This window comes from Saccharicrinis aurantiacus (assembly GCF_001660705.2).
Taxonomy (GTDB): domain Bacteria; phylum Bacteroidota; class Bacteroidia; order Bacteroidales; family Marinilabiliaceae; genus Saccharicrinis; species Saccharicrinis aurantiacus.
The window spans coordinates 1-57,671 of the sequence record NZ_LYBV02000022.1; the positions used below are offsets into that span (position 1 = coordinate 1).

Below are 57,671 nucleotides of genomic sequence, written 5' to 3' on the forward strand. Positions count from 1 at the left end.
CCCCTACCTATCTCACCCTAAATATGGAAAAAGAAATAAAAAACAAAACCCTTCAAAACAAAGAGTTTTGAAGGGTTTTGAAGCTTTCTGAAATCGCTTTTGTGGAGATGCAGGGTTTCGAACCCTGGTCCAGTCAAGGAAGCAATATGCTTTCTACATGCTTAGCTCTGACTTAATTTTCGAATAATAGCCGGCCCAAAGCGACCAACTACTACCTTATCTTCTTTATTTAAGCAACAACCCAAAGCTTGTAGTTGCCGGTTCCCAATTTTCCAGCATCTCTGATTTAAGCCGCCTCAGGACGATAGCACTTAAGAGATGTCTTGTTTCAGTATCTTATACCGAATAATGCTAATCTACTATACTTCGATTAAGCTGCAAGAGCGTAATTATTTTCGCCTTATAAAAAGTTGAAACCCGAGATTAAAGAGCCGGAATTCCTGTGCTCTGCATGCTTACATACAACTTTCACCTGCTGTCGAATCCATATCATCCCCAGATGTGTTGTACTTGGGTGCAAAACTAATAAAAAACTTCATACAATAAAGCTTTTATAGCTTTATTTAAAGGTAGAAGTTACGCTCATTTACTCCAAAATTATAGCAAAAAAAAGAGAGCATAAAGCTCTCTTTTAATGTAAATATTGTAACTAATTAATCAACAATTGTTTCTGCTTTCTTAAGAAGATTTTCAACAGTAATAATCTCTAAGAAAGAAGTACCACCACCAATTCCGAAGCTACCTCCAAGGTAAGCAACTAAATCCTGAGTACTTAATACATCTTTTTTAACAAGCTTGTTTAAAGTCTTGATTAAGATTTCTTTTTTAGATGTACCATCTTCCATCATACGTGGACTTACACCATAAGAAAGAGATAATTCTCTTGCTACTCTATCATTGTAACAAAGACCGTAAACAGGAGCTTCGCCTCTAAATGCAGCTAAATAACGAGCAGTTCTTCCAGTAAAACTATCAGTAATAACAGCTTTAATATCTAATTCTTTAGACGCTTTAATTGCAGTATCAGCAAGGTAAGAAGTAACGCTATTTTTTGGTTGAGCAACAGGAATATCATTACGATTATCTTTTGCAGCTTCAACTTCTCTAGCAATGCTCGACATAGTGTTTACAGCCTCAATACCATAATCACCATAAGCAGTTTCACCACTAAGCATAATTGCATCAGTACGGTAATAAATTGCGTTTGCAACATCAGTAACCTCAGCACGTGTTGGACGAGGATTTTTGATCATTGTGTGTAACATTTGAGTTGCTACAATCACTGGTTTCTTAGCATCAACACATTTTCTGATTAATTGACGTTGGATTCCAGGAATTTTTTCTTGTGCAATTTCAATACCCATATCACCACGAGCGACCATTACACCATAAACACAACCTAAGATTTCGTCAATATTCTCAACACCTTCTTGGTTCTCAATTTTAGCGATAATTTTAGCAGGACACTCAAGTCTATCTAATTCAGCCTGAACATCAGCAACATCAGTAGAGTTACGAACAAAAGAGTGAGCAATAAAGTCAATTCCTTGCTCAGCAGCATAACCTAAGAAAGTGATATCTTTTTCAGTTAAAGAAGGAAGGCTAATACGAACACCAGGAACGTTAACACTTTTCTTACCACCAATTTCACCATCATTTTCAACTCTAACAACTAAGTGATCGTCATGTTTCTCGATAACTTTAAGAGCTGTTTCACCATCATCTATTAAAACATCACCATCAAGAGGCATATCTTTAACAAAATTAGCATAAGAAACACATACACATTTCTCAGTAGATTTTGTTTCTGGCTCACCTTTCATTAATAAAGTATCACCTTTTGCTACTAAAATTTTGTTACCATCTTCAGTAGGTGTAGTTCTAATTTCTGGACCTTTAGTATCTACTAAAAGTGCAATTTTGTCAGATACAGAACGCACTGTAGACACAACTCTACATAATCCCTCATAATCCATGTGGGCAGTGTTCAACCTTACAACATTAACTCCTGCTTTGTAAAGTCCTTTAACGTAATCTGGGTCACACTTCATGTCTGACACTGTTGCTACAATCTTCGTAAGCTTTTTCATCAACTAAATATTTATTTCAATTTTCTAACTGGGCGAATTAATATTCTCTGTTTCCTTTAATAGCAAAGACTCAATAGCTAAAATATATGAGTCTAGTCCAAATCCTGCAATGGTTCCAACACAAACTGGCGATATAAAAGAATGATGCCTAAATTGTTCGCGTTTAAAAACGTTTGAAATATGAACTTCGATTACGGGAGTGGTAATTCCTGATATAGCGTCTGCTAAAGCAACAGAGGTATGCGTATATGCACCTGCATTTAAAACAATACCATCAAATGTAAATCCAACTTCATGAATTTTATCTAACAATTTCCCTTCAGAATTTGATTGATAATACTCTAAATTTATATTAGAATACTTCTTCTGTACGGCAGTAAAGAAAGATTCAAAACTTTGATTTCCATATACATTTACTTCTCTTTTTCCAAGCAAATTAAGATTTGGACCATTTATTATTAAAATCTTCATCTGATATATAATTGTAGTACTATTAACTACAGTTGCACGCTTTTATTATTATTTGTGCAAATGTATTGAAAACTTATGTCATTTTAAACACAATTGGGGTTCAATGATTAAAATCAGGCCTTTTTTTTTCATATGGAGATAGTACATTGCTAGCTATACCAAACAACACATAAGTTAAGTAGTTGTAATTAAGACCTAAAGAAAATGATTTACTATATTTTTATAATGATTATAAATTAAATCATTTAAGCTTGAATATAATTTTATGATAAGAGTACAACTCTTTATTGAGTGTTTGGGTACTTATAAAATAAAAATTAATATCTTTGCGATATAATTTACCTTCCTAAGCAAAAACGCATTATTTTAACATAAAAATTATTAGATTATTTGACTTTGTTAAGTTGTATTTTTATATTTACTTAATAACAGTTTACATATCATAAAATAACGATAATATGATTTGGGAATCAGAAATTGAAGATTTTAAGGGATACCTCAAAGTGGAAAAAGGATTATCAGATAATTCCATTCACGCTTATCACACGGACCTAAACAAATTAATTCAATATTTAAAAGAAAAGGATTATAGAGTAAACCCAGAGGAGGTTACTATAGTTCACCTAAGAGAAATGGTAGAGTGGGTAGCCCAAAAGGGAATTAGTGCTCGAACTCAAGCTAGAATAATTAGTGGTATTAAAGCCTTTTATAAGTATCTTTTAATAGAAGAGAAAATAGAGAAGGATCCTACAGCATTGCTAGTTCCACCAAAAATTGAACGCAAACTACCAGAATTGCTATCTGTTGAAGAAATCGATTCTATAATTAATTGTATTGACACAAAAAAACCTGAGGGGCAAAGAAATAGAGCTATATTAGAAACGCTTTATAGTTGTGGCCTGAGAGTTTCTGAACTTATAGAACTAAAAATATCTAATCTATATTTTGAAACTGGATTTATTAAAGTTGATGGTAAAGGGAAAAAAGAACGTTTAGTGCCAATTAGTTCAAAAGCCATCAAAGAGATCAATTTATACTTAAGCGAGTATAGACGTTTATTGAACATACATAAAGATAGTGAAGATGTATTATTCCTAAACAGAAGAGGTAAACGATTATCAAGGGTAATGATATTTACAATTATCAAAAACCTTGTTACAAAAGTTGGTATTAAGAAAAATGTAAGTCCGCATACGTTCAGACATTCATTTGCTACCCACCTTGTAGAAGGCGGAGCAAATCTTAGAGCTGTTCAAGAGATGCTTGGACACACCTCAATTGTAACTACTGAGTTTTATACTCATCTAGATAGTCAATATCTAAAAGAAACAATGTCACAATTTCATCCTAGATCATAAGATGTAAATAAAAAAGGAGCCGAATGGCTCCTTTTTTATTTAATTATCTCTACCTAAGCTCTAAATAATGTAAATACTACCTTTCCATTAATTCGATCTTCAATAAAATTAGGGTGACTATTAAAACTAGCATCCCCTGAGTGTTCGAAAATCAATAGTCCACCGTCACTCAAAAGCTTATTATCTAGAATCAATTGTGGAAGCTTAATTGCCTTCTCCATATCATAAGGAGGATCGGCAAATATTAAATCATACTTCTCACTTGTTTTTTCTACAAACTTAAAAGCATCACCTTTAAGGGCGCTTACCTTACCCTTCAAGTCTAATTCATCAATAGTTTGCATAATAAATTTATAATGCGGGTATCGCAGCTCAACACAAGTAACCTTATTTGCACCTCTTGAAGCAAATTCGTAGCTAATGCTGCCTGTTCCGCCAAATAAATCAAGCACATTTAAACCTTCAAAATCTATTGTATTGTTTAAAACATTAAACAGATTTTCTTTAGCAAAATCAGTAGTTGGTCGGGCTTTAAAACTCTTAGGAGGACTAAATCTTCGCCCTTTAAGTTTACCACTTATTATACGCATATTGGAATATTAAATAAATTTAAATGTGTTTGAATAGGAATATTCTTAAAGATTTGCGAAAACCTAAAGTGCTTTGTAGAGGTACTTAACTCTACTCGCTTAATATACTTCTTAAGCATCGCATAGGTATTGTCGTTTTTATCAATACTTCCTGATAAATAAACCGTGGTTTTGGAGGTATTAAGTTTTAATTGATCGAAAACAAATAAAGTAAAATATAAGAAATCGTTATTGTTTTTATATGTGAATGCATTATGAAGTATTAAGTTATTACCAGCTGTTACTGCAATATCGAAATACTTATTATTAACATTAATATGTACGTGGTTTTTCTTACTATCTATAGTAGTACTCAATAATGCATTTTCGATAAAAGGTACAATTTCACAAAAATAATGAATATCAGAATAGTATTTCTTTAACAGACTTACCAACTCTTGAGGTATACTATAAATACACCAAGCATCAGCCATTTTTATTTTACTAAAAAAAACTTCTCCTTCAGGATGATTATTGCTAGATATTGTAAAGTTAAGTTGTTCCCTTGCTTGTTCTTTATTAAAAATACCATCAGGAACTAAGGTGTAGTAATTAGAGTTATAGCTAAAAAATATCTTTTGATAGGGATATAGTAGAACTGGGTTTTCTCTTAACTCCTGCTCTAAAACATTAGTAGGTTCTTGTGTTGGATTAATCTTTTTATGCCAGAATTGGATATATTCATTACTAACTGGGTCTAGTACACAAAAAGAAAATCCATCCAGCGAAAGCTGAATGGATAAAAAATATGACGTTGTTACATTAACATCGAAATTACTATCAATAACTGAGATTGACTCCATATTCATTTGTTCGATATAGAATTACTCCCAGTTACCTGCATTGTTATTTGTTTCTTCAAGAGAACCAACTTTTAAACCTGCATATCTTTCTAATTTACGAGCTTTATCATTAAGATTAATAACCTCTTGCTCCTCTAATCCATTTAGATATACGTTATTTTCAACTTTTGCTTCAAATACCTGCACTTTCACACCAGAACCTGTAAGTACAATACCAGCACCTAACTCAAACTGCTCACCATCAGTAAATGGAATATAGCGTAGTGAATCAATTGGGTAACTATCAGCAAATAGTGAATCCGCAACACCAACAGCAATTGTATCTCTACTAATTAACCCTACTTTAAGAGCTTTTTCTTCTGTCCAACCTGCTTCAACTAAACTATCAGAAAGGCTACCTTCTTTCTTTACTAATTGTAAAGAGTCAGTTTTCACAAAGTTAATTAAGGTATCAAAACTACCTGTATACTTGTCGTAACGGGTTTTATAGGCTACCTGAGCAGTTCTAATGTCTTTTAAACGCTCAATTACTTCGGTACTTCTCATCTTGTGCGATTTTTGAAATCTAATTGGCTTCTGAACGCTTTCAACTACAGCGTATGCTAAGCCAGCTATTACAAGAAAAAGAATAATTTGAATTACTGTTTTCATTATTTTACGGATTTTTTTGTATTAGTTTGAAGTCACAAATTTAAAAAAAAATTTAAATTACAGTTTTGGTTTCTGATTTTTTACAACAAAATGATAAATAAACATTTAATTAACCTGCTAAATAATGCATTCGAACACACTCCTACCACATCGCAACAGGCATGCATACAGGGATTTGCCGAATTTTTAACAAGCGACTCAACAAAACCACTTTTTTTATTAAAAGGTTACGCCGGAACCGGAAAATCGTCTTTAACGGGGTCTTTTGTGGAAGTTTTGAAAGAATTAAAGTTCAGAATTTGTCTTATGGCACCAACCGGAAGAGCGGCAAAAGTATTTAGTTCGTTCGCTAACACACCATCTTTTACGATACATAAAAGTATTTATCGACAACAATCAGCCAATGATGGATTTGGATCTTTCAAAACAGGCAAAAATTTAAAAACCGATACTGTATTTTTTGTAGATGAAGCTTCAATGATTTCTGGAAACACCGGAGACTATTCTGGGTTTGGTTCTGGAAACTTATTAGAAGACTTAATCGAGTTCGTATTTGACGGAAAAAATTGCAAATTGGTTGTTATTGGAGATGATGCACAGTTACCACCTGTTGGAAGCTCAGAAAGCGTAGCGATGGTAAAATCTAATTTAGAAGTTTATGGCTCTACTGTGTTTGAGCACTTCTTATCAGATATTGTTAGACAAAAAAACAAAAGTGGCATTGTAAGTTGTGCATCAATGTTAAGGCAAGAAATTGAAAGCAATCAGTTTATTTCTGAGATTCCTCAGTTTGATATAGAAGAGTATTCAGATGTTAAACGAGTATTAGGCGAAGAGCTCTTAGATGAAATTCAACAGGCATACGATACCTATGGTATGGATAATACCTTAATTGTAAACCGATCGAATAAACGAGCTAATTTATACAACAATGGTATTAGAAATAGCATTCTTTATAGAGAAGAAGAATTAGCCGTTGGTGACTATGTGCTCGTGGTGAAAAATAACTATCATTGGTTAAAGAACAGCAAAGAAGTAGATTTTATTGCAAATGGAGATATTGCTGAGATTGTTAGAATACGCGGCTATGAGGAGCTATACGGAAAGCGTTTTGTAAACTGTACTGTCCGCCTAATCGATTATAAAGAGTTAGAAGTTGATATAAAGTTATTACTTGATGTATTGCAGGCCGATACTCCTGGCTTAACCAAAAATGATCAAGAAGGATTCTTTTATGAAGTAATGGAAGATTATGCCGATTTAAAACCCAAACAAAAACAATATGAAGGCGTAAAAAACAATGATTATTACAATGCGTTGCAAGTTAAGTATGCCTATGCAATGACCTGCCACAAGGCACAAGGTGGACAATGGAAGGCTGTTTTTGTTGACCCCGGCTTTTTACCTGAAGATGGTGTAGATAGAGATTACTACCGATGGCTTTATACAGCATTAACACGATGTACTGAGAAATTATACTTAGTCAACTTCAAAGATGAGTTCTTTTTATAGAAGTGGTCTTGGCATTTAATTCAATTAACCCAAGGAGATTATTCTTCCTTGGGTTATTATTTTTATTAGTTTAATGCTTTCCAGATGGTGTACCCTCCTGATAAGTTAGAAACGGTTTCAAACCCTTTACTTTTTAATATTAATGAGGCCAAATATCCTCTTAAACCTTTGGCACAATATACATAGGTAGGTAAAGACTTATCTATGGCTTCAAGCTCTTCTGTTCGCGTTCGCAACTCATCAACAGGAATATTTATTGCATTCCCAATTTTACCCTGAGCATTTATTTCGGCAGGTGTACGAACATCAATTAAATTGTAATTTGCTTCGTTCTCAGTAGCTAATAAGTTCTTTAGCTCCTCAACTCCAAGCTCGGCATAATTATTATTTATCGCATTTGAAGATACAAAACCCGAAACAACAACCGGATCTTTTGCAGGAGAGAAAGGTGGCGCATAGGCTAAATCTAACCTTGGCAAATCCGTCATTTTTAATTTAGCATATATTGCAGTACTCATAACATCAATTCGTTTATCCACGCCATGCTCACCAAATATCTCACAACCCAAAATAGTACCATCTTCAGGAGAATAATACGTTTCAATGATCATTTCCTTTTGATTGGGATAATAACCAGGTGTTGCCCCCGCTAATATTAAATTAGTTTTGTATTCAATATTATTTGCTTTCATAAAGGTTGGATTCATCCCTGTACGGGCCATAGTATTTTCAAATACTTTTATGATAGCCGTTTTATAGCCTCCTTCAAATACTTCAGATCCACCTGCTGCATTTATACCTGCTGTTCTTCCTGCTTTATTAGAATGCGTTCCTAATGGCAGATAATCATATTCACCGGTTTGTATATTCTTGATACTTGAACAATCACCCGCAGCATAAATATCTGGCAACGAAGTTTCCATTCTCTCATTAACCTTTACTGCTCCATTTCGTATTGCCTCTGCCCCTTTACTTGTCAGCAACTCTGTATTAGGTCTGATACCTACACTCATTACAACAAAATCAGTATCAACCCATTTATCATCAGAAATTTTAACTGAAGTAATTTGACCATTCTCAACCTTTACTTCATCTACAAAGGTATTGGTAATAACCTCTACCCCATTCTGTTCCAAAGTTGATTTTGCAAATTGGCTGAACTTCTGTTCCCACATCGGAAGCACCTTATTGCTGCCCTCAATTAAGGTTACCTTTTTACCTAATTCTACAAGATTCTCAACAACTTCAACCCCAATTAGACCAGCTCCCATTACTGTAATATGCTTGGCATTAGAAGCTACAGCTTCCTTCATTAACTTATCGTAATCAGATAAAGACCTACAAGGCGACCAATTGTTGGCCGTTACCAAGTTTTTTACAGGCGGAATAAAAGTATGTGCACCAGCAGCATATATTAGTTTATCGTATTTATATCTTCCTTTTGTTGTTGTAATTTCATGTGCATCTGGAAGTATTTCAAGCACCTCTTCTTCAAGATGCATATCAACGTTGAAGCGTTTCTTTAATAATTCTGCTTCAACTACAATTAATTTTTTTCGATTGTTAATTACACCCGACAGGGCATAAGGAATTCCGCAAGTAGCATAACTAATGTTACTCGATTTTTCGAACATTAATATCTCAGCACATTCATTTTCTCGACGAGCCTTAGCCGCCGCAGATGGACCTGCAGAAAGCCCTCCTATTACAATAATTCGTTTCATTTTAAATATATTTTGTCAGGATTAAGAAATGATACTAAACGAGTCGATCAATTTTATGCCAACTGCCACCATTTATAACTTCAGTAATACCATTAGATTTTAATATAGATGCTGCTTGCGCACTTCGAATACCTGATGCACAACACACCACATAAGCGGTATTCATCCTTTTTAATTTACCAATAGATGTTTTTAATTTGTCCAATGGTATATTTATAGATGCATCAATATTACCTTGTTTGAACTCTTGAGGTGTTCTTACATCAATAATTTTTGCTCCTGATAAAAGAGAATCGATAATGGCTTGATTCTTATTCCCGAATAATTTGCTTAAAAAACCCATAATAAATTCTATTAGTTGTTTAAAGCGTTTTGTACATTAACCCATGCTCCACCATCATAAAGATCTGTAAAACCCTGTTTTGATAAATACTCACACGCTGCATGACTTCTTCCACCTGATGCGCAGCAAATCACTAACGGAAGTTTAAAGTTTTTCACCTCGTCTAAACGATGTGGTAAAGTATCTAAAGGTATATTTATTGAGCCTGTTGCATTTCCCATGCTAAACTCTGCAGTTGTTCTAACGTCAATAATTGTTGCTTCTGAAATATTCATATCATTATATTTTTTAAAAAAGATTACGATGCAAAAATAGATTACGTGCAAATTCCTATTTGTGCTTTTTATCACACAAAGCAAAATTTGCAACTTGCAGCCTAATTTCGAATAAGCTTAAAACACTCCAGTTTTAACAAATGTTCGTGCTCTTATGAGATTATCAGTTTAAGTCGCAAAAAAGTTTATTAATCCTGAAAAAAAATCACCATAATAAATAATGATGTAAATAATAGATTCTCAACAATGAAGAGTCCTCCACCCCTTATTTTAGACGATTTCGCGCTAAAAAAGTGTAGCTATTATTACTTATTTCACTTGCAGATTTAAAAGTTATTTCTACTTTTGCAATCGCTTTTGGGGCAGATACCAAAGCGGCCAACTGGGACGGACTGTAACTCCGTTGTCTTTCGACTTCGCAGGTTCGAATCCTGCTCTGCCCACTTAAAAGTAACAATGTTGCCAATGTAGCTCAGCTGGCTAGAGCAGCTGATTTGTAATCAGCAGGTCGTGGGTTCGAGTCCCTCCATTGGCTCCAAAAAATATTGAATTGCGAAAGTAGCTCAGCTGATAGAGCATTAGCCTTCCAAGCTAAGGGTCGCGGGTTTGATCCCCGTCTTTCGCTCTAATTTTAAAGGATGTCTTTTTTAGGCATCCTTTTTTTTATTATAATTATTATCGCTACACCTCTTCTTTTTAGGATAATACACTCAACTTAACCCAAAAATATTTTACATTTATCATTAAATAAAAATTATAAAAATGATTCAGAACGTTGTATTAATTGGATCTGGTAACCTGGCGACACAACTAGGCATGGGATTAGCTATGAGTGGTTTTAATATCAGACAGGTTTATAGTAAATCTATTAAAAACGCCTCTATTTTAGCAGATAAGCTTAATGCGTATCATACGGATCAATTAAACGAAATTCAGAAAAAGTGTGATTTATATATAATAGCCGTAAGCGACTCTGCTTTAGAATCGGTTATTGCAGATTTGCCAAACTTACAAGGTATCGTAGTTCATACATCTGGCAGCATGGCATCTTCTATTTTAAATAGATTTGATAAGTTCGGCACCTTCTATCCATTTCAGACATTTAGTAAAGATAAGGCCGTTGACTTTAATCAAATTCCTTGCTTAATTGAAGGGATGGATCAGACTATTGAAATTGAACTGATGACTGCCGCCAAGAAAATATCAAAACAAGTAATCTCATGTGATTCGGAACAAAGAAAACAAATTCATTTAGCGGCAGTATTTGCTTGTAATTTTAGCAATCATCTTTATAAAATTGCCTTTGATTTATTAGAAAGCAATAACATTAATCCTGATGTAATTAAACCATTGATTAATGAAACAGCGCATAAAATTCAAAGCTTATCTCCAATTGAAGCTCAAACAGGACCCGCAATGAGGAAGGATGATAATATTATTAATATGCAAAAAGACATGTTAAACTATTCAGAGGAACTTAAATCGATTTATTCTTTATTTACAGATAGAATTTACAATCAAAAATAACCTTTGCTCGAATTTTATATTAATTACTTAAAATAAAGCACTTAATAAGTTTAAGTTATCATAGTAAAAATGTATATTAACGTTTATTAACTTTAATATACTACACTATGGCAACCGCAATTCTCTATCGTTCAAAACATGGTACTACATTAAAGGCTGCACAACTGATTCAAGCTAAACTTCATGATAAAATTATTGATTTATATAATTTGAGACATCATAGATCGTTGAGTATTGAAAGTTATGATACAATTATTATTGGGGGGTCAATACATTCTGGAAGATTACAAAGTGACTTAAAACGCTTAATGGCCAAAAAGCAAAATGAACTACTGACCAAAAAATTAGGCTTATTTTTATGTTGTATGGAAGAACAGCCTAAATCACAACACCAATTCAACCAAGCATTCCCTGAGATATTACGAAACCATGCAATTTGTAAATCAATAATGGGAGGTGAATTTTTATTGGAAGAAATGAATTTTGCCGAGAAGTTTTTAATAAAAAAAGCAGCAGGAGTCACCGACTCAATTTCGAAACTAAAACTTGAAGAAATTGAATATTTTGCTGCAAAGGTTAACGCTAGTTAACCCTTTTTGCAACAATAATATCTCTTTTTATTGATTTATCAACCATATGTTCAAACCCATTATATGGGGGCTCTTTCATCACTTCCAAACCAGCCTCGGCAAATACACTTTGTAATTGGGTTCTCGATACCACAAACGAATTCCATGCAATTACAATAACTCCTCCTACTTTAAGAGTTCGCTTCCATTCCTCAACACAAGAGCGCAATAGTTCTGATGGATTCCGTGTTATACCTCCCTTATTTTTCACAGTTTTATTTCCATGTGCAATACCATAAGGCAAGTCACCCACTATTAAATGAAACTTTTTTGGTTTAAAATATTTATCAGAATCAACGGTAGTTCCGTTTACAACTGCTAGGACTTTACGATTATCACATTCTTTAAACTCTTCTTTTGAACGCGCGTATTCAAATTCATTAACATAAACGGCTTCAGTTTTATCCTTACCATAAATCATACGCTTATTGGCAGTATTTTTATAGCGCTCCGTCTGAATATACTTTTTAAAGAACAAGATGGAATCACTCACCGATTTTGCATCCAACTCTACTCCATATGCATTAAAGCCGTAAATACAAGCTTCAAAAAGCGTAGTGCCCCTTCCTGAAACAGGATCTAAGAGGTTGATCGCATCATCATAATTAAAGTCACTACTTAACAGAGCCACATTAATCATCATTTTGGTAAATAATTCGTTGGTTTTCCCTGGATATTTAAGCATTGAGCTTATTTTATCATCCACATACTTATAATTGTATTGTTCAATGGGAACTAGTATGTTTTTGTTATTGTATGTATCCAATTGGTACATACTAAAAACGAAGGATAATCTGGAAAGGATTTGAAAATCATTGGATGATAATACACCTTCAGTAATAATAGAAAGGTATCGCACATTGGCAATCTCTATAACCTTAACATCAGTTACATTAACAGATAAGCGTTGAACTGCAATTTTAAGTTCCGCTAAAGCTAATTCTCCTGCTAAGTTATAGTAAACTCTATTATGCCCGGGGTGCTGTAATATTAAATATTCGCACATAATTAAAATTTGTTTCATCAATAGGCAGATAGATAAATGCCTACTGTAATTGTTACATTCTGTTTTGTATTAGCTTTATATTCTTGCTCAGCAATTGGAATAATTTAAAACTAACTATGTATTTATACTCTATTAAAAAGAAAAGGACTCTCTATATTAGAGAACCCTTTATCAATTATAATTTGTAATATTTTTATTCGATAATAGTCATCTCATTTAATAAATAACTTGCGCCTGCAAATTTATCTATTAAAAATAAAACATAACGAACATCTAAAGATATATTTCTGCATTGTTCGGGATTATACATTAAATCACTCATAACTCCTTCCCAAGCTCTATCGAAGTTAATACCTATTAATTCACCATTTGCATTTACCACAGGGCTTCCAGAATTACCTCCCGTGGTATGATTTGTTGCTACAAAACACACCGGAACGGTTCCATTTACTTCATACTTACCAAAATCTTTTGTGGTATGTAATTCTTTTAATTTAGCTGGCACACGATAATCGTAAATATCTGGATTATCCTTCTCTATAATACCTTCTAATGTAGTGTAATGCTTAAACTGCACAGCATCTTTTGGCTCATAAGCACTTACCTGACCATAAGAAACACGTAATGTAAAATTGGCATCTGGGTAGAAAACTTTATCATTCTCAAACTCCATTAAACCTGCCATGTAAGTTCTATCTAGTAACATTATTTTACTTCTTAGCTCTTTGTATTGATCTACAACATCTGATTTTGCTAACTCAACAAAACTATCTAAAAGAATATAAGCTGGGTCTTTATGTAGTTTCTTAATGCTCTTTTTTGAAAAATTATTTACAAAAGCTTCTGCTGTATTCTGATTCATAAATATTGATTTTTCAAATACCATATCAACATATTTTGAAATATCTCCCTTATATTTTCCATTGATCAACATATATACATCTGGCAAAAACTTTGCATCAATATTCTCTTGATACATTTGAAGCAACATGGCTGTTTCCTCTTTGTCAAGAGGCATATAGTAATCTTTAAAGAACTTCTGATATCGAGCAACTATTCCTTCTTTCTTACTTAATACCACTTCATTATCAACAGTATCTTTCTCAATTTCTGATATTAATCCATCGAAATAACCTGATAAACCAACTCCTTCCATACCATTTCTTCGTATCATCTCAGAAATATAACTGTAGGTTATATAGTATTTCGAGTATTCTTCGTAAATACCTTTATACTCGGTTAAAACCGTTTTATATTTATCATTATCTGACGCATCAGCCCATTTTTGAAATGCCACTTCTTGTTCTTCCTTTTTCTCAATAGCATTCAGCTTATCAAGCCCTTTAATTTCACCAATCCAACGTTTCCAACTATTAGAAGTAGATGCATTTTTAGCTGCATATTTAATTCGAACCGCAGGATCTGCTCCTTGGTAACGATTCATAATCTCTAGTTTTTTAGTTCTAACATCAATCAATGTTGGATTCACCTCTTCTGTAATCATTTTAATATGATAAGAAGGAACATACTCATAGGTACTACCAGGATATCCAAAAACCATAGTAAAATCGCCTTCACTCACTCCCTTCATTGAAATTGGAAAGTGATGTTTTGGTGTATAAGGTTTATTTTCTTCAGCGTATTCTGCAGGTTCATTATCTGCATTCGCATATATGCGAAATAAAGAAAAATCGCCTGTATGGCGTGGCCACATCCAATTATCAGTATCTCCACCAAACTTACCTATTGCACTAGGAGGAGCACCAACCAAACGAACATCGGTGAAAACTTCATTAACAAATAAAAAATATTGATTTCCATGGAAAAAAGGTTTTAACACCGCAGTAAAGTGTGTATCCTTTATAGCTTCATCTTTTATTGCTTTTGAGTTTTTTGAAATAACTGAATTACGCTCTTTCTCCGTCATTTCTTCAGTTACACCTTCTAAAACCTCTTCAGTAACATCTTTCATTGAACGTAAAAAAGTTGCCTTCAAACCTGGGTTAGTTAATTCTTCATCCCGATTCATCGCCCAAAAACCATTGGTTAAATAATCATTCTCTAAAGAACTATGAGACTGAATAGCACCATATCCACAGTGATGATTTGTTATTAATAAGCCTTCGTTAGATATTAATTCACCAGTACAACCACCTCCAAAGATAACGACAGCATCTTTCATACTGGCTTGGTTTACACTATAGATATCTTCAGCAGTGAGCTTAAAACCCAGCTCTTGCATTTCTTCGATATTGTATTTCTGTAATAATATTGGAATCCACATTCCTTCTGCTGCCTTTATACTTCCTGAGATTAGGAATGCAGCACATAAAATTGCTACTATTTGCTTCATTTAGTTTAGTATTGCATTACCAACTAGCTTTTTTAAAATGCGATATTGGGAAACATTTTTAACAAGGTAGATAGTAAAATATGATTTGTTGATTTTATATTTTATATTAAAATTGATTCAATTCTTCATAGAGCCTTTGAACTGGCAATCCTACTACATTAAAATAAGATCCTTCAATTTTCTCAATGCCTATCATACCGATCCACTCTTGAATACCGTAAGCCCCAGCTTTATCAAAAGGCTTATAATTATTGATGTAGTATTCAATTTCTGCTTCTGTTAAATACTTAAAATACACATCCGTTGAAACGGAAAAACTAACAACTTTTTGTTTCGAAGATATAGTGACTCCACTAATAACCTGATGTTTAATTCCGGAAAGTAGCTTAAGCATTTCTGTAGCTTCAGCTTTATCCTTTGGCTTACCTAATACCTTACCTTTTGCGCAAACAATTGTATCCGCAGTAATTACTATTTTACTTGAATCGTTCTGAATATCAACTAAAAAAGGTTTAGCCTTTAATTGCGATAAAAAAACAGCAATATCTTCATGTTTCAAATCTGAAGGATATTTTTCTTCTACATCTTCCTTTATCTCTACAGAAAAATCTATCCCAATTTCTGATAATAGTTGAGAACGACGTGGCGATTTAGAAGCCAATATTATATTGTAATTGTTTAAATTTTGCATTAAGTTCTGCTGAAAAATTAAAATAATTGACCTGCAACAAAAACATACAACACACCAAAAAACATAATCAATTTATACATGGTGCTCAATTGATGATAGCCTTTTGCTGTAGATATTTTGAATAAATAGATTAAGGATGAAATTAACGGTAGGGTTATAAATATCATGAAATAAGCAAATGTAAATGTATCACCTCCTAAACGATCGATGCTATAGTATAACAACCAAATAACAACCAATATAAAAATTGTAAGCAAACCTATTACTGCCTTTGTATATGGTACACCTATAATTATTGGAACTGTTTGACATCCTCCCTTTTCATCCCCTTCCATATCTTCTAAATCTTTAATGATTTCACGAGTTAAGTTTACAACGAAGGCAAAAAAGGCAAAACCGAGTGTCCAAAACCAAGCTGTAGAGCAGGCTTCACTTTCAATTATTGAAGCTCCATAAACTCTATACAAAGCAGAAAATTCAGCTGAAACAACCAAAATTGCAACTAATGCAATTAATGCCGAAACAATAATATTTCCTATTAGGCCCTGTTTTTTAAATGTTGTTGAGTAATACCATAAAAACGCAGGTATTAAAATATACATCAATGCATAACTTTCTTTACGAAGAACATACGAAAGAAACAATCCCATAAATACACCACAGAATGTAAATATGACATGAAGAAACATGGCCTCTCTTCGCTTTATTTTTTTATCAATCACCATCTTATCCGGACGGTTGATTCTATCAATCTTAATATCAAAATAGTCGTTAATTACATAACCAGAGGCTGCTAAAAACAAGGTACTTATTACCAATATGATAAATCTTTTATCGGTAAATCCAGCCTCATAACCAAAATGATTTAAAATGGGAATAATTAAACCATAACGAATTAAAACTTGCAAAAGAGCAATAATAATGAGATTCTTATAGCGTATTAATCGTAATATTGGAAGCATATTTTTATTTCTTGATTAGTATTAAAGCCTTCGATATCGTTAAGAGTTATGGATCTTAATTTAAAATTACCATGTTTTATCAAGTCCCCATTTACCATGAGCTCTTAATACTTGTTCGATCACATCACGCACACAACCCTCGCCACCATTTTTATGACTGATATATTTACAGCACATTTTAATCTCTTCAACGGCATCGGCCGGACAAACAGATACACCAACAGTTTGCATTACTTCTTCATCAGGTAAATCATCTCCCATATACATAATCTCCTCAGCTTTGAGGCCTTGTTTATTCATCCAATCGTTAAGCTGATGAATTTTATCCGAAGCTTTCATATATACGTCTTCAACGCCCAACTGTGTATATCTATTCTTTACAGCTTCGGTATCCCCTCCTGTAATAATAGCAATAGGATAACCTTGTTTAACCGCAGCTTGTATGGCGTAGCCATCTTTTATATTTGCTGTTCGCATCGGAATCCCGTTGGCATCCATAGGTATTATTTGTGCAGATAAAACACCATCAACATCAAATGCAAATGCTTTAACCTGCATTAGGTCCTCTTTAAAGTTACTCATGTTATAGAATTTAATATCCTGCGAATTTACAGAATTTAGTTTATTAAGCGAATCGTATTTAAGATTGTTTATCCATAGAATAATAGTGTGTTATATTGGATACACCTTTAGAGCATTAATAGTATAAAATGCTTATATTGAATGAAACCTCGTAGAAACACAATTACAGAACACGACACAAATCTATAATTAACTATGTCTCAATACACTTATCTGATTTAGTTATTTTCTGTAAAATAAAACTTTATTGTTATGAAAAATGGATCTATACAAATTGTTGATTTAGAATTTGAATATCAACTATGGAAAGGAAGACTTTCTTTATACACAAAAGAAGTTGACCTACTTATAAAACGTAATGAAACCATCCTGAATCCAGAAAATGCGCATAAGTTAAACTCGATTGAAATAATGGCATTAGAAGAGCATAAGAGTATTATTGAAAGTGCCTTGAGTAAGATAAATGTAAAAGAACAAGAAATTGAGTATTACATAAAAGACTTCCCAATCACCCATGAACATCAATATTTTGTGGAACATTTAGAATTAAGAAAGCAATTTGAGAAATTAATTTTGGTTCATACCGATAGAGTTAAGGATATTATAACTGCCATTGGTGCTAACTAATTTATCCTAATTGATAATTTGTGTACCTTCTTAACTTTTAATAATGTCGACTTTAAATTTGTTTGGAAATAAGAAAGTTCTATAAAAGGATAATCACATTTAAAATATTCTCTAGATGAGAAGTACGCATATACGTGTAACAACCAATCTAAAAAAGACAATTTGATATAAAAATATCAGGAACACAAAATAACACCGTTACGTATTTTATTACAAATAGTTACACTAACTGCGAATAGCTGTATATATATTAAAATAAATAATTATTCGCACAGTGCAAACACACTGCAATTTGAATGTCATTTAAAAGCTTCTACTAGGTATAAAAAACTAATCCTAACAAATAGAACTTTTTCTTTCTATCAACTTTTCTCTTTTATGGAAGAGAAAAGTTGACGATTTCAAGCAAGAATATTACTTGAAAAAATCTCCTAGTTTATTTTTGATATCATCCACAGCCTTTTTTATATTATCATCCTCAAGCAATTCTTCAATGGCCTTTTGAGTATCTTCACTAACCTCATTTTGCAGTTGTTTTTGAGCTTTAGCAATGTCTAAACTGATTTTAGGGTCATCAGCACTTCCTTTAATGAGAACGTCAACAATAACGTCTTCTCCATTCTGATTCACAATACCTCCAAAGAATCCCATTGCATTAGCTACATCCATACGGGATACAGGTGCAGCAATAACGTAATTTAAAGATTGGTCAAAACCTTGTTCTCCCTGAATTGTAAATTTAGCGCCATTAATATTTGTTGAAAACGGCGATACTATAATTTTACCATTTCGCATCACATAATTAATATCAATATCTTTTGCTGTAAGTGTTCTATAACTCTCTTTACTTAAAAGATCTGCCATTTGATTTAACACCTTGGAGTTGGATACTGTAACTGCGTCTGATTTTATGGTTCCACCGCCTTTTATACTTGCAATATTTAAAGTATAATCTTGATTTACTTTACTATGAAGTTTAAAATCAGAGCTTATTTTACCCCTTGCATTTTTTGCAACAGGCATTAAAGAATCAACTACGGTGAAAGAATTAGCCATTGTTTTTATATCCACTTTATCGGCACCAATAACAAAATCAATGTAAGGTTTCGATATATTCTGAGTATTATATTGACCTTCTATATCAATCTTTCCACCTAGTGTATTCATATTGTATCGGTCAATTACTAGTTTTGAATCCTTGACCACCAAAACACCTTTTGCTTTATTTACAATTAACTTATCGTACGTCAATTTATCAATATTGGAATAAAGCCTCAAATGAATATTACGCGGTATTCCTCCAAACTCTACAACTCCGGAATCTTTTTTCGATTCAGAAACGCTTTTACTCTTTCGAAGGATTTCGTTTAAGTTAAGAGATGACGAATAATGATTTAAACTACCTTTAAGCGTGCTGTTTTTAAAATAGTATGGTAAATACCCCGATAAGGAACCATTCAAACTAAGGTCTGAATTTACAACAGAAGCTTTCAACTGTTTTAGCTCAATGGTTTCAGAATTTATATTCATCAATGCCTCAGACACCTTTATTTTATATGGCATTATGCTATTTGAATAAGAAAATCCTTTGAAAGAAATATTCCCATTTATTTTTAGAGCTTCATAATCCTCTATATCAATCAATGTCTTATTCCCTGCAAAGTCAATTTTTGAGTTAACAATGCCCTCTAATTCCATATCCTTAAATTGGACAATATCACTTACCGATTTTAAATCAATTACCCCATCAATACCACCAACAAATGAAGCATTACTAACTGGAGTCTCTAAATAAAAACTTCCTTGAAAAGGATTATCTGAAATAGAAAAATAAAGTTTCTCTAGACTAACTTTAGTACTGTCCAATATTTTTCCTGAATTGTTAATCTTAAGAGCAACATTTATATCATCAATGCTATCGTCAACATCAGAGTAAGCTATTCGGCCATCCTCAACTAATACATTGAAGTTAAAATTTGGTAAGCTATTAGAATCAATAAATACTCCATTTACATTGGCTGAAATATCAAAATTTCCTTCCGTCTGAATACTTTCAAAGTCTTTTAAATATTGACTAGGTATTAGCGACAAAATTGTTTTTATATCATTATTTATCGTTTTGAGTTGCAAGTTAATGTCAAACCCTTCGTTTAAAATCTGAACTCCTCCATTAAATCCCATTTTTAGATCGTTAATAGCTAATGTATTATTCTTAAATGTGATTTTATTAGTGTTTGTATCGGCAAGTATATTCGCATCAAAGTTTAGATTTGCATCACTTAAATATTTAACATTCTCTTGCTGAACATTTAATTCTTTAACACTGCTTTTTAACTGTACAATTGACTCTTCTGCAGATAAATTACCGCTTAATTGAATATTAACTCCACTTAAACTAGTTTTACTATGTGAGGTTTCATCAACATATATTATTGATGCATTATTTATTTGAAATTCATTTAAAACTAGCTTAGAACCTGAACTTTCCTTTTTACTTGAATGCTTCTTTTCGGAGGTTTTGTTTACAATATCCCAATTATTTACTTGACTACGGGTTATCGCATTAACAATAGGTTGCTCAACATTAACCTCAATAATCTTTAATCCATCGGATGAGAAAACGCTAAACAATTGCGCAGATAATTCAATATGTTCAACGTGCAATAATGTATCCTCCTTAAATGTACCAAGACCTATTATATTAAAACCAGTAAGTTCAACTTGAAGATTTGGAAAGTCCTTTAATAGAGATACTGAAACCTTTTCCCACGCTACACTCGAATTAATATTTTTGTTTATTTCAGTTTTTAATCGAGTCTCAACACTACTCACCATTGTGAAGGGTATAATAATTAGGAGAACCAATAAAACTACTATTGAGATGATTACTGCTTTTAAAGCCTGCTTCATTATTTGTTTGTTTAATTTGCGCATTAAATTAACCATATCGAACTAATAAAAAAATAATTTTCTTTAAAAGGATATGATTCGCTGGCGAACTACATTATCAATGATTTATCAAATACTCTATTCAATTGAAAAGCAGTCTGCATCATTTAATACGGGAAATTTTTCTCTGAAATTATTTTGAGCAGCCAAGTCGAAATCTACAATCTCTAGATTTGTTTTTTGCTCTTTAGACAACACTAGGACCTTTCCTTTAGCATCAATAGCTGCCGAATTACCATTGTATTTTAAATTATCCCCCTCACCAACTCGATTAACTCCAATACATAAACATTGATTTTCAATAGCACGCGCCTGCAGTAAAGTATCCCACACTTTTATACGTGGAATTGGCCAATTTGCCATACAAACCATCACATCATAGTCGCCAGTATTTCGTAACCAAACGGGAAATCTGATATCATAACAAACTACAGGCAATATTTTAACACCATTATAATCGAACACAACCCTTTCAGCTCCAGCAGAAAAGCTCTTATCTTCACCACCCATACTGAACAAATGCCTTTTATCGTAATAATTTACCTGACCGTTATTTATATATACAGCTCTATTATAAAATTTCCCATCTTCAACTATCGCAACAGAACCAATTATAGCAATCTTATTAAGTACTGATTGTTCTTTCATCCATTGTAAAATAACACCATCCATAGTCTGTGCTATTTTACTAACATCCATTGAAAATCCTGTGGCAAACATCTCAGGCAGAAGCAAAACATCAAACTCATCTTTGTGCGATGATATTACTTTACCAATCGTCAGTAGATTCTCATCAACATTCTCCCATTTAATATCCAACTGTAAAATACCAAACCTTACTGTGTTATCCTTAATTACGTTCATTGTTAGTCTAATAGAATTAATATGTTAGTCTAAATAGCTTATATTTGTTGGCAAGTTAATCATTTAACAAATAATTATGCGCAAGCTTCTGATCTATTCTTTTCTTCTTTTTTCACTCCATCTGCATAGTCAATCGGATACTATAAATGAAAACGCAGGAATGAAATTTGGCTTATTACCAGCTATTGCTTTTGATGCAGATTTAGGTTTTCAATACGGAGGATTGGTAAATTTCTTTTGGTATGGCGATGGAACTAAATACCCTACCTACAATCACTCCTTATATTTTGAAGCTTCGCAATATACTTCAGGCACTAGTTTGCTTAGGGCTTACTACGATTCTCCAGAATTTATAAAAGGAATTCAAACCACATTAGATATTACCTATTTTAATGATTTAGCCACTGATTTTTATGGGTTCAATGGTTATAATGCACAATTTAATTCAGAGTGGATAGATGATGAAGATCCTAACTATAAAAGCCGTGTTTTTTATTCTCATCATAGAGAGATGTTTAGAATAATGACAAATTTTAAAGGGGCGCTTACAAACTCTAACAAAGCACTAGAGTGGATGGCTGGTTTTACATTATTCAATATGAATATTAATTCTACAAATATAAATCAACTGAACAAACGAATCTCTGATGACAAGAAGCTACCTGAAACTAATGGCCTTTATGACAATTATGTTGATTGGGGGATTATTGATGAGAAAGAGGCAAAAGGAGGACTAAGTACTTACATAAAGCTTGGGCTCTCCTATGATACTCGCGATTTTGATGCAAATCCTGACAAAGGGATTTGGAGTGAAGTATTTTTTACTATGTCGCCATCATTTCTTTCGGATAAAAATACACAATATACTCAGCTAACAGCAATGCATAGGCAGTATTTCACACTAAGTGCTGATAAATTGATATTTGCTTATAGGTTGGCAATTCAAAACAAACTTAGCGGAACAATACCATTCTACCTACTCCCTCATTATGTAACTTCAAACCTAACTTCGGCAACATCACAAGGTCTTGGAGGAAGTAAAACATTAAGAGGAATTAGGCGTAATAGAGTGGTTGGCGATGGATTTGCACTGGCAAATATAGAGCTACGTTGGAAATTTCTTAGAACAAGATTATTGGGTGAGGATTTATACTTAGCCAATAATACTTTTTTTGATATGGGGATGATTACTCAAGAATACAAAATAGATTACACTTTAATTCCTGAATCAGAAAGAGCTGAATATTATATTCCGAATGAGGAAAAGATGCATTTTACCATTGGAACTGGCCTAAAAGTAGGCTACGGCGAGAATTTTATTATTTCGGCAGATTATGGTTTAGCCTTATCTAAAAAAGATGGTGATTCAGGTTTATATATACTTCTGAATTATTTATTCTAAAGTGCTATTTTATTTAATTTTGTCTTAGATTCGCGAATCCTTAATTTCAACTTTTATTTAGATGCCAAAATATTCTTTAATTATACCAGTTTATAACCGCCCTCAAGAAATTGATGAACTATTATCTAGTTTAACTGAAGTATCCTTCAATGATTTTGAAGTTGTTATTGTTGAAGATGGATCTACTTTAAGTTCCGATTTAATTTGTAAAGGATATCGAAATAAACTGAATATAACCTATCATTATCAGAAGAATACAGGGCCTGGTTTAGCACGAAACACTGGAGCAAGTTTAGCCAAAGGGGATGTTTTTATCTTTTTTGATTCTGATTGTTTAATTCCATCAGATTACTTTGAAGCTGTAGAACAACAAATTGATAAAATTGATTGTTTCGGTGGACCTGACATGGCACATCAATCGTTTAGCCCAATACAAAAAGCCATCAGTTATTCAATGACATCTACGCTAACTACGGGTGGAATTAGAGGTGGAAAAAAGAAGTTAGACAAGTTTTATCCAAGAAGTTTTAATATGGGTATTAAACGAAATGTTTTTGAAGCACTTAAAGGTTTTAGAGATATTCGTTTTGGTGAAGATTTAGATTTTAGCTTACGAATTGTTGAGGGAGGATACAAAGCTGTATTGATTGAGGATGCCGGAGTTTTTCATAAACGACGAAACAATATGAAATCCTTTTTTAAACAAGTCTTTAATTCTGGTATAGCAAGAATTAATCTAAATATATGGCACCCCGGCTCACTTAAGCTAGTACATGCTGCCCCTAGTATTTTTACACTAGGCTATATTATTTGGGGTATTATTTCAATATTTATTCCGCAGTTATCTATATTGTTACTATTGCCATTACTTATATTCTTTATTGATGCATTAGTAAAAAACAAGAATATAAAAATTGCATCGCTAGCTGTTGTAGCTTCAATGGTACAAACTTTCGGATATGGTACAGGTTTTATCTATGCCTTATTCAAACTAATTGTTTTGAATAAAACAGACACAGGTGCATTTAACAAAACCTTTTATAACTAATTAAAATTAAATCTGAATAGTTTATCAGTATCATCAGTTTTAACTGGATCTCCTTTTGAATAACTAATGATGCTATTGATAACTTTTGAAGGAGGTTGTAACAATGGATCATCAAAAAAACTATCAGGCAACTGACTAAATAAGTCAACCATCTGAAGACTATAGTTCTCTAGTTCTTCTAATTGTTTTGTAAAATTTGAATTCATAGGCATCCTAAATTAATCTATTTCTAAATGTTAAACGCCTATGAATATATTTTATTGCATGCTATTACACAGTTAATGATATTTTTTGTTCTTCAACCATATCTCTCATATTAATTATGGCATAGCGCATCCTGCCCAAAGCAGTATTAATACTAACACCTGTCTCTTCGGCAATTTCTTTAAAGCTTAATCCCATAAAGTGCCTTAAACGCACTACTTCTTTTTGATTTTCGGGTAAATATTCGACTAACGAAGCTACATCTTTCAATATCTGATCAGTCACCAACTTATCCTCAATATTTGTATCTGAGAATTTAGAAGAATTGAATAAATCGTACTCAATGGAGTCGTTAGATACCATTTGCATATGTTTTTGCTTACGATAATAATCGATAATAAGATTATGCGAAATACGCATTACCCACGAAGGAAACTTACCATTTTCGATGTACTTTCCCCTTTTAAGATTATTAATTACTTTAATAAAAGTATCCTGAAAAACATCCTCAGCCAAAGCTGGCTGTTTTACCATCATCAGAATATAGGAATATATTCTATTCTTATGCCTATTAATTAAAATCTGCAAACATGCTTCTTGTCCCCCAATGAAGCGCTCAACCAACTCATTGTCGGTCTGATCTTGAAGATTTACCATTTTTTTACGTTTTTAAGTTTTAGCGTAAAATTTTTCTATAGGCACTGACGGTTTACGTGAATAATTATTTTGAAATGGTAAAAAAAGTAAAAATATATTAATAAAACAATACAACCCAATAAACATTAATCAATTATTAACATTCAATTTAGTTACAAAAAGCACATTACAACCAATATAACAACCTGTTATAAATAAAAAAAAGCCATCCTAAAAGGACAGCTTTTTAATATAAAAAATTTTACAACGATTATTCCTCAACAGGAATAACAGCATTTAATGTAACCGAATATTTTAGAACATCTACGTCTGTTGTGTTTCTATCTGAAGGAGCATAAATTAAAGCTTCTCCTCCTTCTTTCATTAATGGCAAGGCTAATTTAAAACAATCGCTCATTTCACTCAACAAATACTTTCCATTCTCACCAGAGTGTCTTTCTTCCAATGTAACAACATTAATACCTGAAAATGATATTTCAACTGAATCGGTTAAACTAGGCATACTACCTAAACCTTCCATTACTTCTTTGTAATATACATTTGCCGTATCAGTTATTGCTGTACCAACTTCATCGGGGTTATTACTAAAGTAATCCTGAATTAAGCCATTTTCATAATTATCACGCTCATCCGTATCTAATGCAAAACCTTCTAGAGTTATTGTGAAGTGCTGGTTACCATTACTATAAGCCTGACGAGATGGAATAAATACATGCGCTTTTCCACCACGTTTCATTTCCTTTAAAGCAATTCTCCAACCGGCGATATTTCCTTCTAAACTAAACAACACTGGTTGATTAGGTTGTGTATTCTCAAAACTTGTACCTGAAGTAATATAATACCCCGCATAGTGTACCAAAATATCAGTAGTATCATTAGCTACTTTATCACCAGTTCCCATTTCAATATGCGATATATATACGCCGTCATCAAGTGGTATCAAATCCTCTTCAGTTAAACCTAAATCTAAACCTACAGTATCATTTGTAGCATATAGTATAATATCAGCATCATCTTGTTCTGGTGTTTGAGGTACATAACTGGTTCCATCGTCATCATCTTTTTTACAAGCCCAAATACCCAATAAAAGAAGTGCAGTAAGTATATATGTATATTTCATGTTTAATATTTTACAAACACCAATAGTGTTTATGTAATTTATAGTTCTTGTTAATAATTATAGTACTGATTTAAGCCACAAAGTTAAAGTTTAATCGTAATGATACAATAGTGTTTACTTAACAGCATCATTATTGTTTGCTTTGTCGCTTTTATCATACGCAGTTACTATTCGTTGTACCAATGGGTGACGAACAATATCTTTGGCGTTAAATTCTATTACTTTAATTCCTTTTACCCTTTTTAATATACGCATAGAATGCACTAAACCAGACATTGATGCCTTTGGTAAATCAATTTGAGTAATATCGCCGGTAACTACATATTTCGTACCATTTCCCATACGGGTTAAAAACATTTTAATTTGATTGGTTGTAGTATTCTGGGCTTCGTCTAATATTACAAATGCATCGCTTAAGGTTCTACCACGCATGTAGGCCAATGGAGCAATTTGAATAGTGCCATTTTCCATGTAGTCTTTTAACTTAGCTGCCGGAATCATATCTTGTAAAGCATCGTATAGAGGTTGTAAATAAGGGTCAATTTTTTCTTTCATATCACCTGGAAGGAAACCTAATTTTTCACCAGCTTCCACGGCAGGTCTACTCAATATTATTTTGCGCACCTCTCTCCTTTTCAACGCCCTAACAGCTAATGCAATTGCTGTATATGTTTTTCCTGAACCTGCAGGACCAACAGCAAAAATCAGATCATTCCGATCATATTCTTTAACAAATTCTCTTTGATTGGTTGTACGACCGCGGATAGGTTTCCCATTAACTCCGTATAAAATTACATCATCCTCTGATTTTTTGGCTCCTACTCTACCACTATCAATTATTTCAATAATTGAATGTTCGCTGATAACGTTGTATTGATTATAATGATCAATTAAAAGGTGAACTTTTTCTTCGAAACGTGCTATCTCATCAGCTTCACCCATGGCTTTAACCCAATCGCCACGTGCAATAATTCTCAGTTTTGGAAAACGATCTTTTATGATCTGTAATTTTACATTTTTAACACCAAAAAACTCTATTAAGTCAATGGTTTCAAGGTAGATTAATTTCTCTATCATATAGTAATTAGCATGCTATTTTGTTCAATTTATGCAAATTAAACACTTTTATTCTTAATCGGATGGACATTTATCTAATAATTTCGATGCAAATATAAACTATTAGGCAAGCATCTAAATATCTGCCTAAGCTTTGCTTATACAGTATTTCTTTTGTTATTTCGTGTAACAATAATTTGAATTAATTATAACATGACAACAGGTAAATTAAATGCTTTTAAGGAGCTATTAGATATTTTAGATAAATTACGAGTTGAATGCCCGTGGGATAAGAAACAAACCAATGAGAGCCTGCGAAATTTAACCATTGAAGAAACCTATGAACTTGCAGATGCCATTTTAGAAGGAGATGATGAATCTATAAAAAAAGAGCTTGGCGACCTTTTACTTCATGTAGTTTTTTATGCCAAAATTGGCGAAGAAAAAGAAGCCTTTAATATTGAAAGTGTTATTAAATCGCTAAATGAGAAACTTATTTATCGCCATCCGCATATATTTTCAGATACAAAAGTAGCCGATTCTAAAGAAGTTGAAGAGAATTGGGAACGTTTAAAACTAAAAGAAAAAGGTGGTAACAAGTCGGTACTTGAGGGTGTGCCAAAGTCATTGCCGGCCATGATTAAAGCCAATAGAATACAGGATAAAGTACGTGGTGTTGGTTTTGATTGGGAGCACAAGGAGCAAGTTTGGGATAAGGTAAGCGAAGAAATAAATGAAGTAAGAGATGAAATAATTAGTGGAGATCAAGACAAAATAGAAGCCGAATTTGGTGATTTATTCTTCTCATTAATTAATACTGCTCGTTTATACGGTGTTGACCCTGAAACAGCTTTAGAGCGCACCAATAAGAAATTTACAAAACGCTTTAATTATCTTGAGAAAGAAACCATTAGTAAGGGCAAGGATTTAAAAGAAATGAGTCTAGAAGAAATGGATATCATTTGGGAAAAATCCAAGCAATTTGATAAATAAACGTACCATTACAATATAGTTTTTTAACCATGAGTAGTAATTCGAAATTAGGAACCGCACCCGTTTTTTTTACAGCTATATCCACTATTCTAGGAGCCATTTTATTTCTGAGATTTGGTTATGCAGTTGGGTCTTTAGGCTTTTTTGGTGCTTTATTAATTGTATTATTAGGACATTTAATTACCATACCTACAGCCTTAGCCATTTCTGAAATTGCTACAAATACAAGGGTTGAAGGTGGTGGAGAATATTTTATAATATCGCGTTCATTTGGCTTAAATATTGGAGCCACAATTGGTTTTGCCCTTTACCTATCGCAAGCCATTAGTGTAGCTTTTTACGTAATTGCATTTACTGAGGCTTTTGAACCTGTATTTTCATGGTTAAGCCAAACATTCGATCTTAATTTACCACGCCAAGTCATTAGTGTTCCTTCACTACTTATTTTAGGCGTATTAATTTTAAAGAAAGGTGCCAATATAGGCCTCAAAGCACTATACATAATTGTGGCCATTTTGTTTGTTTCCTTGGCATTATTCTTTCTTGGTTCAACAGATTTTTTTGCTTCGGGTGATTATGGTTCTAATTTTGATTTTAAAAATTCAAAGAACTTTTATACCATTTTTGCTATCTGTTTTCCGGCTTTTACCGGAATGACAGCGGGTGTTGGACTTAGTGGAGATCTAAAGGAGCCTAAGAAATCAATTCCCAGAGGAACCATTTGGGGAACCTTAATTGGTATGGTAATGTACGTGTTGGTTATTTATAAACTCTCGATATCCGCTTCGGCCGAAGAACTCACAAGTGTACAATTATCTATGGCTAACATTGCAATTTTCGGATCCATCATTATCCCGTTAGGATTAGGTGCATCTACCATTTCGTCAGCTATTGGTTCCGTTTTAGTAGCTCCACGCACACTACAAGCGCTGGCTAATGATAAAAGTTTTCCTTCGGCAAAACTGAATCACTTCCTTTCTAAAGGGAAGGGTGCTGCAAACGAACCATATAATGCCTCATTAATTACTTTGCTTATTGCCGTTGTTTTTGTATTGGCAGGAAACGTAAATTTTGTTGCCGAGATTATCTCTATGTTCTTTATGATTACTTATGGAGCATTGTGCTTAATCTCCTTTTTAAATCACTTTGGAGCATCACCATCCTATCGCCCTTCGTTTAAATCTAAGTGGTACTTATCCTTAATGGGATTTGTACTCTCAATATGGGTTATGTTTAAAATAAATGCAGGCTATACAATTGCTGCATATTCGTTTATCATTGCCATATATCTTTACCTTAATAAGGTGCATAAGAACAGAGGCGGACTACAAAAGATTTTTTTAGGCGCTTTATTCCAAATAAACCGACGCATTCATGTTTTTATCCAAAATATGAGAAACGAAAGTCCAGAGAAAGAAGAATGGCGACCTTCAGCAATTTGTATTTCACCAAACTCATTGGAACGTACTAAAATATTTGATTTAATGAGTTGGCTATCATACAAACATGGGTTCGGCACTTATTTTCATCACCTTAAGGGTTATTATTCAAAAGCTACTAAAGCTGAAGCGGATGCCATTACGCATCGTTTAATAGAAAGGCAAAAGCTTGATGGTGACAATTTATACATCGCTTCCATGATTTCGCCATCGTATACGACAGCTATTGCACAAAGTATTCAAACCCCAAGTATTTCGGGGATGGAAAACAATACCATAATATTTGAATATATGCGTAAAAATCCGGGCGAACTGAATAGCATCCTAGATAATATTAATCTTACTAGAGCGGGTAATTACGATGTTTGTGTTTTCTGTGATTCGGGTAAAAACACGCGATACAATGGTGGAATTCATGTATGGGTTAGAGCCATTGATTTTAAGAATGCCAACCTAATGATTCTATTAGGAATTATTATACTGGCACATCCCGACTGGAAAAAAAGTCATATTAAAATTTTCAATGTTTGCGCTAGCGAATCAATAGAAAGCAATAAGTTAGAAATAAAACAACTGATACAAGATGGAAGATTACCCATTACTTTAAATAATGTGGAGATAATTCCGATTGAAGAAGAAACGAACATTAAAACCACCATTAATCAGCGTAGCGCCGATGCTGGATTTTGTATTATTGGTTTCAGAGGCGAACAGCTTAAAAAGCAAGGCATTGAGCTTTTTAATGGCTTTGATAGTATTGGTGATACTTTGTTTGTTAATTCAAGTAGAATTCAGGAGATTGAATAATTCTCTGTACAACTTAATTTCACTAGTCCTAGAGTAGTTTTCCACCTCAAGATAAAATAAATCACTATAAGTGGAATTTTAAACCCATCAAGGTTATTAATCGGATAATTAGACAAAAAAAGGAACCCGTTACGGATTCCTTTTTCAATCAATCACATTCAGCTTACTTATTTAGCGCTTCTGTTTGCTCCTGTATTCTTTCGCGTTGCTTTTTATTTAAACCATGCTTATAATAAAACTCAGGTTTATAGTAATTAAACAAATGCTTCATACCCGGGTCATCTACATCTTGACTTAAGTCGCAATCAAAGCGTAATAAAATAGCATGATTCTCTGACCATTTCGTTACATTTGTAAGGTGCGATATTCCCCAAGTGATACCTCTACCATCTTTAGTGTCGGTAAATGCATCTGGTATAAATGGCCCTCCTGCTGTTGGCATCAATTCTGTTATTGCAGCTATTTCAAAATTAACACCATCCTTGGCATACTGAACTGTAAAATGCTCGTTACCATCTTTAATTACTAAGGCTGCTATCCCTTCTTTAAAGGGAAATAAAGTAGTTTCGTGACCTGAATTAATTACAGGGTTAAGTGGGTGCTTTGCAAAAGGCCCTAATGGATTATCAGCTGTAGCTAAACCTTGCATGCGCACTAAATTTGGCTCGCCATCGCAATCTGACTTATAATACAAATATATTTTTCCTTTATAAACCAATGGGTGTGGATCGTGTATTGAATATTGATCCCACTCACCTTCTCCTCCATTAGGAATTACAATTTCAGAATGTGGTGTCCATGGTCCATCTGGAGAATCGGCATAAGAAACTGCCACAGGACAGTCGTCGCCGCGCTTACCACTCGCTTCCATAAATCCTTGATAATATAAATAGAATTTACCTTTCCATTTTAAGATATCTGTTGTAGCTACTGAACGCCATCCTACTTGTGGTTTTGGCGGACGTGGCACTGCAACACCTTGCTCTTCCCAGGTAAAACCATCTTTACTTGTGGCATAAAAAATATCAGCCAAATCCCAATCACTTGAAGGAATGGTATCATTACACAAAGCTGCACCTTTAGGCGGGGTTGGCGTATCACGCTTCGTATACCAAACGTAATATTTACCGTTCTCAAATATCACTTTTGAAGGATCTCTTCTTGAAATTGTTCCGTTATGGTCATTATAATCGAACCCTTTAAGTTCAGTATACTTAAACTGCGAATATAACTCATTATCCTCCGGACGTGGCGCCATATAATTGGTATAATTACGCTCCATGGCGGCACTTAGTTGTCTATCTGGTTTTTGTTTAGGTAAGATGAACGGGAATCCGCCCTCATTCTGAGTTTGTGTTTTACAAGCTGTAGGAGCCAAAGCTAACAGAACAAAGCTCAATACAGCAATAAATTTAGTTTGTTTCATAAATATAAAAGTTATTAGGCATCATTTTAAAATGATCCCATTTGACTGTGTGAATTATTAATGTATTTGTATTTCTAATTGATTACTTTTTAACCGTTTACTATAGGCTGATATAGTTGCCATATCTATCTCCTTTTGCACTTTTACAACCAACAAAGCCTTACCCTGATGTGTCATGATCTCATTAGACTGATACGGCATGAAATTTTTATTACTACCGTTATCCACCCCTAAAACCTTTAGAGCATCTGACACATCAAAATGTATTACTCTATCATTATTATATACAGGGTTACCATCATCATCAAGCAATTGTGCCACCACATGAGCCACTTGGTTTGAGTTGGCATCCATGCTCTTTTTATCAATACTCAGTTCAATATTTGTTGGCTCAGTACTTGTAATAATTGAACCTATCGCTTTTTGATTATTGCTATATCCAACAGCCTCCAGGATTCCGGCATTAAAAGGAACTTTCCATTTATAAATACGATCCTCAAATTCGTTCAAACTACGTTTGCCTAATGATTGTCCGTTTAATACCAATTCAAGCTCAGGCAAATTAGATATTACCTCAACCACAACGGGTTCGCCATGCTCATAATTCCAATGCTTATTAACTTTATGCCAAACCCATAAACGTTGTTTCCACCCGTCTTTCTTTTTATCTTTAAGATCACCTGTTTTTTCATCTACGGTATAAAGAGACTTATCTAAACTTTGCGTTGAAATAAAAATGGTAGGCTCTTCACTCCAAAGTGATTTCATCATATAGTACGATGGTTTTTTAAAGCCTGCATAATCAAGCAGTCCACTACTTGTTCCTTTTCTGCGCACATCATTATCTGAACGATGGTGGGCCTCTCCCATGTAATCAACACCTGTCCATATAAACATCCCCGGCACAAAATCTCGTTCTAAAATGGCCTTCCACTCATGCCACTGCCCGAGGTTTTCTGTTCCCATTAATGGTTTATTGGGGAAATATTTATGCCCGTAATCGTACATTACTCTGCGATAACTAAAACCTATAAGATCTAAAGCATCGGCATAACCAGTTACATAACTCGCCGAGGGTAAAATGCAATTGGCCACCACTGGGCGTGTAGTATCAACCTCTTTGGTCCAGTCTGATAATTTCTGAGCAGTTTCTCCAATATTGTATTCTTTACTATCAAGCTTGTTATAACGTTCTTTAATTTGAGAGGGCGATAAAGGCGTTGGATTCCAAAAATAATTACCACTCCAATCGGCATCCCAAAAGCCTGTTGCTTTTTTATTCCTAGGGTAGGTCCACTCTATTTCATTACCTATACTCCACTGAAAAATAGATGGATGATTACGATGCGATAATACTGTGGCCTTTAAATCGTGCTCTGCATGGGTTTGAAAATATTCCGCTGAACCACGTGTAATATAGTCGTTGTGCCTCTCATTCATGTTTAAACGCTTATCCTTGGGGTAATCCCACTCATCAAAGAATTCATCCTGAACAAGAAAACCTAATTCATCACATAAATCAAGAAACTCGTTAGAAGCAGGATTGTGTGAAATTCGGATGGCATTACAACCTCCATCCTTTAAAATATTCAATCGTCGGCGCCAAACATCCTTTGGAACGGCAGCTCCTACTAGTCCACCATCATGATGCAAACACACGCCTTTTATTTTCATCGGTTCGCCATTCAAAAAGAACCCTTTATCGGCATCAAAACGTATATCCCTAATTCCGAAAGTAGTTTCAAAACTATCTTCAATTTTATTGGATACTATAATCTGATGTTTCGCCGTATATAAAGTTGGCGAATCCACACCCCATAATTTAGGATTTGTAAGCTGAATTATTTGTGAAAATTCGTGAGTTAACTTAGGCTCAACTACACAATTCTCGGAGTTTGATTCCACTAGAACTCCTCTGTCATCATAAATCTGAGTTTGTAAAACAAAACTCTTACTAAGCTTATCGGCATCAACAATTGAAGTGCTTATTTCTAATTCTGCTTGATTACGTGATACTTTATTGGCTTTTACAAATGTGCCCCATACCGGAATATGCAGACTATTAGTAACTACCAATTCTACATTACGATAAATACCTGAACCTGGGTACCAACGACTATCGGCAAAACGTGTTCTATCTACTTTAACCGCAATAGTATTATTTTTACCATCTATATTTAAGTAGGGCGTTAAATTGTAATGAAACGGAGTATATCCATTGGGGTGTCGCCCAATTTCTTTGCCATTTAACCATACCTGCGAATGATTATAAACACCATCAAAAACAATTGCTACTTGTTTTCCTTTAGGCACATCAAAAGTTTTTCGGTACCAACCTTCGCCACCCGGAAGGTATCCAACACAACCCTCGCCATTAATGGTATCAAAAGGAAACTCAATACTCCAATCATGAGGCAACTCAATACTTCGCCAATTGGCATCGTCGAAATCAATTTCCTTTGCTTTTTGGTTTGAATTTAACGAAAACCTCCACCCCGAATTAAAATCTTGATTTCGTTCGAATTTTGTTTCCGACGAACAAGCTACTAAAAGTAAAATGGTAATTAGGAATAGTATATTTTTCATCATCACATTTACAGCTTTTCTTATTTAATCAGAAGAACAATTTGTTGAATTATTCTCCCTTGATAAATCAATCAACTTTAAATACAATTCTACAACTACTATTCTGAACGCGAAACTTTTAATTATAGACAACAACTAGACATGTGGCTTTACACCCCTTATTAATCGTATATACCTCCTATACAAAGGCTCATTTAATTCTTACATTGCTATTATAAAATAGAACAAAGCATTATATTAGTTCGCTAAATAATTATTCGTCAAAACTCAACTAAGTTCAGATTCTCAATTTCGATACTAGGTGTGTTTTTTTGGGTTATTACAGCTATATTTTTTCAAGCCTGTTTACCAGGATAAATTTTGATCTGATGCAAAAAACATTTAGTAAATACCACCATACTTTTTTACTGTGTCTGATAATAGGTTCGTTTATTGGCTTAAATGCACAAAATAATATCGACCTTAATAAAAAGTATTTCCGTGCACTAAGCTTACAGTACACGCAACAAGACAGCGCACTTGTTTTACTTAAACAATGTAAGAAAGCGTACAGTAATTTAAGAGATACTAGCAAAGTAATTGACTGCCTTACCAATATGTCATCAATATACACTAGTAATGCTAACTATACTAAATCGTATGATGCCCTTTGGGAAGCCTTAATCCTCACCAAAAAAACCAATAATTCCGGCGCGGAAGGTAAAATATATGATTCATTAGGTATGCTATATGCCTTATTTCAGCGAAACGATGAAGCCCTAAAATACTTCCATAAAGCCGTAATAATTAAGAAACAACAGCTTGAAAGCGAATCGGCACAATCATCGTTATTAAATAGTACTTATTATGCCTTGGCCATTTATCATAGAGAAAGAAGTCAATTTAAACTGGCCCAAGCTTATTTAGATAGCTGCAATATGGTGCTAAATAAAATGAAGGCCTATAGTGGTAATCGGAGGTTTATTAATGCAGAGCAGGCTTATTTATTCTACCATACGGGTAAACTTAAAGTTGCCGAGGAGTTATTACTTAGTATAGAACCTGAATTTAAAGAAAGGAATGATACATATAACGTTATTTTATACTCCTTTTTAGGAGATATTTATGATGCAAAAAATAACTTTAAGCTAAGTGAGAAATACTATCTAAAATCAATTAAAACTGCCAACAAATATAAAAGCCACTTAAACTTTTTGCCAGAAGCTTATAAAAAACTAGCCCATTTATACTCTAAGAATAACATACATATAAGAGCTTTTAATAATCTCGAAAAAGGATGTACTCTTAATGATAGTTTATTTGGCGCTCGAAGCGTTAATAATAGCAAGCTTTTACAAATTAAAGATGATTACCGTATTGAGCAGGAAAAACAAAAAGAGTTATTGAAAGAAGCACAACTCACTAATGCTAGGTACGAAAAAGACAGGTGGTTTTTCAGAAATATATTACTTACCGTTATATTAATTGCCACCTTAATTATTGCCGCAATAATGTTCTTCTATCTCAGAAATAGAAATAAATTACTAAAACAAGATCAACTTTTAAAGGAAGAAAAGAATAAAGAAATATTAGAAATTAAAAACAAAGAACTAACAGCATCTGCCCTACAGTTAATTGAGAAAGATGAGCTTCTAATAAGTATTAAAGAACAACTAAATAACTTAAATGAGCAAAACAAAGGAAAATCGACAAGTACAAAACGTATTATTAGCCAAATAAAAACCAATAGCAAACAAGATTGGGATACGTTTAATGCTCGTTTCACCGATGTTAACCAAAGCTTTTATGATGCTTTAAGTCAGCAATTTCCTGAGCTTACACAACGCGATCACAAATTGTGTGCATTAATAAAACTAAGCTTCTCGAGTAAAGATATGGCCTTATTACTTGGTATTTCAGTAGAAAGCGTTCATACATCTCGATACCGATTACGCCAAAAACTCAGCTTGCAAAAAGGCGATAATTTAGGTGAATTTATTGCCCGAATTGGATGACGAATATCACAATGTCAAAATACCTTAAAATACCAAATGCCTAGTTGAATTTGAGTAGCTTTGCAGCCTACTTAAATTCATTATGGGAATATTACAGAAACTAGATACTAATGAAAGAAAAGCCTTTAAATTACATCTACTTTATAGTGGCTTAGATGGTTTAGTGCGTGGTGCACTTATCCTAAACCAATTTATCTTTATAAAATCATTAAAAGGATCTAACGTTCAGTTATCATTTCTATTTCAATTTAGCATGGTGGTATTTTTGTTTGCCATGCTTGCCAATGAAATAATGCGTCGCTATCCCAACCGAAAAAAGCTACTGCGCACTGTTGGTTTAATTGCCCGTCTACCCTTAATCACTTTTGCATTTTTCCCAGCCATAGTGCCTGAGGGTTTATCAAACCATTTTCATATTTTATTTCTTGGTGTATTTCTTCTATTTTATTCGTCTCAAATTGCCGTAATACCCTCTATCAATCAATATTTAAAAGGAAATTACAACCACCGTAATTTTGGCAAACTCTTTGGGTACGCCACTACTGTAAATAAAATTCTGATGATGGTTTCAACAGCTGGAGCTGGATTATTATTAGATTGGAATGCAGATTCCTACAGAATTTTCTATCCTGCAGTTGGTATACTAGGCGTAATATCAATTTTTCAATTAACAAAAATTGAGTTCAAACATCAAGTTGAACCTATTCAAACACCTATATGGCAAGCTCTAGGAGATTCTTTCAAAAGGATATTTGACATCCTCAAAAACAACATCCCTTTTAGGCATCTTGAAATTGGTTTTATGTTATATGGTTTTGCATGGATGAGTACCCATGCAGTAATTACCATATTTTATGATACTGGTTTAGGATTAAATTATTCCTCTGTTGCATTTTATAATAATGCCTATAACTTAGTCGCCATTTTAGTGCTCCCATTATTCGGAAAACTCATTGGTAATATGGACCCTCGCAGGTTCGGCATTATTACTTTTGGTTCGTTAATGTTATTTATTGCCTTTACTGGTATCTCAGAAGTTGTAAGTACAAATTTTGATATTGTTGGACTCAAAATATACCATATGCTTTTAATAGCAGTGGTTTTTAACGGTTTATTTATGGGCAGTATGCCTTTATTATGGGGCATTGGCAGTAGCTATTTTTGTGAGCCCAATCAGGCAGCTGATTTTCAAAGCGTACATCTTTTCTTAACTGGTTTCAGAGCTCTATTTGCTCCTATAATAGGTATTAAATTATATGAATTAATGGGGTTTGGGTTTACTTATGCAGTGGGTATAGTATTGCTTGCCATTGCAATTCTTTTAATGATATATTCTGAAAGAAAGTTTCCTAAAGAAGCATAATTCACCTACAATTCTTTATATTTTTGCATCGCCTTTTTTAATGTTTTATATGTTACAATTTAAAAATACAGCCTGGTACTTAAATCTGAAAACTGAGTTTTGGCGTCATCCTAACAGACTTACTGCACTTAAAGTAGTAACAGCAATGTTTGCTTTGGTATTGCCATTTATTGTAACCAACCATGCTTACATTGCAGTAACACTAGCATTAGGTGTTGTCGCTGCAGCCCTATCCGAAACGGATGACCACCCGCGCGGACGATTAAAAGCTCTAATAACCACTATTATAAGTTTTGCTATTACCACCTGTTCGGTTACTCTTTTAAAACCTTTTCCGTTAATATTTGGTTTTGGCTTTATTGCCTCAACAATTGTTTTTGTTATAATTGGAGGTATTAGCGAACGCTACAGAGGAATTTCTTACGGTGCCATATTAATTGGTATTTATGCCATGCTTGGTTACGATAATAACCTTGATTGGTATGTGCAACCATTTCTATTATGTTCTGGCGCCTTGTTTTACGGATTAATATCTCTGTTTTTATTATATAGAAAACCATGGCGCTTACTTGATGAGCAACTTTCAATGGGCTTTATTGCATTATCAAAATATCTAGAAGAAAAATCGAAATTATTCCCAAGCAGCACAAACGAACAAGTAGATATAGGGAACAAACTTGCCCTATTAAACGTGGAAGTGGTTAATGCTCTAGAAAAATGCAAAGAAGTAATAAATATATACAGCCACGAAGTTGATGATCAAAAGGATCTTCTACCTTACCTTCAAAGATTTATGTTATTGCAAAGCTTACATGAGCGAGCTGCATCGAGTCATGAGAAATACGAACGACTGGGCAATAAAATTGAATATAAAGAATTACTTGAAGGCTTTTCAGAACTACTGCATCAATTAAGTCATGCTGCAGAGTTAGTGGCTGAGAATATGCTAACCGGTCAAGATTACAACCATCCGGTTTCTATTGGCTGGATTGTAAATGCACTTGAATTTGAAATTGAAAAAATTCCTGAGAAAGACCAACAACTTCTTATCTTATTATTACACAATTTATCCCGTTCTCATGTATCGCTAAAAAACCTAAACACTCCTGAAAGGAGTACTTCGATACCTCGGTTAGGACAAGATAAAAGAACGGTTAAAGAACGTATTAAAGATCAATTACGATTTAGTCATCCGCGAATGCGTTATGCCATACGCTTAAGCTTCTGCTTTACTATAGGATTTTTACTCAACTACTTTCTTGAGCTTGAGAAAGGAGAATGGATTTACATGACTTCTCTTTTTGTTAGTCAACCAACCTACCGAGAAACAAGACTGCGTTTATTTCAGCGTATTTTAGGTACGATAAGTGGTGTTGTTATTGGTGTTAGCATTATACAACTATTGCCGACCGACTTAGGACAAATGTTACTAATGCTATCCTGTGCATTTTTCTTCTTTTTGTACCTACGAAATAAATATTCATACGCAGTTGTATTTATTACTATTTATGTACTAAGTGCCAACAATTTAACCAGCTCTGCTGGGATGGAAATTCTGATTCCTCGTACCATAGATACGGTAATTGGTGCTTTATTGTCCTTTTTAGCCGTGAGGTTTTTGTGGCCTAATTGGCAGTATAAAAGAGTTCCAAAACTTTTGGCAGATGCCTTAGATAAAAATGCCAATTATTTTCATACCATACTTAATGAGCTGAATGATAAAAACACAAAATCTGACGATGACTATGATTATCGTTTGGCCCGAAGATTAGCTCACAAGGCCGATAATGAACTAACATTAGCCTGGCGAAGCATGCGTGTTGAACCTCATAAAAAACGCAAAGTTATGGATCAGGCTTTTACTTTAACCTACTTAAACCATGCATTATTATCGTACGTTTCCGCTTTGGGAGCCCAAAGAGACATATTGCATATTAAGCAGAATATTTTCCATGATACAGCACAACATATCGAGAATACTTTAATAGAAACATCTCATCTGATAAGCAATAACTCAAGCTCAAACGCAGATATTTCGTTAAAACCACTTTTGGTAACTTTAAAAGATAAAATTAATGAGCTAGATGTTTCTGAAGAGCGTCAGCAACTCCGTTTATTATATAATATCGGTGCAGTTAGTAATAAAATTATGAATGAAGCAAATGCTGTAAAAAGGTAAACTATTCAGCACGTAATTGAGCCATCAGATTGTTTCTCTCAATTGAATAATTAGAGGAGATTGAATCAATGTATTCTAATATTTCCAATGCTTTAGCATTAGTTAGTTTTGCTTTAGTCAGATTCCCCTCTCGTTTATAAATTTTACTTCCCATAAACAAAAGTTCTGACAAGCTCTGAAATAAGCCTTCAACATCACCGTTCTCGGCCGATAATTGATTGTAAAAATCTTCAACATTTGCCTGTAGCAGATTATCTTCATCAATATCTTTGAGTAGTCCAAAACTGTGTACATACATTCTTTGTGCTTCAGTTACATCATTATCTTTCAATAAATGCAGAATTTTTGCAATAGCTTTAGCAAGTTCTTCGACTAAACGTAGTATAAAATCTTTTTTAATCATATTCGAAAATATTATAGACTGGAAGTTTAAAATAATACTAAAGTGATATCTTTGGTTGTAATATCCAACAATAATTTAACTTTTAATATTATGATAATAGATAGCTTAGACAATGTAAAACACTATCGATATTTAAACGATAGAATTAAAAAGGCATTTGAGTTTTTAGAGGAAATTGATTTTGAAACAATTGAACCTGGCAAATACAATGTAGAGGGTGATGAAATTTTTGCCATTGTTAGCGAGTATAACACAAAGAAAAAGGAAGATGCTAGACCTGAAGCTCACGAACGTTATCTCGACATACAATATATTGTAAAGGGCAGTGAATATATGGGCTATGCTCCTCTCGAAGATCAAGATGTTAGTACTCCATATGATACCGAAAAAGATTTAGTTTTTTATAAAGCTGATGTTGACTATATAAAAGTTTCTGAAGGTATGTTTGCGGTATTCTTCCCTACAGATATTCATGCCCCAGGTGCTGAGATAGAAAAGTCAGAACCGGTAAAGAAGGTTGTAGTAAAGGTTTTAGTATAAAAATATGAAACAAAAAAAGGGGCTGTTAGCCCCTTTTATAATATATTAAATTCTTAAGGCCAAACAGGCTCTTCTGCATCCTCATCCCAAAGTGGTCCGTATTGAATCTCTGAAAGCTGCCCATTCTCAATCCAAAAATTGATACTAGCTTGTGGAAAAGATAAAACCTCATGATCTGGAGATTCTGGAGATGAAACATCTTCACGCTCAGCCTCGCCCATATCAATTGTTGATAGCTTAGCCTCTAATTCATTATCAGAAACGCCAATTAATTTCATTCCCTCAAATTCAACGTCTTCATTACTAATAGCAATTGAACCTAATTTCCAATCATCAATTTCATCAAAAGAAACTGACAATTCCAATTCGTCGTAATGATAAGCCTCTGTATTATCATCAGCTTCTTCACTGCTTGCAAATTGATCTACTTCATCTGGTTCACCAAGAATTTTCTTAACTTCTTCACGTGACATACCAAAACGTATCTCGCCAATTCCTTTACCAATTAAAATCTGCTTCATAGCTATAATTGTTTTATATTTAATGCTTTAAAATATCGTAATTCTATTTGATAAAAACGAAGTTAAAAAACAAATTGTTCCATTCGCTATGTTTCAAAAAATTAATTAAATATTTAACATTAATTAAACCCAATATCCCCAACTAACTAACTCATTTAAAGATTACTTAAACATTCCCTAAATTCATTTGATGATGATATTACCTGAATAGAATCTGGAATTTCATTTTTATGCATTTTTACCTGATGACCGGTAACTATGAGCAGTGTATCAGGAAACGACTCAGTATACCTTAGTAGTATCTTATTTATTTCTTTTTTGGTGGGTGCATTAACCAATGATGTAAAAAATACATCTGCCTTCTGAATTTCATTCACTTGTTTTATATCTTCAAATGGAACAGAAACCCCTAAGTAAACAACATTATAGCCATCAATTCGAGCAATCAAACTATAAAATAACAAGCCAATTTCATGTAGTTCGTTTTCCGGAAGAAAGAAGGTAATTCTTTTATCATTTTTAGGAGTGTCCATATGCTTATCAATAGCTACAATAAGCTTTTGTCTAACTAAATTACTTATAAAATGTTCTTGTGCAGGTGTAATAGTTCCTGTTTGCCAAAGCACTCCTATCCTATCTAAAAAAGGAAACAGAATACTCTCTACAACAGCTTCGAAACCGATATTACTAATGTTATTATTCAATACTTCATTAAACTTACTTTCGTTTAACTCAAGCATTGACACAACCATACTTTCTATTTGCACATTAGAATTATCCACATCAGTGCATATATCTAATACTTTCTGTTTTAGGTCTTCGCTACTTAAGCAGGCAATTTTTGATATTTTTAAACCATTCTGATTTAAGATCGAGATATTAATAATTCGCTTTAAATCAGTATCACTATACTTTCTTATGTTAGTATCGCTCCGCTGAGGTTCAATTACTCCATATCGCCGTTCCCAAATACGTATTGTATGTGCCTTAATTCCTGATATCTTTTCAAGATCTTTTATTGAATATACTCCCATATTGATGTGCTATGTTAAAAGGGTATCCTTGCTAAATAAGCCTAATTCTTAAATAAAAACAAGGCTTTCGCACATTTTGTTCAAGAAAACAAAACAAACTTTCAGCAAAATAAAAACCTTTGATTACAAAACATAATCAAAGGTTTAAATATGTAACATAAAATGTGATATCAAAGAAGCAATATGCAAGCATATATGCCTACATATTGCCTCAAAACTAAACAATCTATGGTACTATCACTTTGTCAATGGCGTGTACCACACCATTTGTACCTTGAACATTAGCTATAATCACATTAATATCACCATCGATTGTTACACCGTTATCTATGTTTATCATTAACGATTTATCTGCATTTAAAGTGTTCTCATATCCATTTACCAAATTACTACTTTGAGCATTCTTAGCCACAACATGAGCCAGTAATATAGGAGTTAATACATCTTTAGACAGGTCACTAATACCATTTACATTTAATTCTTGGAATAAAGCCTCAAATGCTGCATTTGTTGGTGCAAATACGGTAAATGGCCCCTCACCACTTAAAGCTTCAACCAAGTCAGCCTTTAAAACAGCTTCAACTAAAATTGAAAAATCTGGGTTTGTAATAGCTAAATCAACAACATTACTTGGCATAATGACTTTATCAATAACATGTATTATACCATTTGTTGCAACCACATCAGTTAACACAACCATTGAATTATCAACCATTACTCCAGCATCTGAAACATTAATTAAGGAGCTTAAATAATTACCTTGACCCATTGATAATGTGTTCACATAACCACTTTGCACATTAGCTGCAGGTACAAAAGTATTTACTACATGGTGTAATAATATCGGGGTAAGATCCTCTTTTGATAAGTCATCAAGCGTTACATTTAAATCTTCAAACAACATAGAAAAAGCATCATTAGTTGGGGCGAATACTGTAAAATCATTCGAATCATCATCCAAAGTAGCTGCAAGGTCTGCCTTAACAACAGCAGCCGTTAAACTTGATAAACCACTATTAGCAATTGCATGATCTGTAATTGATGCTGGAAGTATTACCTTATTTATTACATGAATTACACCGTTATCAGCCATTATATCAGGTTGTGTAACTTTTGCCCTCGCGTTAAGCATTAAATCATCCTTATTAAAGTAGATTGAATAATTATACATATCGGTTTTAGGACTAATACTGCTGTAGTAACCGGACATTAATTTACTTGAAGTGTTTTTACCTGATACAACATGATATAACAGAATTGCTTTCAGCTGATCTTCAGGAACATCATCTAATGAATTTAATCCTAACTCTTCTAATAGCATTTTAAAAGCATCATTAGTTGGAGCAAATACAGTATACTCAGTTGAACCGTTTAAGGCACTTACCAAATCAGCTTTTGTTAGAGCTTCAACTAATATTGAAAAATCACTACTTTCAACTGCTATATCAACAATAGTATTACCGACCACATCCTCAACTTCATCCTCAATCATTTCTTGAAGCATTTCCTGATCATCATCGTCATCACACGCGACAAATGTTATATTTAAAATAAAAATTGCAATAATCGCATAGTACCATTTTAATTGTAAAGTTTTCATCGTTCTCAATTTTATCGTTTTCAAAGAAATTAGTAGTAATGAGTTCTAATTTTCTGTACTCACAACTAGGTAAAATTTATATATGCGTTAAATTGACTTTTTCTGCGCGCTTGAAAAGCAATTTAATAAGTTCGATAGTAGAACCCTGAAATAATATTTTTGTTTAATCTTTTTTATAAAAACATAAACAAGATATTCGATATACATCTATAAAGCCCTGTATTTATTGGCATAAACGCATTTATTTTTTTTTGAATATTTTTACTTTAAAAGGTTACCTTTGTGCGATAAATTAGAAATTATAGGAATATGATAAAGTCGATGACAGGGTTTGGTAAAGCCATTTGTGAATTACCAGATAAAAAGATTAGCATTGAAATAAAATCTTTAAATAGTAAGCAGTTAGATGTAAACATGCGCTTACCAAACCTATACCGTCAAAAGGATTTAGTATTACGTAATGAACTATCGAGCCAAATAGGAAGAGGAAAAGTAGATGTTGGTTTTTATATAGATTTTCATGGGTCTGAGAAAAATGCAATAATAAATGCGCCAGTTATTGAAAATTACTATAATCAAATTAAACCTATTTCAGATAAACTAGGATTGAGCGATAACGCTGATATCTTAAAAACAATAATGCCTTTACCCGATACGGTTAAAATTGAACAGAATGAATTGGATGAAGAAGAGTGGAAGTTAATTTTCACCTCTTTTAAAGAAGCTCTTTCTAATATCAACGAATTTAGAGCCCAAGAGGGTGAAGTTTTAAAAATTGATATTATTGAACGAATTGAAAATATACGTTCATTAATGCTTCAAATAGAGCCTTATGAGACGGAGCGCATTGAAAAAGTCCGCACTCGCATTTTAGATCAACTAAACGAACTCAAAGATAAAATTACCATCGATCAAAATAGATTTGAGCAAGAGATGATCTATTATCTTGAAAAGTTAGATGTAACAGAAGAGAAAGTGCGTTTAACAAATCATCTTGATTATTTTACTGAAACAGTTGAGAAGGAAGAACTAGTGGGTAAAAAACTCGGATTTATTGCTCAAGAAATTGGAAGAGAAATAAACACCATGGGTTCTAAAGCCAATCATGCTGAAATTCAGAAATTAGTAATTCAGATGAAAGATGAGTTGGAAAAAATTAAGGAACAGAATTTAAATATTCTATAACTCACCAAATATTTAGCACACTACATGAGAAAAGGAAAATTAATTATATTTTCTGCTCCATCAGGATCAGGTAAAACTACAATTGTAAAACGTTTACTTGATAAAGATTTTAAAATGGAGTTTTCTATTTCGGCCACTACTAGAAAGCCTAGAGGAGAAGAAAAACATGGTAAAGATTATTACTTTTTAAGCCCAGATGAATTTAGAACTAAAGTAAAAGCAAATGAGCTTTTAGAATGGGAAGAAGTATATACCGATAAATACTATGGTACTTTAAAAAGTGAAGTTGAGCGCATAACTAACAAGGGCTGTAACATTGTTTTTGATTTAGATGTTGTTGGCGGGCTTAATCTTAAAAAAATGTATGGCAATGAGGCTTTAGCCATTTTTATACAGCCACCATCAATACAAGAACTTAAATGCAGATTAGAAGGTAGAGCTACTGATTCTCCAGAAGTTATTCAACAGCGCCTTGATAAGGCTGAAGAAGAACTAACTTATGCATCGGGCTTTGATCATATTGTAATTAATAATGATTTAGAAAGTGCTGTTTTAGAAACGGAGCAATTACTTACTAAGTTTATAAATGACTAAAATGAATAATATTGGCCTCTTTTTTGGCTCGTTTAATCCTGTTCATATTGGGCACTTAGCCTTAGCAAATTATATTGTTGAGAATAGTAATTTAAACGAAATTTGGTTTGTGGTTAGTCCGCAAAACCCATTTAAAAAGAGTAACGATTTAATTGATACAAAGCACCGCATTACTATGTTGGAGCTTTGTGTCAATAATTATTCTAAGTTTAAGGTTAGCGCTATAGAACAAGAACTTCCTTCTCCATCATACTCCTACGTTACTTTGCGCGAATTGCGTAAACTACATCCTGCAAATAATTTCTCAATAATCATGGGATCAGATAATCTGGAGTTATTGATGAAGTGGAAGAATATAGATGAGATTATTAAGAACCACAAAATAATTGTTTACCCACGACCAGGATATCCTATCATAAATCACGACGATGTTCCTAACCTTGATATTGTTGAAGCGCCAGTTTTCAATATTGATTCTACCAGAATAAGAAAAGGCATTTTAGAAGGAAAAAACTACAGTTTTTTGGTACCCATAAATGCCTATTCATATATCACTAAAAATAATCTGTATAGTAATTAACTAACAGCTTCTAATATCAATTTTTTTACACTTTCTTCAAAATTAATACCCAAGGCCGCCTCGTGCCCTTTATCACTCATTTTCAACCAAGTACTTAAGATAATTCGCTTCAGTTTATCGGTATTTTCTTTATGCTGTTCAATAAAATCATTAATGTAATACTTTAAAAACACCAAACAAACTACATCTTCAAGTAACTGACTATTGCTATCTGATTGCAGATTCTTTTTCTCAATCATTGAAGATATTTGCAATTGCGACTCTTGACTATATCCAATTTTGTTTAAGATTTCTGCTGATTTTTTAGCCTGATATGTATAAAGAAAAGTCCTCCAGGCATGATAACCCTTCCTATCCATAGGGTAAGAATTACGTGGTATTTCCCATCTAAATAGATGCTGACATCTCGCTGCCAGATATACTTCTTCGCTAGCCTCTGAATTAAATGCCTTTAACTCTTTAACCATGCGCAGTGCGTATAAATACTCCTTCGGATATATTTCGCCATCTAGTTTTACTTTATCCTTATCGCCTTTATAGGCCTCATCAATCAATTGTATTGCTTTGTTATATTTATCTGAGAAGTTTGTCATATTATTTTGTTTAATACAGTATACAAGTAAAAAGCTTTTTAGTTTAAAAAAATCACTTAAAATTTAATTCCTTTATTGAAGGAGGTTATCAAAACTGTAACCCTAAAGACTAATGGGTATAAAAAAAGAGTTATTTCAACAGAAAATAACTCTCATCTTTTTAATTTTAATATCTTTTACTTTGGCAGAACAATATGCATGTCCTTCTGCAAAGGGTGCGAATTAGGTTTATCTATTGTTGTAACATTACGCCCTTTTTGAGTTGATTTTAATAACTCGGCGGTACTCGATTCTTTTGTAATCTCATTAATTGCTACAGCAACCATATTATCGTCTAGACTTCCTAATTCTGAGTATGTAAATACATCATCTTGCATTTCAATATCAGGCTTTAGCCCAATGGCGTAATCTATTGAATTATCTACATTCTCAGCCCGCATAACAATTGGTTGAATAGCCCAACCATGATCACGTTCCTCATCTTCTAATGTTACTGAACCATAATATTTGCCGTGAGTTTGTTCCCCAATTTGAATAACATCCATGTATGGCGATAAAGTATACATTACCATTTCACTAGCTGATGCTGTTGAAGGTGTTGTTAACACATACAACCTACTTAAGTCAAGGTTACTTGCACTCCCTTCAAACCTATCAATGTATACCGTTTCGTCATTAGGGTAATTCTGATCAAAATACTCTTTAAAATATTTGTTGTAATCTGTTCTGATAAAAACCTTACCCTCTATATCTGACGGGCCAATCATTGACGCCAAAAGATTTGCAGTGGCTACTGAACCTCCCCCATTATATCTTAAATCCAATATCAGTTCATCAATACCTGCAGACTTAAAATTAGCGAATAACTGTTCTAAATCCTTATCAGAATTATCGATAAACGAGGTATAAGCTAAATATCCAATTGTTTGACCCGTGCGCATTTCAAAGATAGTACTTTTCAATATCGGATTAATACTAATAACTTCAGCAGTTAAGTTTACTTCTTCATTTAGTGTTTGAAGCTCATTATCTTCAGTAATTCTTCCAAAACCTAACTGAATTGAATTACTAGAATATAACTCTTGATAGTTATCTGTACTTAGTTCTTCACCATTAATATTTATAATAACATCTCCTCTTTTTAAACCGGCATCAGAAGCAGGAGTATTAGGATAAACAAACTCAACACAAGCAACTACTTTTGTTGAACCTTGCTCCCAAAGGTATGGGCGTATAGAGTATCCATAATCTTTTTGTACGCCATTAAAATAATCAACTAAACCTTGGTAATCATCGGTGATGAAAGACCATTTATCGATTGATGAGAATAATAAGCTATTAAAATATTCTTTAGAATCAGCTTGACTCATTGGGTTTGTTGAGGGCATATCTTCTGTCCAATAATAATATTGGTTCATATAATCGTAAACAAACTTATTTATACCCTTGGTTTCTTTACTTATTCCATCTTCCTTTTCGCACGAAAACAGTATAATTGTAAGGATTATTAAAAAGCTAAACTTGTATAAATTCATAGTAAAAATTGGATGAGTTAAGTGTGCAAATATAACATTATTACTTAACTTGATTTGTTTAATTGAGCATGTAGCCTTCTATTTGATAATCTCCTTCATAAATATGTAATATGTATGTGATTGTTGATTATTACTTTATCAAAATAATAAAGGAATTGATTCATTTTTTTATCTTTGATAATAAACTATTCCGTTTACGAATTAGTAAGAGCCCTATGTTCATAAAAGTTATATTACTTAATATACTAATTGGCTTATTTATTTTCAGCTACCTACCTGGCCAAAATAAAGTTAAGTTAAGTAATAGTGAATACAACTATCTGAGGAATACAAATATTGAAATACTGGCAGGTTACCAAGCTCCACCAAATAGCTACTATAACGAAGAAGGAAAGCATGTGGGTATATGTGTTGACTATCTAGAACTTGTTACAGAACAAATAAATATTACATTTTCAAAAAAGAAATTGCAAGATTGGGATACTACAATTAGTTATGCAAAAAATCATAAAGATTTTATAATAACGGGAATAGCTAAAACCCCACAGCGCGAAAAATATTTATTATTTACAGAACCTTTTATACGAATGCCAAACGTTATTTTAACAAATAACAATTCTGACATTTACACTTTAAAAGATTTACATGGAAAAAGAGTATCCACTGTAAAGAATTATGCAGTAACAGAATTTCTTCGCAAAAAACACAAAGACCTCATAATTCAAGAAGTCATCACAGACTACGATGGTATAAAAAGACTTATTAATGGCGAAATAGATGCGATGGTGATTAATCAACTTTCAGCATCCTATATCATAAGTGAGAAGGGGCTAACTAATCTTAGAATTTGTGAAGAAATTGGATATACCAACAAACTATGTATTGCTGTATCTAATAAAAACCCGCAGTTATTTCAGATTTTGAGTAAGGTTACTAATTCTATTTCTGATAAAGAAACACAGAAAATCTATTCTAAATGGGCCAATCTAACTCGTGTAAAATTTTCAAGTAAATTGAGGTATATTATACTTATCATTATTGTAATTATTATTGTAAGCTATATTGGAACTTGGTATTGGCTGAGTAGCATGAAAAGACTTGTGTTTATTAAAACTCAGGAAATACGCGATTCAGAATCAAAATATCGAGAATTAGTTGAAAATTCTTACGATGCCATTTTTGTACAATACAAGGGGAAGTTTTTAATGGTGAATAACAAATTTGCTGAACTTTTTGGATATACTAAAGAGCAATTTATAAATGGTGAAATTAAGATAGAGGATATTACTGCTCCTGATAGTATGCAAATTATTAACGATAGACTTGAAAAAATAGAACGAAAAGAACCTTTATCCTTACAATATAATATTAATGGAATTACTAGTGACCATAAGAAATTAAACCTTACAATTTCGGTAAGTTACATTCCGCACGAAGATGGAAGTGCAACACAGGGTATTATTCATAATATGACCGAACAATTTAATAAAGAAAAGGAACTTAGGATAGCAAAAGAAAGAGCCGAGGAAAGTGATTGTTTAAAAAGTGCTTTCTTGGCAAATATGAGTCATGAGATAAGAACACCAATGAACGGAATTCTCGGATTTTCTGAAATTCTAAAAAGTTCTGATATTAGTGAAAGTGAAAGAATTCAATTTATAGATATCATTCAGGAAAGTGGAAACCGCATGCTAAATACAATAAATGATATTATTGATATTTCAAAAATTCATGCAGGACAAGTTTCCCTTAGTATGAGTGAAATAAATCTTAAAGAAGAAATGAATAGCTTATACAATTTCTTTAAGCCCTTGGCTGAAAAGAAAAACATAAAACTTGTACTCGATTACAATTGTTCTGATCCTTTAATTATTACTGATTTAACTAAATTTATCTCAATTTTATCAAACCTAATTAAAAATGCTATTAATTATTCAAACCAAGGTGAAATAGAAATACACCTTTGTAAGGACGAAAATCAATTGTTAACTTGGGTAAAGGATACTGGAATTGGTATACCCGAAGATAGATTATCGAATATATTTGAGCGTTTTACCCAAGTTAATGGAAATAATTCTAGGCTGGTTCAAGGGTCAGGCTTAGGTTTGGCAATAGTTCATTCCTATGTTCACATGCTTGCAGGTAAAATCGAAGTTGAATCAAAACTGGGGGTTGGATCTAAGTTCGTATTTACCATTCCATGGAGAACATTCTAGCAAATTTAAAACTCTAACCTATACGTTAAATATGGATACATCATGGTTAAACCATGTTCAACCACTTTCTGTTGCTCAAAATCGTAAGCCCAACCAAACATTTCACTTTGCATCAGTACATTTTTAGCTTGAATAGTTATCACATGAGCTACTTTAGATTTATTTATTCGATAATTGATACCTATATCAAGAAACAACTTATTCTCTTCTTGCCACTCAAATGCCTTTGATTCATCTAAAACAACCATTTGTGCTTGGTGCGAAGCCTCCTGATCAGGAGGAGTAAACCTATTACCTCCCATATAAGTCAGCTTTCCATTTAACCCGATGGTATTATTTCCTTTTACTGCCCACTCTTTACCACCTAATAAATTGAATACAAAATTTCGGTTGAATGATGTATTATATTCAACTCTATCACCTCCAATATATTTAGAATCAAAAATAGAACCCGTAAGCATATAGTATAAACCTTCTTTCATATATCGCTCAAGCGTAATATCAACACCAACATTAGAACCTGTACCTGAATTATTCAGAGGATCGCTAAAGTACATATCCCACTCGTAATTAATTAATGATATTGTGCTCCCCTCTACTACAGGCACATCATACAGGTGCTGATAATAGGGTTCGACCTTTAATTTTAGATTACTATTTATTCTATAGTCATACGAGAATACAAAATGATGCGCTTTAGTAACGGCTAAATCGGGGTTTAATAAGTCACCATTTGATCCGCTTGCTTCATAAAACCGCAAAGGCTCCAATTTACTGTGTTTTCCGTACGCCAAGCTAAAGGAGTGCATTGGAATAAATCGCCAAGTACTGCCTAAACGTGGCTCAAAGACCAATTCATTATTTACACCATAATAACTAGCATGTATTCCAACATTTACGTCCCATGTTGGTTTAATTCTAAATTTCGATTGAGAATACAACTGCATGTATTCTGCGGTTCCATTTTGATCTGTAATTTCTATTAATCCAGGTTGCTCTTCAGGATTAGGGTTACCTTGTACATCAATATCATACCATTGCGTTGTGTAATTAATTCCCGTTCGATTACTATGTTTATTATTGAATTTATGATTTATATATGATGAAATGATCAACTTAGTATTGTCCTCGTAATGATTGGCTAGAGCAACTGAACTTTGATCTGCATTTATTTGATCACTCACCATTGTGAATCGATCATAGGTTAACGCAAGCGATGTATTAACATAGCTTTTTGAACCTATATTTATTTTATGATTCATCCCTGTTGCAGCAATATCAGAACCGGTATCGTACTTATTATTATCAAAGGTATTTTTCCACTCCATAGGATCACTATCAGGATCAAATGCAACAGAACTTAAACCACCTATACCCCATAGTGAGAATTCCCCAGCCTGACTTGTAGGTAAATGCACCTTAAAGCTTAAATCTTGATATGCTGGCAATCCGAAGTTACCATCCATTATATTACCTATTAAGCCCATTGTAGAATATCGATAGTTAAATAAATAAGATGCTTCGCTACCTTTTTTTAATGGTCCCTCTGAACTGATATCTATTCCCTGTGAGCCCACTTGGAACGTTGACTCGCGCTTTTGATTATTACCGGTTCTGAATCTCATATCAAAAGCACCAGACATTGCATTACCATATTCCGCAGGAAATGCTCCCGTAAAGAAATCAGAATTGGCCAACATATTAACACTAAAAACCGTTTCAATACCGCCTCCATTATTTACACCATTCAAATGGTTCGGCGCTGGAATCTCAACTCCCTCAAGTCGCCATAAAATCCCTTTGGGAGCGTTACCTCTAATAACAATGGCATTATCGTTTACCCCCTCTGCCATTGAAACTCCTGCAAATGAACTAGCCAAGCGTGCCGGATCATTCCAACCGCCTGCATAACGCATAGCTTCTTCCACTGAAAAAGAACGCGCCGATAAAGTCGCCATAGAGTTTTGAGGTTTGTCCTTCCGCTCTTCTGGTTTTACAACTATTTCATTCAAGGCATTAAACTGTTCTTTCAGTTTTATATTTAGTACAACTTCTTTAGCGGAGCCAACTACAACCTCCCTAATTATAGCAGCCTCGTAGCCTAAAAAACTAAATTGTATGTTATGTCTCCCAATGGGTACATTATTAAGTAAGAAATCACCTTCAGGTGAAGTGATTGTTCCTAAAGTTGGATTTGAATCCAGAATATAAACATTAACTCCTGGCAATGGCTGATGAGAGTCGGCATCGAGCACAGTTCCTTTTATGTTTTGAAATAATTGTTGTGCTTCAACTCTTGATAAAAGAGATAAAAAAATAAAGACGATTAGAATTCTTTGATTTCGCATTAGTATATAATTTAAAGTATTATGCAAAAGTAGACGTATAAAGACTTTTAATCGTTCTGAGTTATAGTTCGGAACCTTTTTATTGGGTTTCGGAACCTATTTTTATTAGAACCTTGTACTTACGAAGGCAATTAATATTATAATCATCAAACTTTAAACATTTAAATACCATCGCATGTTTAGGAAAAAGAAAACATGTTATACTAACTATAATTATTATTAGTTTTGGACTTGTGAAACTAACAAGTGAATTTATTTTCGCACCACATGGTTTCAATAGCTGAGTCCTTTAAAATTTTATAAACCTCAAAAGTAAAATACAATGAAAAAAGTAAAAATTGCTTATTTAATAAGTACCGGATTAATTAGTGCTCTAATGCTTATGTCAGCAGGCATGTATTTTTTAAATAATCAAATGGTAAGTGAAACCTTCGAAGGTTTAGGATACCCAAGTTACATTATTTACCCATTAGGCATTGCTAAAATACTTGGTATTATTGCTATATGGTCAAATATTTCACAATCACTAAAAGAGTGGGCTTACGCTGGATTCTTCTTTGATTTATTACTTGCATTTTTTGCGCACATCATGATTGGTGATGGTGAATCAACTCCTGCCATGCTAGGGACTGTACTATTATTAATTTCATATTATAGTTGGACTAAACTAAGAACAGTTCAATCATAATAATTAACTCTAGTTTAGTTTTAAAACAAAAGCCATGCGATTATCTATTATTATTTTAAGCTTTTTATTACTCCCTAATAATTCATGTAAGAGTCAGAATACTATGATTGATAAAAGCGTGGTTAAAAAGTTAGATATTGATAAATATTTAGGCAAATGGTACGAGATATCTCGTTTCGACCATAGTTTTGAGAGAGGAATGGAGGGCGTTACTGCTACCTACAGTATGCGTGATGACGGAAAAATAAAGGTTTTAAATGCAGGCTATAAAAATGGACTTGATGGCAAGTATAGCTCTGCAGAGGGAAAAGCTTATATTCCAAACAAAGCAGAACCAGCCAAACTAAAAGTATCCTTTTTCTGGTTTTTTTATGGAGATTACTTTGTTCTTGATCTTGATGATGACTACCAATGGGCGCTTATAGGAAGTAGTTCTGATAAGTATTTATGGATTTTATCTCGAACCCCGAATATAAACGAGGATACATATAAAATGCTTATAAATAAACTTAAATTACGCGGATACGATACTAATAAACTAATTAGAGTAAAACATTGATAAACTTCTAAAATAAGGGAATACAGGCCATTGCTAATATTCCCTTTTTATATTTTATTCTAGTTCAGTGAGCACAGGTAAATGATCTGATGGATATAAATTATTAGCTCTTCTATCATCAATATGGCGGTAAGTATTAACTTTAAAGCCCTTACAAAATATATAATCAATTCGCCTGTTTACAATACTTTCCGTATCGTATGCATTCCATGTTCCTATGGGACCGTATGGTTTTCTGACTGATAATTTCATAGCATCATCAAACTCTTTATTAATTATAGAGTAAGGCTTATCATCTTCGGTACAATTAAAGTCACCCATTATTATGACTTTTTGATTCTCTATTTGATAATTATCTAAAGTTTTAACGATAAGCTTTACGGCTTCTTTTCGAGCTAACTTTCCATCATTATCCAAATGGCAATTTAAAATATGCAATGTATCCCCACTCCTTCTATCTGCAAAAGACCCATAAGTGGCAATACGATAATAACTAGCATCCCATCCTTTTGAAAGCTCGTTGGGTGTTTCTGAAAGCCAAAACGTGTTTGTATCAATCAATTTGTATTTTATCGTATCATAAAATATTTGTACACCTTCACTAACACTTTCTGCTCCTTCGCGGCCAATTCCAATATAATTATAAGCTTCTAGTTGGTGATTTATGAAATCAACTTGATTATTAACGGCTTCCTGAAGACCAAAAAAATCAGGGTGATAAAACGATAGTAAATCAACCACTTCAGACTTTCTAAAATCCCACGAATTATCTCCATCATTAGCCGTATCAAACTTTATATTAAACGACATTACGGATAATTGAGCATGAACCTGAATGAATGCACACACTAATAAAATGATAATAATATTTTTCCTACTCATTCTTCTTTTAATTGATAAAAAAATTAGTATTCAAATACGATACCAGTATTGAGGTGCTTATAGATTAAATACTACAAGCTAACATGCTGCTTCAAGAAATAATAAAAAAGATATTACAAATTATGGTTTACAGTTTATTGTGCGAACCATCACAGTATGGTGGATTATTGGTTTGTTTACACATACACAATGCCGCCTTAATAGGCTTATCAACAGTAAATATTTTTGGCTCAAAATCAGTGCCTTGATGAGAACCATCACAATAGGGCTGATTGGCCGATTTACCACAAGCACACCAAGCATAAGTTACAGCATCTTTTAAATCAACCATCTGAGGAACTTTTCCTGCAATTTCACCTTTTTTCATAATAGTAGTTTTTAAATTTAACAATGATGTTGTTTAATGTTGTAGGGAAATTTCGAGAGTGATAGTTTGATTTTCAGTGACAAATCTCAATTTTTAATTGCATAGCCATAGCTACGGAATAAAAATTAGCAGAAGTCAATGTAATCAAAATGTTACTCGCAGATTTTCAATACAACTTGAAACAACTTCAATACCTCTCCCTTCAATTTACGTATCTTTTTACTAGCAAATATTAATATTTACCTAAAAAACACGATCACTCTTTATTTATGCGGGTGCATTCGTAAGCTGAACTATTTAAACTACCTTTGCCGTGCAATAAAAAAATGAATATATGTCGTTTCTCCAATTAGGATTACCCCAATCAATATTAAACATATTAAGTAAACTAAATTTTAGCGAAGCTTACCCTATTCAAAAGGAAGCCATACCTGTGCTGCTAAAAAAGCAGGATTTACTAGGTATAGCTAAAACAGGATCGGGAAAAACTGCCAGTTATGTTTTACCTATATTGAGTAATTTACAGGATAGCAAAGAAGCTAAAAACCGACATGCAAAAGCTTTAGTTTTGGTGCCGACTCGCGAATTAGCTGTTCAGGTTGAAGCCGTTTTCAAATCGTTTAGTATCGACCTTGAGAAAAGAATAAAAACGGTGGCTGTTTTCGGTGGCGTTGCTATAAATCCTCAAATGCAAGCATTACAAGGAGCTGAAATTGTTATTGCTACGCCAGGTAGATTAATTGAACTTGAAGAAGCTAATGCCATTAATATATCCGAAATTGAAACCTTAGTTCTTGATGAAGCAGATAAGATGTTGAATCTTGGATTTAAGGATGAAATGGACCAAATTTTTAGCAGACTTCCAAAGAAACGTCAGAACTTATTATTCTCTGCAACCTTAAGTCCCGAAGTACAAAAGGTAGAGAAATTACTACTTCATAATCCACAAATAATTAAGATTGATGAAGATAAAGATCCTTTAGATTTAATTCAGCAACTAGCCTATTATGTTGATGATGAAAACAAGGGACCATTATTGCGTCACCTTATCGAAAGTAAAGATATGCACCAGGTATTGGTATTTACCGCTTCGGCAAAACGTGCTGATTGGGTGGCCAATAAACTAAGAGCAAATGGTATTGATGCCCGACCAATACACAGTAAGAAAAGTCAAGGCGCCAGAATGGACTTGCTTACCAAGTTTAAATACAAACACCTCAGAGTATTAGTTTCTACCGATTTATTAGCACGTGGTATTGATATTGAATTCTTACCCTATGTTATCAACTATGAGCTACCTCGCTCCCCAAAAGATTTTGTACACAGAATAGGTCGAACAGGGCGAGCAGAAAATCCGGGCGAAGCTCTTTCGTTAATTACTCCTGATGAAGAACATCACTTTAGAGTAATTCAAAAGAAAATGAAAAAATGGGTAACCCGAGTTGACGGTAACGAAGTTCTTTTTAAGAGTTAATTTGTAATATCTTATTCTTTTATAATTTCGCGGAGCCATATATTTTATTCACACAGGATAAAATACATGGCTTCTTTCGTTTTAATTTAACCTACTATTCTTTAGGAGCATTAACATCGCATTAACCTTTTTGCATTTCTATTCGTTTCAAAATTCAATATATTGGTGTACTGAAACTTATAACTAATATTATGAATAAGCAGAAAGACTCTCGCAGAAAATTTATTCAAAA

General features: G+C 33.3%; 51 protein-coding genes, 3 tRNA genes and 1 other RNA gene (1 of these 55 running past the window's edge). 24 read left to right on the forward strand and 31 right to left on the reverse strand.

What is annotated here, in order from left to right:
• Window positions 1–99: 99 nt before the first annotated feature.
• From ssrA to aroQ, 3 genes are all read right to left on the reverse strand, one after another.
• Window positions 100–497: a transfer-messenger RNA gene (ssrA, locus tag A8B35_RS08745) on the reverse strand.
• A 156-nt stretch (window positions 498–653) separates the two neighbouring features.
• Complete coding sequence (gene pyk / locus A8B35_RS08750) at window positions 654–2,090, reverse strand: pyruvate kinase (RefSeq protein ID WP_068472311.1); 1,437 nt, start codon at window positions 2,088–2,090, stop codon at window positions 654–656.
• A 24-nt stretch (window positions 2,091–2,114) separates the two neighbouring features.
• On the reverse strand, window positions 2,115–2,561 hold the full coding sequence (gene aroQ, locus A8B35_RS08755) for a type II 3-dehydroquinate dehydratase (RefSeq protein WP_068472313.1): 447 nt from the start codon (window positions 2,559–2,561) through the stop codon (window positions 2,115–2,117).
• A gap of 458 nt (window positions 2,562–3,019) precedes the next feature.
• Between aroQ and xerD the strand changes: the two genes are divergently transcribed.
• On the forward strand, window positions 3,020–3,919 hold the full coding sequence (gene xerD, locus A8B35_RS08760) for a site-specific tyrosine recombinase XerD (protein ID WP_068472314.1): 900 nt from the start codon (window positions 3,020–3,022) through the stop codon (window positions 3,917–3,919).
• A 53-nt stretch (window positions 3,920–3,972) separates the two neighbouring features.
• Here xerD and A8B35_RS08765 read toward each other — a convergent pair whose 3' ends face one another.
• Genes A8B35_RS08765 through A8B35_RS08775 form a run of 3 tightly spaced genes read right to left on the reverse strand, consistent with a single transcriptional unit; the run spans window position 3,973 to window position 6,002 of the window.
• Window positions 3,973–4,509: an RsmD family RNA methyltransferase gene (locus A8B35_RS08765; protein ID WP_068472316.1), complete on the reverse strand. Its 537-nt coding sequence runs from the start codon at window positions 4,507–4,509 to the stop codon at window positions 3,973–3,975.
• Window positions 4,500–5,351, reverse strand: coding sequence for a DUF3822 family protein (locus A8B35_RS08770; protein WP_068472503.1), 852 nt, complete (start codon window positions 5,349–5,351; stop codon window positions 4,500–4,502). The genes A8B35_RS08765 and A8B35_RS08770 overlap by 10 nt, the downstream gene beginning before the upstream one ends.
• 21 nt (window positions 5,352–5,372) lie before the next feature.
• Complete coding sequence (locus A8B35_RS08775; protein ID WP_068472318.1) at window positions 5,373–6,002, reverse strand: hypothetical protein; 630 nt, start codon at window positions 6,000–6,002, stop codon at window positions 5,373–5,375.
• A gap of 90 nt (window positions 6,003–6,092) precedes the next feature.
• Here A8B35_RS08775 and A8B35_RS08780 point away from each other — a divergent pair, with 90 nt between their 5' ends.
• A complete protein-coding gene (locus A8B35_RS08780) occupies window positions 6,093–7,514 on the forward strand; it encodes an ATP-dependent DNA helicase (RefSeq protein WP_068472320.1) in 1,422 nt (473 codons plus the stop codon).
• A gap of 65 nt (window positions 7,515–7,579) precedes the next feature.
• Here the strand turns inward: A8B35_RS08780 and A8B35_RS08785 are convergent, their stop codons facing one another.
• From A8B35_RS08785 to A8B35_RS08795, 3 genes are read right to left on the reverse strand one after another with little or no spacing between them, the layout of a single operon-like run.
• Window positions 7,580–9,238 (reverse strand): FAD-dependent oxidoreductase, encoded by a 1,659-nt coding sequence (locus tag A8B35_RS08785; RefSeq protein ID WP_068472323.1) that lies wholly within the window; start codon window positions 9,236–9,238, stop codon window positions 7,580–7,582.
• A gap of 34 nt (window positions 9,239–9,272) precedes the next feature.
• Complete coding sequence (locus A8B35_RS08790) at window positions 9,273–9,581, reverse strand: rhodanese-like domain-containing protein (protein ID WP_068472325.1); 309 nt, start codon at window positions 9,579–9,581, stop codon at window positions 9,273–9,275.
• An 11-nt stretch (window positions 9,582–9,592) separates the two neighbouring features.
• Entirely contained in the window at window positions 9,593–9,856 is a 264-nt protein-coding gene (locus A8B35_RS08795) for a rhodanese-like domain-containing protein (protein ID WP_068472327.1), read from the reverse strand.
• A 360-nt stretch (window positions 9,857–10,216) separates the two neighbouring features.
• Between A8B35_RS08795 and A8B35_RS08800 the strand changes: the two genes are divergently transcribed.
• The 5 genes from A8B35_RS08800 (at window position 10,217) to A8B35_RS08820 (ending at window position 11,973) form a co-directional block, all read left to right on the forward strand.
• Window positions 10,217–10,299 (forward strand) — tRNA-Tyr (locus A8B35_RS08800).
• Between the two features lie 18 nt (window positions 10,300–10,317).
• Window positions 10,318–10,394 (forward strand) — tRNA-Thr (locus tag A8B35_RS08805).
• Window positions 10,395–10,408: 14 nt separating this feature from the next.
• Window positions 10,409–10,481: transfer RNA gene (locus A8B35_RS08810), tRNA-Gly, on the forward strand.
• Window positions 10,482–10,618: 137 nt separating this feature from the next.
• On the forward strand, window positions 10,619–11,383 hold the full coding sequence (locus A8B35_RS08815) for a Rossmann-like and DUF2520 domain-containing protein (protein ID WP_068472329.1): 765 nt from the start codon (window positions 10,619–10,621) through the stop codon (window positions 11,381–11,383).
• Between the two features lie 107 nt (window positions 11,384–11,490).
• Window positions 11,491–11,973, forward strand: a complete 483-nt coding sequence (locus A8B35_RS08820) for a flavodoxin domain-containing protein (protein ID WP_068472331.1) — start codon at window positions 11,491–11,493, stop codon at window positions 11,971–11,973.
• On the opposite strand, the gene A8B35_RS08825 is transcribed toward A8B35_RS08820, so the two are convergent.
• The 5 genes from A8B35_RS08825 to A8B35_RS08845 form a co-directional block, all read right to left on the reverse strand.
• Complete coding sequence (locus A8B35_RS08825; RefSeq protein WP_068472332.1) at window positions 11,966–13,036, reverse strand: TRM11 family SAM-dependent methyltransferase; 1,071 nt, start codon at window positions 13,034–13,036, stop codon at window positions 11,966–11,968. The genes A8B35_RS08820 and A8B35_RS08825 overlap by 8 nt on opposite strands.
• A 175-nt stretch (window positions 13,037–13,211) precedes the next feature.
• A complete protein-coding gene (locus A8B35_RS08830; RefSeq protein WP_068472334.1) occupies window positions 13,212–15,371 on the reverse strand; it encodes a S46 family peptidase in 2,160 nt (719 codons plus the stop codon).
• 106 nt (window positions 15,372–15,477) lie between these two features.
• Entirely contained in the window at window positions 15,478–16,062 is a 585-nt protein-coding gene (locus tag A8B35_RS08835) for a Maf family nucleotide pyrophosphatase (RefSeq protein ID WP_068472336.1), read from the reverse strand.
• 17 nt (window positions 16,063–16,079) lie between these two features.
• Complete coding sequence (locus A8B35_RS08840) at window positions 16,080–17,024, reverse strand: geranylgeranylglycerol-phosphate geranylgeranyltransferase (RefSeq protein ID WP_068472338.1); 945 nt, start codon at window positions 17,022–17,024, stop codon at window positions 16,080–16,082.
• Window positions 17,025–17,090: 66 nt separating this feature from the next.
• Window positions 17,091–17,606: a KdsC family phosphatase gene (locus A8B35_RS08845; protein WP_068472340.1), complete on the reverse strand. Its 516-nt coding sequence runs from the start codon at window positions 17,604–17,606 to the stop codon at window positions 17,091–17,093.
• Between the two features lie 252 nt (window positions 17,607–17,858).
• Here A8B35_RS08845 and A8B35_RS08850 point away from each other — a divergent pair, with 252 nt between their 5' ends.
• A complete protein-coding gene (locus tag A8B35_RS08850) occupies window positions 17,859–18,233 on the forward strand; it encodes a hypothetical protein (RefSeq protein ID WP_068472342.1) in 375 nt (124 codons plus the stop codon).
• A 414-nt stretch (window positions 18,234–18,647) separates the two neighbouring features.
• Here A8B35_RS08850 and A8B35_RS08855 read toward each other — a convergent pair whose 3' ends face one another.
• Together A8B35_RS08855 and A8B35_RS08860 are read right to left on the reverse strand one after the other, a co-directional pair.
• Window positions 18,648–21,143 (reverse strand): AsmA-like C-terminal region-containing protein, encoded by a 2,496-nt coding sequence (locus A8B35_RS08855; protein ID WP_075602753.1) that lies wholly within the window; start codon window positions 21,141–21,143, stop codon window positions 18,648–18,650.
• A 117-nt stretch (window positions 21,144–21,260) separates the two neighbouring features.
• Window positions 21,261–22,046 carry a nitrilase-related carbon-nitrogen hydrolase gene (locus A8B35_RS08860; protein ID WP_068472346.1) on the reverse strand — a complete coding sequence of 262 codons (786 nt, stop codon included), beginning with the start codon at window positions 22,044–22,046 and terminating at the stop codon, window positions 21,261–21,263.
• 76 nt (window positions 22,047–22,122) lie between these two features.
• Here A8B35_RS08860 and omp85 point away from each other — a divergent pair, with 76 nt between their 5' ends.
• Window positions 22,123–23,448 (forward strand): Omp85 family outer membrane protein, encoded by a 1,326-nt coding sequence (omp85, locus tag A8B35_RS08865; protein ID WP_068472348.1) that lies wholly within the window; start codon window positions 22,123–22,125, stop codon window positions 23,446–23,448.
• 61 nt (window positions 23,449–23,509) lie between these two features.
• A complete protein-coding gene (locus tag A8B35_RS08870; RefSeq protein ID WP_068472350.1) occupies window positions 23,510–24,496 on the forward strand; it encodes a glycosyltransferase in 987 nt (328 codons plus the stop codon).
• Here A8B35_RS08870 and A8B35_RS08875 read toward each other — a convergent pair.
• The 4 genes from A8B35_RS08875 to A8B35_RS08890 form a co-directional block, all read right to left on the reverse strand.
• Window positions 24,493–24,702 carry a hypothetical protein gene (locus A8B35_RS08875; RefSeq protein ID WP_139314851.1) on the reverse strand — a complete coding sequence of 70 codons (210 nt, stop codon included), beginning with the start codon at window positions 24,700–24,702 and terminating at the stop codon, window positions 24,493–24,495. The two genes, A8B35_RS08870 and A8B35_RS08875, sit on opposite strands and share 4 nt — an antisense overlap.
• A 64-nt stretch (window positions 24,703–24,766) precedes the next feature.
• Complete coding sequence (locus A8B35_RS08880) at window positions 24,767–25,357, reverse strand: RNA polymerase sigma factor (protein WP_068472353.1); 591 nt, start codon at window positions 25,355–25,357, stop codon at window positions 24,767–24,769.
• Window positions 25,358–25,607: 250 nt separating this feature from the next.
• Complete coding sequence (locus A8B35_RS08885; RefSeq protein ID WP_068472355.1) at window positions 25,608–26,477, reverse strand: FKBP-type peptidyl-prolyl cis-trans isomerase; 870 nt, start codon at window positions 26,475–26,477, stop codon at window positions 25,608–25,610.
• 114 nt (window positions 26,478–26,591) lie between these two features.
• Window positions 26,592–27,554: a PhoH family protein gene (locus tag A8B35_RS08890; protein ID WP_068472358.1), complete on the reverse strand. Its 963-nt coding sequence runs from the start codon at window positions 27,552–27,554 to the stop codon at window positions 26,592–26,594.
• 192 nt (window positions 27,555–27,746) lie between these two features.
• Between A8B35_RS08890 and mazG the strand changes: the two genes are divergently transcribed.
• Together mazG and A8B35_RS08900 are read left to right on the forward strand one after the other, a co-directional pair.
• On the forward strand, window positions 27,747–28,526 hold the full coding sequence (gene mazG, locus A8B35_RS08895; protein ID WP_068472360.1) for a nucleoside triphosphate pyrophosphohydrolase: 780 nt from the start codon (window positions 27,747–27,749) through the stop codon (window positions 28,524–28,526).
• A gap of 29 nt (window positions 28,527–28,555) precedes the next feature.
• Window positions 28,556–30,772, forward strand: a complete 2,217-nt coding sequence (locus A8B35_RS08900) for an amino acid permease (RefSeq protein ID WP_068472361.1) — start codon at window positions 28,556–28,558, stop codon at window positions 30,770–30,772.
• Window positions 30,773–30,935: 163 nt separating this feature from the next.
• Here the strand turns inward: A8B35_RS08900 and A8B35_RS08905 are convergent, their stop codons facing one another.
• Both A8B35_RS08905 and A8B35_RS08910 read right to left on the reverse strand, forming a co-directional pair.
• Window positions 30,936–32,198, reverse strand: a complete 1,263-nt coding sequence (locus tag A8B35_RS08905) for a glycoside hydrolase family 117 protein (protein WP_068472363.1) — start codon at window positions 32,196–32,198, stop codon at window positions 30,936–30,938.
• 57 nt (window positions 32,199–32,255) lie between these two features.
• The gene (locus tag A8B35_RS08910) at window positions 32,256–34,787 is read right to left on the reverse strand and encodes a sugar-binding domain-containing protein (RefSeq protein ID WP_222844127.1); all 2,532 of its coding nucleotides are present in this window, start codon (window positions 34,785–34,787) and stop codon (window positions 32,256–32,258) included.
• Between the two features lie 365 nt (window positions 34,788–35,152).
• Between A8B35_RS08910 and A8B35_RS08915 the strand changes: the two genes are divergently transcribed.
• From A8B35_RS08915 to A8B35_RS08925, 3 genes are all read left to right on the forward strand, one after another.
• Entirely contained in the window at window positions 35,153–36,778 is a 1,626-nt protein-coding gene (locus A8B35_RS08915) for a tetratricopeptide repeat protein (protein ID WP_068472365.1), read from the forward strand.
• 82 nt (window positions 36,779–36,860) lie between these two features.
• Window positions 36,861–38,141, forward strand: a complete 1,281-nt coding sequence (locus A8B35_RS08920) for an MFS transporter (protein ID WP_068472366.1) — start codon at window positions 36,861–36,863, stop codon at window positions 38,139–38,141.
• Between the two features lie 49 nt (window positions 38,142–38,190).
• Complete coding sequence (locus A8B35_RS08925; protein ID WP_068472368.1) at window positions 38,191–40,320, forward strand: FUSC family membrane protein; 2,130 nt, start codon at window positions 38,191–38,193, stop codon at window positions 40,318–40,320.
• Window position 40,321: 1 nt separating this feature from the next.
• Here A8B35_RS08925 and A8B35_RS08930 read toward each other — a convergent pair whose 3' ends face one another.
• Entirely contained in the window at window positions 40,322–40,723 is a 402-nt protein-coding gene (locus tag A8B35_RS08930; RefSeq protein WP_068472370.1) for a hypothetical protein, read from the reverse strand.
• A 90-nt stretch (window positions 40,724–40,813) separates the two neighbouring features.
• Between A8B35_RS08930 and A8B35_RS08935 the strand changes: the two genes are divergently transcribed.
• On the forward strand, window positions 40,814–41,263 hold the full coding sequence (locus A8B35_RS08935; RefSeq protein WP_068472372.1) for a YhcH/YjgK/YiaL family protein: 450 nt from the start codon (window positions 40,814–40,816) through the stop codon (window positions 41,261–41,263).
• A gap of 53 nt (window positions 41,264–41,316) precedes the next feature.
• On the opposite strand, the gene A8B35_RS08940 is transcribed toward A8B35_RS08935, so the two are convergent.
• From A8B35_RS08940 to A8B35_RS08950, 3 genes are all read right to left on the reverse strand, one after another.
• On the reverse strand, window positions 41,317–41,784 hold the full coding sequence (locus A8B35_RS08940) for a hypothetical protein (protein WP_068472374.1): 468 nt from the start codon (window positions 41,782–41,784) through the stop codon (window positions 41,317–41,319).
• Between the two features lie 155 nt (window positions 41,785–41,939).
• Window positions 41,940–42,818 (reverse strand): MerR family transcriptional regulator, encoded by an 879-nt coding sequence (locus A8B35_RS08945; protein WP_068472376.1) that lies wholly within the window; start codon window positions 42,816–42,818, stop codon window positions 41,940–41,942.
• Window positions 42,819–43,044: 226 nt separating this feature from the next.
• Window positions 43,045–44,418 (reverse strand): fasciclin domain-containing protein, encoded by a 1,374-nt coding sequence (locus tag A8B35_RS08950; RefSeq protein ID WP_068472378.1) that lies wholly within the window; start codon window positions 44,416–44,418, stop codon window positions 43,045–43,047.
• 309 nt (window positions 44,419–44,727) lie between these two features.
• Between A8B35_RS08950 and A8B35_RS08955 the strand changes: the two genes are divergently transcribed.
• From A8B35_RS08955 to nadD, 3 genes are read left to right on the forward strand one after another with little or no spacing between them, the layout of a single operon-like run.
• Window positions 44,728–45,603 carry a YicC/YloC family endoribonuclease gene (locus A8B35_RS08955; RefSeq protein WP_068472380.1) on the forward strand — a complete coding sequence of 292 codons (876 nt, stop codon included), beginning with the start codon at window positions 44,728–44,730 and terminating at the stop codon, window positions 45,601–45,603.
• Between the two features lie 24 nt (window positions 45,604–45,627).
• Window positions 45,628–46,197, forward strand: a complete 570-nt coding sequence (gmk, locus tag A8B35_RS08960; protein ID WP_068472382.1) for a guanylate kinase — start codon at window positions 45,628–45,630, stop codon at window positions 46,195–46,197.
• Between the two features lies 1 nt (window position 46,198).
• Complete coding sequence (gene nadD, locus A8B35_RS08965; protein WP_068472507.1) at window positions 46,199–46,777, forward strand: nicotinate (nicotinamide) nucleotide adenylyltransferase; 579 nt, start codon at window positions 46,199–46,201, stop codon at window positions 46,775–46,777.
• Here the strand turns inward: nadD and A8B35_RS08970 are convergent.
• Window positions 46,774–47,370: a DUF4202 domain-containing protein gene (locus tag A8B35_RS08970; protein WP_068472384.1), complete on the reverse strand. Its 597-nt coding sequence runs from the start codon at window positions 47,368–47,370 to the stop codon at window positions 46,774–46,776. The two genes, nadD and A8B35_RS08970, sit on opposite strands and share 4 nt — an antisense overlap.
• Window positions 47,371–47,546: 176 nt before the next feature.
• Window positions 47,547–48,905, reverse strand: coding sequence for a S41 family peptidase (locus A8B35_RS08975; protein ID WP_068472386.1), 1,359 nt, complete (start codon window positions 48,903–48,905; stop codon window positions 47,547–47,549).
• A 215-nt stretch (window positions 48,906–49,120) separates the two neighbouring features.
• On the opposite strand from A8B35_RS08975, the gene A8B35_RS08980 reads away from it, so the two are divergent.
• On the forward strand, window positions 49,121–51,121 hold the full coding sequence (locus tag A8B35_RS08980) for an ATP-binding protein (RefSeq protein ID WP_171973179.1): 2,001 nt from the start codon (window positions 49,121–49,123) through the stop codon (window positions 51,119–51,121).
• Between the two features lie 5 nt (window positions 51,122–51,126).
• Here A8B35_RS08980 and A8B35_RS08985 read toward each other — a convergent pair whose 3' ends face one another.
• A complete protein-coding gene (locus A8B35_RS08985; protein WP_068472389.1) occupies window positions 51,127–53,469 on the reverse strand; it encodes a TonB-dependent receptor in 2,343 nt (780 codons plus the stop codon).
• A gap of 322 nt (window positions 53,470–53,791) precedes the next feature.
• Between A8B35_RS08985 and A8B35_RS08990 the strand changes: the two genes are divergently transcribed.
• Both A8B35_RS08990 and A8B35_RS08995 read left to right on the forward strand, forming a co-directional pair.
• Window positions 53,792–54,157 carry a DoxX family protein gene (locus A8B35_RS08990; RefSeq protein ID WP_068472391.1) on the forward strand — a complete coding sequence of 122 codons (366 nt, stop codon included), beginning with the start codon at window positions 53,792–53,794 and terminating at the stop codon, window positions 54,155–54,157.
• Between the two features lie 34 nt (window positions 54,158–54,191).
• Window positions 54,192–54,716 carry a lipocalin family protein gene (locus tag A8B35_RS08995; RefSeq protein ID WP_171973180.1) on the forward strand — a complete coding sequence of 175 codons (525 nt, stop codon included), beginning with the start codon at window positions 54,192–54,194 and terminating at the stop codon, window positions 54,714–54,716.
• Between the two features lie 54 nt (window positions 54,717–54,770).
• On the opposite strand, the gene A8B35_RS09000 is transcribed toward A8B35_RS08995, so the two are convergent.
• Both A8B35_RS09000 and A8B35_RS09005 read right to left on the reverse strand, forming a co-directional pair.
• Entirely contained in the window at window positions 54,771–55,598 is an 828-nt protein-coding gene (locus A8B35_RS09000) for an endonuclease/exonuclease/phosphatase family protein (RefSeq protein WP_068472396.1), read from the reverse strand.
• Window positions 55,599–55,725: 127 nt separating this feature from the next.
• The gene (locus A8B35_RS09005; protein ID WP_068472398.1) at window positions 55,726–55,965 is read right to left on the reverse strand and encodes a CDGSH iron-sulfur domain-containing protein; all 240 of its coding nucleotides are present in this window, start codon (window positions 55,963–55,965) and stop codon (window positions 55,726–55,728) included.
• Window positions 55,966–56,299: 334 nt separating this feature from the next.
• On the opposite strand from A8B35_RS09005, the gene A8B35_RS09010 reads away from it, so the two are divergent.
• Entirely contained in the window at window positions 56,300–57,439 is a 1,140-nt protein-coding gene (locus tag A8B35_RS09010; RefSeq protein ID WP_068472400.1) for a DEAD/DEAH box helicase, read from the forward strand.
• A 191-nt stretch (window positions 57,440–57,630) separates the two neighbouring features.
• Window positions 57,631–57,671, forward strand: the beginning of a protein-coding gene (locus tag A8B35_RS09015) for an aldo/keto reductase (RefSeq protein ID WP_068472402.1). The gene runs 1,120 nt beyond the window's last position; the window shows 41 of its 1,161 coding nt (coding positions 1–41); its start codon is at window positions 57,631–57,633; its stop codon lies off the right edge, out of view.

Coding starts and splice junctions, on each gene's coding strand:
- A8B35_RS08875 (WP_139314851.1), bottom strand. CDS start 24,702: ATGAATTCAAATTTTACAAAACAATTAGAAGAACTAGAGAACTATAGT.
- A8B35_RS08820 (WP_068472331.1), top strand. CDS start 11,491: ATGGCAACCGCAATTCTCTATCGTTCAAAACATGGTACTACATTAAAG.
- A8B35_RS08880 (WP_068472353.1), bottom strand. CDS start 25,357: ATGGTAAATCTTCAAGATCAGACCGACAATGAGTTGGTTGAGCGCTTC.
- A8B35_RS08860 (WP_068472346.1), bottom strand. CDS start 22,046: ATGAACGTAATTAAGGATAACACAGTAAGGTTTGGTATTTTACAGTTG.
- A8B35_RS08770 (WP_068472503.1), bottom strand. CDS start 5,351: ATGGAGTCAATCTCAGTTATTGATAGTAATTTCGATGTTAATGTAACA.
- gmk (WP_068472382.1), top strand. CDS start 45,628: ATGAGAAAAGGAAAATTAATTATATTTTCTGCTCCATCAGGATCAGGT.
- A8B35_RS08990 (WP_068472391.1), top strand. CDS start 53,792: ATGAAAAAAGTAAAAATTGCTTATTTAATAAGTACCGGATTAATTAGT.
- A8B35_RS08905 (WP_068472363.1), bottom strand. CDS start 32,198: ATGAAACAAACTAAATTTATTGCTGTATTGAGCTTTGTTCTGTTAGCT.
- A8B35_RS08945 (WP_068472376.1), bottom strand. CDS start 42,818: ATGGGAGTATATTCAATAAAAGATCTTGAAAAGATATCAGGAATTAAG.
- xerD (WP_068472314.1), top strand. CDS start 3,020: ATGATTTGGGAATCAGAAATTGAAGATTTTAAGGGATACCTCAAAGTG.
- A8B35_RS09010 (WP_068472400.1), top strand. CDS start 56,300: ATGTCGTTTCTCCAATTAGGATTACCCCAATCAATATTAAACATATTA.
- A8B35_RS08780 (WP_068472320.1), top strand. CDS start 6,093: ATGATAAATAAACATTTAATTAACCTGCTAAATAATGCATTCGAACAC.
- A8B35_RS08975 (WP_068472386.1), bottom strand. CDS start 48,905: ATGAATTTATACAAGTTTAGCTTTTTAATAATCCTTACAATTATACTG.
- A8B35_RS09005 (WP_068472398.1), bottom strand. CDS start 55,965: ATGAAAAAAGGTGAAATTGCAGGAAAAGTTCCTCAGATGGTTGATTTA.
- A8B35_RS08970 (WP_068472384.1), bottom strand. CDS start 47,370: ATGACAAACTTCTCAGATAAATATAACAAAGCAATACAATTGATTGAT.
- A8B35_RS08795 (WP_068472327.1), bottom strand. CDS start 9,856: ATGAATATTTCAGAAGCAACAATTATTGACGTTAGAACAACTGCAGAG.
- A8B35_RS08775 (WP_068472318.1), bottom strand. CDS start 6,002: ATGAAAACAGTAATTCAAATTATTCTTTTTCTTGTAATAGCTGGCTTA.
- A8B35_RS08785 (WP_068472323.1), bottom strand. CDS start 9,238: ATGAAACGAATTATTGTAATAGGAGGGCTTTCTGCAGGTCCATCTGCG.
- A8B35_RS08815 (WP_068472329.1), top strand. CDS start 10,619: ATGATTCAGAACGTTGTATTAATTGGATCTGGTAACCTGGCGACACAA.
- A8B35_RS08825 (WP_068472332.1), bottom strand. CDS start 13,036: ATGAAACAAATTTTAATTATGTGCGAATATTTAATATTACAGCACCCC.
- A8B35_RS08855 (WP_075602753.1), bottom strand. CDS start 21,143: ATGAAGCAGGCTTTAAAAGCAGTAATCATCTCAATAGTAGTTTTATTG.
- A8B35_RS08850 (WP_068472342.1), top strand. CDS start 17,859: ATGAAAAATGGATCTATACAAATTGTTGATTTAGAATTTGAATATCAA.
- A8B35_RS08940 (WP_068472374.1), bottom strand. CDS start 41,784: ATGAAGCAGATTTTAATTGGTAAAGGAATTGGCGAGATACGTTTTGGT.
- A8B35_RS08980 (WP_171973179.1), top strand. CDS start 49,121: ATGTTCATAAAAGTTATATTACTTAATATACTAATTGGCTTATTTATT.
- A8B35_RS08925 (WP_068472368.1), top strand. CDS start 38,191: ATGTTACAATTTAAAAATACAGCCTGGTACTTAAATCTGAAAACTGAG.
- pyk (WP_068472311.1), bottom strand. CDS start 2,090: ATGAAAAAGCTTACGAAGATTGTAGCAACAGTGTCAGACATGAAGTGT.
- A8B35_RS08835 (WP_068472336.1), bottom strand. CDS start 16,062: ATGCAAAATTTAAACAATTACAATATAATATTGGCTTCTAAATCGCCA.
- A8B35_RS08765 (WP_068472316.1), bottom strand. CDS start 4,509: ATGCGTATAATAAGTGGTAAACTTAAAGGGCGAAGATTTAGTCCTCCT.
- A8B35_RS08920 (WP_068472366.1), top strand. CDS start 36,861: ATGGGAATATTACAGAAACTAGATACTAATGAAAGAAAAGCCTTTAAA.
- A8B35_RS08840 (WP_068472338.1), bottom strand. CDS start 17,024: ATGCTTCCAATATTACGATTAATACGCTATAAGAATCTCATTATTATT.
- A8B35_RS08930 (WP_068472370.1), bottom strand. CDS start 40,723: ATGATTAAAAAAGATTTTATACTACGTTTAGTCGAAGAACTTGCTAAA.
- A8B35_RS08885 (WP_068472355.1), bottom strand. CDS start 26,477: ATGAAATATACATATATACTTACTGCACTTCTTTTATTGGGTATTTGG.
- A8B35_RS08935 (WP_068472372.1), top strand. CDS start 40,814: ATGATAATAGATAGCTTAGACAATGTAAAACACTATCGATATTTAAAC.
- A8B35_RS08790 (WP_068472325.1), bottom strand. CDS start 9,581: ATGGGTTTTTTAAGCAAATTATTCGGGAATAAGAATCAAGCCATTATC.
- aroQ (WP_068472313.1), bottom strand. CDS start 2,561: ATGAAGATTTTAATAATAAATGGTCCAAATCTTAATTTGCTTGGAAAA.
- omp85 (WP_068472348.1), top strand. CDS start 22,123: ATGCGCAAGCTTCTGATCTATTCTTTTCTTCTTTTTTCACTCCATCTG.
- A8B35_RS08950 (WP_068472378.1), bottom strand. CDS start 44,418: ATGAAAACTTTACAATTAAAATGGTACTATGCGATTATTGCAATTTTT.
- A8B35_RS08890 (WP_068472358.1), bottom strand. CDS start 27,554: ATGATAGAGAAATTAATCTACCTTGAAACCATTGACTTAATAGAGTTT.
- A8B35_RS08900 (WP_068472361.1), top strand. CDS start 28,556: ATGAGTAGTAATTCGAAATTAGGAACCGCACCCGTTTTTTTTACAGCT.
- A8B35_RS08830 (WP_068472334.1), bottom strand. CDS start 15,371: ATGAAGCAAATAGTAGCAATTTTATGTGCTGCATTCCTAATCTCAGGA.
- A8B35_RS08870 (WP_068472350.1), top strand. CDS start 23,510: ATGCCAAAATATTCTTTAATTATACCAGTTTATAACCGCCCTCAAGAA.
- A8B35_RS08915 (WP_068472365.1), top strand. CDS start 35,153: ATGCAAAAAACATTTAGTAAATACCACCATACTTTTTTACTGTGTCTG.
- nadD (WP_068472507.1), top strand. CDS start 46,199: ATGAATAATATTGGCCTCTTTTTTGGCTCGTTTAATCCTGTTCATATT.
- A8B35_RS08845 (WP_068472340.1), bottom strand. CDS start 17,606: ATGAGTAACTTTAAAGAGGACCTAATGCAGGTTAAAGCATTTGCATTT.
- A8B35_RS08985 (WP_068472389.1), bottom strand. CDS start 53,469: ATGCGAAATCAAAGAATTCTAATCGTCTTTATTTTTTTATCTCTTTTA.
- A8B35_RS09000 (WP_068472396.1), bottom strand. CDS start 55,598: ATGAGTAGGAAAAATATTATTATCATTTTATTAGTGTGTGCATTCATT.
- A8B35_RS08910 (WP_222844127.1), bottom strand. CDS start 34,787: ATGATGAAAAATATACTATTCCTAATTACCATTTTACTTTTAGTAGCT.
- mazG (WP_068472360.1), top strand. CDS start 27,747: ATGACAACAGGTAAATTAAATGCTTTTAAGGAGCTATTAGATATTTTA.
- A8B35_RS08995 (WP_171973180.1), top strand. CDS start 54,192: ATGCGATTATCTATTATTATTTTAAGCTTTTTATTACTCCCTAATAAT.
- A8B35_RS08955 (WP_068472380.1), top strand. CDS start 44,728: ATGATAAAGTCGATGACAGGGTTTGGTAAAGCCATTTGTGAATTACCA.